Source organism: Kitasatospora sp. NPDC004289 (assembly GCF_053602875.1).
Genome location: NZ_JBSGEL010000017.1, coordinates 1 through 57,671 on the forward strand (window position 1 = coordinate 1; position 57,671 = coordinate 57,671).

At 73.6% G+C, this 57,671-nt stretch carries 41 protein-coding genes and 1 pseudogene (1 of these 42 running past the window's edge); 25 read left to right on the forward strand and 17 right to left on the reverse strand.

Annotated elements, in window-relative coordinates:
* The 3 genes and pseudogenes from ACWEPF_RS13755 to ACWEPF_RS13765 all read right to left on the reverse strand — a co-directional run.
* A pseudogene (locus ACWEPF_RS13755) lies at positions 1 to 391 on the reverse strand (hypothetical protein); the annotation flags it as partial.
* A gap of 10 nt (positions 392 to 401) precedes the next feature.
* The gene (locus tag ACWEPF_RS13760) at positions 402 to 4,916 is read right to left on the reverse strand and encodes a polymorphic toxin-type HINT domain-containing protein (protein ID WP_452172678.1); all 4,515 of its coding nucleotides are present in this window, start codon (positions 4,914 to 4,916) and stop codon (positions 402 to 404) included.
* A gap of 212 nt (positions 4,917 to 5,128) precedes the next feature.
* Positions 5,129 to 7,402 (reverse strand): trypsin-like serine protease, encoded by a 2,274-nt coding sequence (locus ACWEPF_RS13765; RefSeq protein ID WP_452172679.1) that lies wholly within the window; start codon positions 7,400 to 7,402, stop codon positions 5,129 to 5,131.
* A 305-nt stretch (positions 7,403 to 7,707) separates the two neighbouring features.
* Here ACWEPF_RS13765 and ACWEPF_RS13770 point away from each other — a divergent pair, with 305 nt between their 5' ends.
* Positions 7,708 to 8,814, forward strand: a complete 1,107-nt coding sequence (locus ACWEPF_RS13770; RefSeq protein WP_452172680.1) for a BadF/BadG/BcrA/BcrD ATPase family protein — start codon at positions 7,708 to 7,710, stop codon at positions 8,812 to 8,814.
* A 7-nt stretch (positions 8,815 to 8,821) separates the two neighbouring features.
* Here ACWEPF_RS13770 and ACWEPF_RS13775 read toward each other — a convergent pair whose 3' ends face one another.
* Positions 8,822 to 10,129 carry a hypothetical protein gene (locus tag ACWEPF_RS13775; RefSeq protein WP_452172681.1) on the reverse strand — a complete coding sequence of 436 codons (1,308 nt, stop codon included), beginning with the start codon at positions 10,127 to 10,129 and terminating at the stop codon, positions 8,822 to 8,824.
* A gap of 202 nt (positions 10,130 to 10,331) precedes the next feature.
* Between ACWEPF_RS13775 and ACWEPF_RS13780 the strand changes: the two genes are divergently transcribed.
* The 3 genes from ACWEPF_RS13780 to ACWEPF_RS13790 all read left to right on the forward strand — a co-directional run bounded on the left by ACWEPF_RS13780 (position 10,332) and on the right by ACWEPF_RS13790 (position 22,106).
* Positions 10,332 to 10,700, forward strand: coding sequence for a hypothetical protein (locus tag ACWEPF_RS13780; protein ID WP_452172682.1), 369 nt, complete (start codon positions 10,332 to 10,334; stop codon positions 10,698 to 10,700).
* Between the two features lie 176 nt (positions 10,701 to 10,876).
* A complete protein-coding gene (locus tag ACWEPF_RS13785) occupies positions 10,877 to 12,322 on the forward strand; it encodes a glyceraldehyde-3-phosphate dehydrogenase (protein ID WP_345288852.1) in 1,446 nt (481 codons plus the stop codon).
* 214 nt (positions 12,323 to 12,536) lie between these two features.
* Positions 12,537 to 22,106 (forward strand): SpaA isopeptide-forming pilin-related protein, encoded by a 9,570-nt coding sequence (locus ACWEPF_RS13790; RefSeq protein WP_452172683.1) that lies wholly within the window; start codon positions 12,537 to 12,539, stop codon positions 22,104 to 22,106.
* 104 nt (positions 22,107 to 22,210) lie between these two features.
* On the opposite strand, the gene ACWEPF_RS13795 is transcribed toward ACWEPF_RS13790, so the two are convergent.
* Entirely contained in the window at positions 22,211 to 22,861 is a 651-nt protein-coding gene (locus ACWEPF_RS13795) for an HD domain-containing protein (protein WP_380149742.1), read from the reverse strand.
* A gap of 71 nt (positions 22,862 to 22,932) precedes the next feature.
* On the opposite strand from ACWEPF_RS13795, the gene ACWEPF_RS13800 reads away from it, so the two are divergent.
* A complete protein-coding gene (locus ACWEPF_RS13800) occupies positions 22,933 to 23,922 on the forward strand; it encodes a GlxA family transcriptional regulator (RefSeq protein WP_452172684.1) in 990 nt (329 codons plus the stop codon).
* Entirely contained in the window at positions 23,919 to 24,458 is a 540-nt protein-coding gene (gene cpt, locus ACWEPF_RS13805; protein WP_449797805.1) for a chloramphenicol phosphotransferase CPT, read from the forward strand. The genes ACWEPF_RS13800 and cpt overlap by 4 nt, the downstream gene beginning before the upstream one ends.
* A 7-nt stretch (positions 24,459 to 24,465) precedes the next feature.
* On the opposite strand, the gene ACWEPF_RS13810 is transcribed toward cpt, so the two are convergent.
* Positions 24,466 to 24,822 (reverse strand): hypothetical protein, encoded by a 357-nt coding sequence (locus ACWEPF_RS13810; protein ID WP_380149739.1) that lies wholly within the window; start codon positions 24,820 to 24,822, stop codon positions 24,466 to 24,468.
* Positions 24,823 to 25,031: 209 nt separating this feature from the next.
* Between ACWEPF_RS13810 and ACWEPF_RS13815 the strand changes: the two genes are divergently transcribed.
* From ACWEPF_RS13815 to ACWEPF_RS13825, 3 genes are all read left to right on the forward strand, one after another.
* On the forward strand, positions 25,032 to 25,394 hold the full coding sequence (locus tag ACWEPF_RS13815; protein ID WP_380149738.1) for a hypothetical protein: 363 nt from the start codon (positions 25,032 to 25,034) through the stop codon (positions 25,392 to 25,394).
* Positions 25,395 to 25,484: 90 nt separating this feature from the next.
* Positions 25,485 to 26,246: a hypothetical protein gene (locus tag ACWEPF_RS13820; RefSeq protein ID WP_452172685.1), complete on the forward strand. Its 762-nt coding sequence runs from the start codon at positions 25,485 to 25,487 to the stop codon at positions 26,244 to 26,246.
* 207 nt (positions 26,247 to 26,453) lie between these two features.
* Positions 26,454 to 27,551, forward strand: coding sequence for a Dyp-type peroxidase (locus ACWEPF_RS13825; protein ID WP_452172686.1), 1,098 nt, complete (start codon positions 26,454 to 26,456; stop codon positions 27,549 to 27,551).
* A 19-nt stretch (positions 27,552 to 27,570) separates the two neighbouring features.
* On the opposite strand, the gene ACWEPF_RS13830 is transcribed toward ACWEPF_RS13825, so the two are convergent.
* Genes ACWEPF_RS13830 through ACWEPF_RS13840 form a run of 3 tightly spaced genes read right to left on the reverse strand, consistent with a single transcriptional unit; the run spans position 27,571 to position 29,856 of the window.
* On the reverse strand, positions 27,571 to 27,978 hold the full coding sequence (locus tag ACWEPF_RS13830) for a RidA family protein (RefSeq protein ID WP_452172687.1): 408 nt from the start codon (positions 27,976 to 27,978) through the stop codon (positions 27,571 to 27,573).
* A gap of 27 nt (positions 27,979 to 28,005) precedes the next feature.
* Entirely contained in the window at positions 28,006 to 28,758 is a 753-nt protein-coding gene (locus ACWEPF_RS13835; protein ID WP_345282520.1) for an IclR family transcriptional regulator, read from the reverse strand.
* A 51-nt stretch (positions 28,759 to 28,809) separates the two neighbouring features.
* A complete protein-coding gene (locus ACWEPF_RS13840; protein WP_452172688.1) occupies positions 28,810 to 29,856 on the reverse strand; it encodes a sugar kinase in 1,047 nt (348 codons plus the stop codon).
* 121 nt (positions 29,857 to 29,977) lie between these two features.
* Between ACWEPF_RS13840 and ACWEPF_RS13845 the strand changes: the two genes are divergently transcribed.
* From ACWEPF_RS13845 to ACWEPF_RS13860, 4 genes are all read left to right on the forward strand, one after another.
* The gene (locus ACWEPF_RS13845) at positions 29,978 to 31,285 is read left to right on the forward strand and encodes an amino acid deaminase (protein ID WP_452172689.1); all 1,308 of its coding nucleotides are present in this window, start codon (positions 29,978 to 29,980) and stop codon (positions 31,283 to 31,285) included.
* Positions 31,285 to 32,886: an N-acyl-D-amino-acid deacylase family protein gene (locus ACWEPF_RS13850; RefSeq protein ID WP_452172690.1), complete on the forward strand. Its 1,602-nt coding sequence runs from the start codon at positions 31,285 to 31,287 to the stop codon at positions 32,884 to 32,886. Before ACWEPF_RS13845 ends, ACWEPF_RS13850 begins: the two co-directional genes overlap by 1 nt.
* Positions 32,883 to 33,527, forward strand: a complete 645-nt coding sequence (locus ACWEPF_RS13855) for a bifunctional 4-hydroxy-2-oxoglutarate aldolase/2-dehydro-3-deoxy-phosphogluconate aldolase (protein ID WP_452172691.1) — start codon at positions 32,883 to 32,885, stop codon at positions 33,525 to 33,527. The genes ACWEPF_RS13850 and ACWEPF_RS13855 overlap by 4 nt, the downstream gene beginning before the upstream one ends.
* Before the next feature lie 134 nt (positions 33,528 to 33,661).
* A complete protein-coding gene (locus ACWEPF_RS13860) occupies positions 33,662 to 35,341 on the forward strand; it encodes a hydroxysqualene dehydroxylase (RefSeq protein WP_452172692.1) in 1,680 nt (559 codons plus the stop codon).
* Between the two features lie 22 nt (positions 35,342 to 35,363).
* Here the strand turns inward: ACWEPF_RS13860 and ACWEPF_RS13865 are convergent, their stop codons facing one another.
* Positions 35,364 to 36,356: a polyprenyl synthetase family protein gene (locus tag ACWEPF_RS13865; RefSeq protein WP_345282509.1), complete on the reverse strand. Its 993-nt coding sequence runs from the start codon at positions 36,354 to 36,356 to the stop codon at positions 35,364 to 35,366.
* Positions 36,357 to 36,363: 7 nt separating this feature from the next.
* Positions 36,364 to 37,380, reverse strand: a complete 1,017-nt coding sequence (locus tag ACWEPF_RS13870) for a glycosyltransferase family 2 protein (RefSeq protein ID WP_452172693.1) — start codon at positions 37,378 to 37,380, stop codon at positions 36,364 to 36,366.
* A 230-nt stretch (positions 37,381 to 37,610) separates the two neighbouring features.
* Here ACWEPF_RS13870 and ACWEPF_RS13875 point away from each other — a divergent pair, with 230 nt between their 5' ends.
* The 4 genes from ACWEPF_RS13875 (at position 37,611) to ACWEPF_RS13890 (ending at position 44,673) form a co-directional block, all read left to right on the forward strand.
* Complete coding sequence (locus tag ACWEPF_RS13875; RefSeq protein ID WP_452172694.1) at positions 37,611 to 38,636, forward strand: hypothetical protein; 1,026 nt, start codon at positions 37,611 to 37,613, stop codon at positions 38,634 to 38,636.
* A gap of 53 nt (positions 38,637 to 38,689) precedes the next feature.
* Complete coding sequence (locus ACWEPF_RS13880) at positions 38,690 to 40,552, forward strand: HSP90 family protein (protein WP_452172695.1); 1,863 nt, start codon at positions 38,690 to 38,692, stop codon at positions 40,550 to 40,552.
* Complete coding sequence (locus ACWEPF_RS13885; RefSeq protein ID WP_452172696.1) at positions 40,552 to 43,434, forward strand: hypothetical protein; 2,883 nt, start codon at positions 40,552 to 40,554, stop codon at positions 43,432 to 43,434. Before ACWEPF_RS13880 ends, ACWEPF_RS13885 begins: the two co-directional genes overlap by 1 nt.
* Before the next feature lie 108 nt (positions 43,435 to 43,542).
* The gene (locus tag ACWEPF_RS13890) at positions 43,543 to 44,673 is read left to right on the forward strand and encodes an aminotransferase class I/II-fold pyridoxal phosphate-dependent enzyme (protein ID WP_452172697.1); all 1,131 of its coding nucleotides are present in this window, start codon (positions 43,543 to 43,545) and stop codon (positions 44,671 to 44,673) included.
* 36 nt (positions 44,674 to 44,709) lie between these two features.
* On the opposite strand, the gene ACWEPF_RS13895 is transcribed toward ACWEPF_RS13890, so the two are convergent.
* On the reverse strand, positions 44,710 to 44,931 hold the full coding sequence (locus ACWEPF_RS13895) for a hypothetical protein (RefSeq protein WP_452172698.1): 222 nt from the start codon (positions 44,929 to 44,931) through the stop codon (positions 44,710 to 44,712).
* 139 nt (positions 44,932 to 45,070) lie between these two features.
* On the opposite strand from ACWEPF_RS13895, the gene ACWEPF_RS13900 reads away from it, so the two are divergent.
* A complete protein-coding gene (locus ACWEPF_RS13900) occupies positions 45,071 to 45,592 on the forward strand; it encodes an NUDIX domain-containing protein (RefSeq protein ID WP_452172699.1) in 522 nt (173 codons plus the stop codon).
* Between the two features lie 47 nt (positions 45,593 to 45,639).
* On the opposite strand, the gene ACWEPF_RS13905 is transcribed toward ACWEPF_RS13900, so the two are convergent.
* Together ACWEPF_RS13905 and ACWEPF_RS13910 are read right to left on the reverse strand one after the other, a co-directional pair.
* Positions 45,640 to 47,715 (reverse strand): galactose-binding domain-containing protein, encoded by a 2,076-nt coding sequence (locus tag ACWEPF_RS13905; protein WP_380149729.1) that lies wholly within the window; start codon positions 47,713 to 47,715, stop codon positions 45,640 to 45,642.
* A gap of 162 nt (positions 47,716 to 47,877) precedes the next feature.
* Positions 47,878 to 48,102 (reverse strand): hypothetical protein, encoded by a 225-nt coding sequence (locus ACWEPF_RS13910; RefSeq protein ID WP_380149728.1) that lies wholly within the window; start codon positions 48,100 to 48,102, stop codon positions 47,878 to 47,880.
* 91 nt (positions 48,103 to 48,193) lie between these two features.
* Between ACWEPF_RS13910 and ACWEPF_RS13915 the strand changes: the two genes are divergently transcribed.
* Positions 48,194 to 48,673 carry a VOC family protein gene (locus ACWEPF_RS13915; RefSeq protein ID WP_452172700.1) on the forward strand — a complete coding sequence of 160 codons (480 nt, stop codon included), beginning with the start codon at positions 48,194 to 48,196 and terminating at the stop codon, positions 48,671 to 48,673.
* A gap of 7 nt (positions 48,674 to 48,680) precedes the next feature.
* Here ACWEPF_RS13915 and ACWEPF_RS13920 read toward each other — a convergent pair whose 3' ends face one another.
* Complete coding sequence (locus ACWEPF_RS13920; protein ID WP_452172701.1) at positions 48,681 to 49,172, reverse strand: hypothetical protein; 492 nt, start codon at positions 49,170 to 49,172, stop codon at positions 48,681 to 48,683.
* Positions 49,173 to 49,305: 133 nt separating this feature from the next.
* Here ACWEPF_RS13920 and ACWEPF_RS13925 point away from each other — a divergent pair, with 133 nt between their 5' ends.
* Both ACWEPF_RS13925 and ACWEPF_RS13930 read left to right on the forward strand, forming a co-directional pair.
* Positions 49,306 to 49,755, forward strand: coding sequence for a pyridoxamine 5'-phosphate oxidase family protein (locus tag ACWEPF_RS13925; protein WP_452172702.1), 450 nt, complete (start codon positions 49,306 to 49,308; stop codon positions 49,753 to 49,755).
* 63 nt (positions 49,756 to 49,818) lie between these two features.
* A complete protein-coding gene (locus tag ACWEPF_RS13930; protein ID WP_452172703.1) occupies positions 49,819 to 52,710 on the forward strand; it encodes a tetratricopeptide repeat protein in 2,892 nt (963 codons plus the stop codon).
* A gap of 19 nt (positions 52,711 to 52,729) precedes the next feature.
* On the opposite strand, the gene ACWEPF_RS13935 is transcribed toward ACWEPF_RS13930, so the two are convergent.
* Positions 52,730 to 53,386 (reverse strand): TetR/AcrR family transcriptional regulator, encoded by a 657-nt coding sequence (locus ACWEPF_RS13935; protein ID WP_380149724.1) that lies wholly within the window; start codon positions 53,384 to 53,386, stop codon positions 52,730 to 52,732.
* Positions 53,387 to 53,505: 119 nt separating this feature from the next.
* Between ACWEPF_RS13935 and qcrB the strand changes: the two genes are divergently transcribed.
* The 4 genes from qcrB to ACWEPF_RS13955 all read left to right on the forward strand — a co-directional run bounded on the left by qcrB (position 53,506) and on the right by ACWEPF_RS13955 (position 57,419).
* Positions 53,506 to 55,080 (forward strand): cytochrome bc1 complex cytochrome b subunit, encoded by a 1,575-nt coding sequence (gene qcrB, locus ACWEPF_RS13940; protein ID WP_452172704.1) that lies wholly within the window; start codon positions 53,506 to 53,508, stop codon positions 55,078 to 55,080.
* Positions 55,081 to 55,135: 55 nt separating this feature from the next.
* Positions 55,136 to 55,573 (forward strand): PPOX class F420-dependent oxidoreductase, encoded by a 438-nt coding sequence (locus tag ACWEPF_RS13945; protein ID WP_452172705.1) that lies wholly within the window; start codon positions 55,136 to 55,138, stop codon positions 55,571 to 55,573.
* Positions 55,574 to 55,690: 117 nt separating this feature from the next.
* Entirely contained in the window at positions 55,691 to 56,677 is a 987-nt protein-coding gene (locus ACWEPF_RS13950; RefSeq protein WP_452172706.1) for a DNA polymerase III subunit beta family protein, read from the forward strand.
* 79 nt (positions 56,678 to 56,756) lie between these two features.
* On the forward strand, positions 56,757 to 57,419 hold the full coding sequence (locus ACWEPF_RS13955; protein ID WP_452172707.1) for a hypothetical protein: 663 nt from the start codon (positions 56,757 to 56,759) through the stop codon (positions 57,417 to 57,419).
* Here ACWEPF_RS13955 and ACWEPF_RS13960 read toward each other — a convergent pair.
* Positions 57,388 to 57,671, reverse strand: the 3' end of a protein-coding gene (locus ACWEPF_RS13960; RefSeq protein ID WP_452172708.1) for a hypothetical protein. Its footprint extends 421 nt past the window's final position; only the last 284 of its 705 coding nucleotides appear in the window; its start codon lies off the right edge, out of view; it ends in the stop codon at positions 57,388 to 57,390. The genes ACWEPF_RS13955 and ACWEPF_RS13960 overlap by 32 nt on opposite strands.

A 57,671-nucleotide genomic window follows, 5' to 3' on the forward strand; every position in this document is an offset into this window, starting at 1 on the left:
CCCCGGCCCCCGGTGGCGGGGGAGGGGGGGGGCGGGGCGGGGGCCGGGGGCGCCGTGGGGGGCGGGGGGGGGCTTGCCTGCCGTACGGCAGGCAAGCCCCGGCCAGCCGGTTTAGCCAGACCCGGATACCGAGGCCATCGGCGTCCGGGTCGTAGCGGGCCCCCGTGGCCGCCAGCCACAGGACGGACAGCACAGCGTCCGGCAGCGCCGACCCGGTCAGGCGGCGGACATCGTCCGCCACCTCCGCCGCGTACCCGCTCCCCTCGTACTCGAGCAGGCTCGCGGTGAACGCGAGGATCCCCTCGGCATCACGGGGCGAGGACCAGGGCTGGACGAACTTGGCCAGCCCGCTGAGCCCGAAGTCCTCGTCGAAGTCGGCGCGCGGTTCCATCTGAATGCCCCTACTGCGGGATGGCGGTGTAGACGACGTACTTCGGATCGTGGCCACGGGCGAACCTCAGCGTGACCACCACCTTGGTCCCGGTGTCGGTGCTGACCAGCGCGGGTGCGTTCGGATCGGTCGAGGGGTTCTTCCGGTAGACCTTCCCGAACGGGTCGCTGCCCATGTCCCGCACCTCCCAAGTAAAGGTCTTGGTGTCGCGGGAGTGGATGAACCCGGAGTTCCTCGGCCGGTTCTTCTCGAGCCACGCGGCCAGTACCTGGGTGTTGTTCCCGGAAGCGAGCCAACCGTTGATTGCCTTCTCCACCGCCTGGGCGGCCGTCGCCTGGTCCCTCCAGACGCTGGCCAGCCCGTCCTTCTCCACCTTCGCTTCCAGCCTGGCGCCGGAGATGTTGACGTGCTGGTCGAGGGTGTGGGCCTGCTCGATGCCTTCGTCCGCCACGATGTCCTGGCAGTTGTGCACCAGGAGGTCGCTCCCGGGGCCGCCGGCGGTGCCCACGTAGAAGGTGTGCAGCCCACCGACCGTCAGGTCGTAGACGGGGAGGGTGAGGCCGGTCCGGTCGTTCAGTGAGTTGACGGTGCGCACGGTGCCGTCGGAGGACCGCAGCCGGTCCCCCGGGCGCAGGTCGGAGGCGAGCTTCCAGCCCGAGCCCTCGACGTGCAGCAGGTGGCCTGCGGTAGTGGAGAGGCTGCCGCCGTCCTCCGTGCGGATGTCGACCAGGCGGTCGGTGTCGTGCGCGTAGGTGGCCGTGACCGTGGCGGGCCGGGTGCCCCCGGTGGCCGGGTCGGTGGCCAGGACGCCGTCCCCAGTGCGGATCTGCTCGATCGCCCGGCGGGTACCGTCGGCGAGGACAACCGTGGTCCCCGCCGGGAAGCTGTTCCACTTGCACGCCGTGCGCGTCTGGGTGGTCAGCTGGGACTCGGTCTCCAACTGCCGGACCAAGGCCCGGTCGACGTCGGGGTTGTTGCGCAGGGCCGCGAGTGCCGCCTCGGTGCCCGCGCCGTCGCCCCGCAGCGAGGCCCGGAAGGCGACGATGGCGTCGGCGCTCGCCATCAACCTGAGCTTCACCGCGTCGCCGTAGCCCTCCAGCGTGGCCTGCAGGGCGAGCTTGGCCTCCGCGATGCCGACGCCCGCCTCCAGGGCGAAACGGAAGGCGACGACTCCCTTGGCGGCCTTGGCAAGGGTGCCGTAAGGAATGAAGTTGGAGGCCGCCCAGGCGCAGGGCCCGTTGAAGCCGAAGTTCTTGAAGCACTTCACGAAGTCGTCGGTCAGCATGTGCAGCAGCAGCCGCGAGCTGTCCCCCGACATGCAGACGCCCTGCGAACACGACACCTTGTAGTGCTTCGCGTAGTCGCCGTAGGTGAGCTCGACCGTGGTCTGGTACTCGGTGTCGACCGACTGGGTCTGCAGGAGGACGGTGTTCCAGGTGGTGTACTTGCCCTGGCAGGCCGCGATGGAGAGGTCGGGCTCGGGGCATGTCTTGAGGATGTACTCGATCTCGCCCTTCACCTTGACCGTGAGGGCGACGTCGCAGACCTCGACCCCGGCGCCGTTCTTGTGCCAGGTCTTGGAGTCGGCCTTGAGGATCCAGCCGAGCTCGGTGCCCGGGTCGTCGAGGACGCACTTGGACATGTCCTCGCGGACGACCTCCTGCTTCATCCCCTCCTTCTGGTGGACCTCGATGAAGGAGACCCGGCCGTTCTCGTCGACCGTGGCGGTCTCGCTCTCCGTCCTCCCCTCGGCCGCCTCCTTCTGCTGCTTCTGCCAGACGATCTCGCGCGCCTCCTTGGCGGCCTGCTCGGCCTCCTCGGCGCTCTTCTTCGCCGCGGCGGCCGAGGCCTTCGCGTCGTCGGAGGACTTCTTCGCCTCGTCCGCGTACTTCTTGGCCTGCGCGGCGAAGCCCTCTGCCGCGCTGGCCGAGGCGTCCGCCCGGCGGACGGCGGCGTCGGCGGAGGCGGCGCTGGCCTGGGCCTGCCGGGCGTAGGCGGCTGCCTGCTCGGCGGATGCCTTGGCCTGGCGGGCGGACTCGGCGGCCTCGGCTGCCCAGCGGTCGGCCTCCCTGGCGGAGGCGGTGGCCTTGTCCGCGTAGGACTGGGCCTCGATCTGGGCGTTGCGGGCCAGCGCGTAGGACTGCGAGGCCTGGGCCGCGTACTGACGGGCCGTCGCCACCGAGCCGTCGATGCTCGCCAGATAGGAGCTGACGGTGGCGACGTGGGCCCGGGTGTAGGAGTCCCGCTGCTGGGCCTTGGGCAGGCCGATCTGGAGGAAGGTCGCCAGACCGGAGGCCGGTCCGGAGAGCGCCGCCTGCCCGGCGGCCTTGACCTCGCCGCCGCCGGCCGTCATCGCCTGGCTGACCAGGACCTTGTTGTCGTCGTCCCGGGCCTTGTACTGACCGACCGTCAGGAACAGGCGGACGGCCTCGATGCCGCCGTCCAGTGCCTTGCTGCCGGCCTCCTTCACGCCCGGGCCGCCCGCCGTCATGATCTGCGACAGCAGCACCCGGTCGTCGTCGTCCTTGCCCGGGTAGGCCCCGGTGGTGACGAACTCGCGGACCTGGGCGGCGGTGCCCACCGAGGCGGTCTCCGCCGCCAGCCGCTCGGCCGCCTTGGTCGAGCGCTGGGCGATGGTCAGGGCGCTGACCCGGTCGTCGCGCTCGCGGCCCTGTGCCAGGCCACCGTTCAGAAAGGCGAGGACATCGGAGTCCCGGCCCTCCAGCGCGGTCTCGGCCGCGGCCTTGGCCCACGGGCCGCCCGCGGTCAGCAGCTGGCAGGCGGCCTGCCGGCCCTTGCTCACGGCGACTGCGGGGGTGACCCCGGCGGCGGTAGCCTCGGCGAGCAACTTCTCGGTGGAAGTGGCGAGTTGAGCACTCGCACCGGCCTCCCAGGCAGCGGCCTTGGTCTTCTCCGCCTCGATCCGGGCGGCCTCCTCGGCGATGGCCATCTCGGCCACGGCCTGTGCCGTCAGCCGCTCGTCGTCGCTGCGGCGGGAGAGGTCGGTGAGCTTGTGTGCCGACTCGGCGGCCTTCGACGCGGTGTCGGCCGCAGCGTTGGCCTCGGTGGCGGCGGCCTGCGCGGTGTTGGCCGCGGTCGCGGCCTCTCCGGCGTGGGCGGCCGCGGCGTCGGCGGCGGCCGCGGCAGCTTCGGCGTGACCGGCCGCGCGCTCGGCGGCGCGCTGCGCCTCGGCGGCCGCCTCGGCCGCCTCCTCGGCGATCCGCACGGTGACCCCAGCGGCCCGGTGGGCCTCGGCCGCGGCGGACCTGGCCCGGTCGGCGGCCCGGCGGGCCCGCTCGGCGGCCTCGGAGGCGACGCCCGACTGGTTCGCCGCCTCGAGGGCGGCGTTCGCCGCGGCCGTCGCGTTGTCCCCGGCGTCCGCTGCGGCCTTCGCGGCGGCGGCGGCCTGGAGTCCGGCCCGGCCGGCCCAGGCGGCGGCCTCGCCGGAGGTGCGGGAGTCGGCGGCCGCGTTGCGGGCCGCGACGGCCGCGTCCCTGGCCTTGCCGGCGTCCTTCTCGTTGATGGCCGCGGCAGCGGCGGCGTCGCGGGCCCGCGCGGCGGCGTCCCCGGCCTTGGTGGAGGCGGCCGCGGCGTCGGCCGCCGCGTTCGCCGCCTGCTGGGCCGCCTCGTTGGCGGCGGCGGCGGCCGAGGAGGCCGTCCGGGCTGCGTCGGCGGCGCGGCCCGCGGCGTCGGCGGCCCGGCCGGCCGCGTTGGCCGCCTTGCCGGCCTCGCCCTGGGCAAGCCTGGTCTCCCTGGCGGCCAGCTCGGCCGCATCCTTGGCCAGCCGCGAGGCGTCGATCGCCCGCTTGGCCGCGTCCTCGGCGACCTGGGACTGCTCGCGCGCCCGGGTGGAGGCGTTGCCCGCCACGTCGGCCAGCTGAGCGACCGTCAGGGTCTCCCGGTCGTGCGCGGCGGCGGTCTGCCAGCCGTAGCGCAGGAAAGCCCGGACGTCTTCGGCCCCGCCGTCCAGCGCGGCTCCGGCCGCCTTCTTGACCTCCGGGCCGCCGGTGGCCATCAACTGGCTGAGCCGGACCCGGTCGTCGTCGTCGCGCTCCTTGAACTGACCCACGTTCAGGAAGCGGTTGACGTCCTCGATGGTGCCGTCCAGAGCCTTGTTGGCCGCGGCCTTCACCCCGGGCCCGCCCATCGCCATGATCTGCGACAGCCGGACCCGCTGGTCGTCCTCGTACTGCTTGCGCGCCCCGCCGTCCAGCATCGCCCGCACCTTGGCGGCCGAACCGGTGTCCGGGGCCAGGGCCTTGAGGCCGGCCTCCCGGACGCCCGGGCCCGCCTCGGCGAGCAGCTGCTCCAGCCGCACCCGCAGGTCCTGCTCCTCGGCGGCCGCCCGGCCGCCGTTGACGAACGCCGTGACCTCGGCGTCCGAGCCTGCCAGCGCCGTCTCGGCCGCGCGGCGCACCAGCGGACCGCCGGCCTTCCAGGCCGCCACGGCGGCCACCCGGTCGGCGACCGGGCCCTGGGCCGGCGCGGTGTCCGCAAGGGCGGTAGCCGCCGGAACCCCCGCCACCAGACTCATCGTCAGCACGCCGGCGGCGGCTGCCCGCCACCGTGCCGCGCGTGCTCGCACTGTCACCCTCATCAGTCCTGCGCCCCCATCGGTTCGGACCTTCTCCCTCTGGCACCCGCGGGTGCCGACGACGCCGCCGGCCTCCGGGCCGGCGGCAACGGGGCCGGTGGTACGGCGCGCGCGGCGCCGCACCACCGGCGGCTGTCAGTCGGTCACTTGGCGGTGGTGAAGTAGCCGGAGAGGTCGGCCACCGCGTGCACCTTGCCGCCGCCCGCGACGTGCAGGGCGATGTCGTTCTGGCTCGCCGGGACCGGGTCGCCGTTGGAGACCATGGCCTGGCCCGCCAGCACCGCCCCCACCGCGAAGTTGAGGTTGCTGGTCGCCGGACGGGCGGCACCGCTCGGGGCGAGGGCGAAGAAGCCCGGGCTCTCCGGATTGACGGCCGTCACGTTGAGCACCGAGGCCTTGGCACCGGGCGGGGTGCCCTTGACGGCAACCACCTGGCCGGCGCTGAGCGGCGCACCGCCGTTCAGTCGGGTGTCCAGCACCCGCAGCGGGGCGATCGGCCGGTACAGGCCGGCGCCGGTCGGGCTGTAGTCGCCGACGAAGTCCACGATCAGGTCGGTGGTGCCACCGCTCTGGCTGTAGACGGAGACCTTGCCGTTGGCCCCGACCGGGACGATGACCTGGTTCGCGATGGTCTGGCCGGCCGAGTAGTTGAGGTTGGAGGTGGCGGGCCTGGTGGCGCCGGCCGGGAAGACCGTCAGGTTGCCGACGGCCGCCGGGTTGGTGACGGTCAGGTTGAGGACCACGGCGGTGGCGGTGGCCGGCACGCCGTTCAGGCCGCCCACCTGGACGTCCAGGGTGGAGTAGGCGCCGATCGGCGTGGCGCGGTCACGGGTGTCGATCAGCCGCGCCGGGGTCCGGGCGGTGAACCTGCCGGTGGACTGGGGGCTGTAGTAGCCGAGGACGTCGACCACGAGGTTGACGTTGCCGGTGGTCCCCCACAGGTGGACGGTGCCGTCGATGTCGACGGGGGCGGTGACCAGGTTGGGCACGACCTGACCGGCGGCGAAGTTGACCGAGGAGCCTCCCGGGCGGGCGGACCTGGTCGACCGGACGGTGACGAAACCGGCGCTCGCGGGGTTGACCACGGTGACGTTCAGGACGGCGGCGGTGGTGCCGGCCGGCAGCTTCAGCGGGCTGGTGCCGGCCTGGCCGAGCTTGAGCTCCAGAGCGGACCCGCCGGCCGGGTCGGTCTCCCATGTGGTGCTGGCCACGACCCGGGTGTCCAGCACGCGGGTAGCGGTCACCGGGGTGTAGCCGGAAGCGGCGTACTGGACGCCTAGCTGCTGGAACCAGGAGACCAGGTCGTCCACCCGGGTCTGGGTGACACCGGTGCGGGTCTCCGTGACGCCGAGGCAACCACCCTGCCAGGAGCGGGTGTTGACGGCCACGACCTGCACCGCGCCGTTGCCCTCGCGCAGCACCGGGCCACCGGCGTCGCCGCGGCAGACGGTGGAGCCGCTCACGCTGCTCGCCGTGAGCGTGGTCGCGGCGGCGGAGTCCACCGAGAACTGCCCGGTGTGCATCTCGCCGGCCAGCCAGCGGTCCTTGGTGCGCCCGTAGCCGGCCGTCTTCAGCACCTCACCGGCGGCGGGAGCGGTGGCACTGACGGTGAGCGGCAGGACACCGGTCACGGCCTTGGCCAGCTTCAGCAGCACCACGTCGCGGTCCGCCCGCGGGACCAGCTCGATGACCTCGACCTCCTGCACCAGCGGCGAGGCGACGTCGAGGCGGTCGATGGAGACGGTGGTCCTCACCTTGGGCGCACCGGCCGCGACCTCGGCCGAGGTGTCCGGGGCGTCGGCGAAGCAGCTCTTGGCGGTCAGCACCCACTGCGGGTCCACCACGGTGCCGGTGCAGAGCCGGGACCCGTCCGCACCGGGCTTGCCGATGCTGACGGCGGTGACAGCCGGCTGGGCGCTGACCGGGCTGCCGATCCCGACCGGGCCGTCACCGGTGGCATTCAGCTCCAGCAGAACGCTCTCCGAGCCCGAACTCCCCTCGCCGACCGGGTTCCAGAAGTTCTTCTGGAGGTCGACGACCTTGGTGGTGCCGTCAGCGGTGAGCGAGGCCTTGATGGCGTGGTCGTCGGCCTTGATCTGGTAGACCCGCGGGATCTCCATGACCAGGCGGCCGTCCCGGCCGTTGATCTTGAAGCAGACCTCACTGGGTGTCAGCGCCCGGCTGAGCACGTGGACCAGGCCGGTACCCGAGGCACAGTCAGCGAGCAGGAAGTGCCCGTCGCCCGCCTTCAGGGTGATCCCACGCTCGGCCAGGATCTGTGCCGCCCCCGGATAGCTGTAGTCCTCCACCACGGTCGGCGGCACCTCGTCCGCCGCCGTGGCCGGCACCGATGCAACCGCCAACGGTACGGCCAGCGCCGCCACCAGCGGCCATGTCAGCCTTCGCCCCACACGCACGATTGCTCCCCCAAGAAGGCAGGCCGAGGGAGCACTCGTCCCCCCGGCAAGTGACAGAAACAGCCCCCCGGACGCTACTCGCCACCGATTACGGCCCGCCGTGCGCTTGTTCCCGTTCAGACAAAGCGACTTGACGGTCCGTCAATCCGCCTCCCCATCTGTCCGCAATTGGCCCGGCCACATTCGCACACGACCTGACGTCAGGTCACCATCTGACGTGATACATGTCACACCGGTCGGGCGAGCAGAGCCCCTCTCACGGCAGTGCCAGAATGGGGCACCGCGACACGAACGGGAGCGAACGAGTGGACCACGGACCGGCCGACACCCCCGAAGCGGTCCTCGGCATCGACGTCGGCGGCACCGGCGTCCGGCTCGCCCTCGCCCCGGCCGACCGTCCGGAGACCACGCTCCGCTCCCTCCGGATTCCCGCGCCCGCCCGGATCACCACCGGCGGCCAGGACGCCACCGCCCTCCTGGAGCGGCTGCTGCCCGCCCTCGGCGACCTGCTGACACCCGGCACCCGGATCGGCGCGGTGGCCGTGGGCGCGACCGGAATGGCCCTGCTGGGACGGGAGTTGGCCGCCGAGCTGCCCGGCCCACTGGCCCGCGCAACCGGCGCCCGCCGACTCGTGCTGGCCAGCGACGCCGTCAGCGCCTACGCCGGCGCCCTCGGCCCCCGCCCGGGCGTGGTCGTCGCCGCCGGCACCGGCGTCGTCGCCCTCGGCCTGCACCCGGCCCCCACGCCCACCCCCGCGCCCGGAACGGATCCCGGCGCGGAGGCCGAGCAGGACCACCCCCGCGGCGCCGCCGGCACGGAGCGGGCCGGAGGACCCGGTGACCGTGCCTTCCCGCACCCCACCGCCACCTGGCGCCGCGCCGACGGCTGGGGCCAACTGCTCGGCGACTGCGGTGGCGGATCGTGGCTCGGCCGGGCCGGCCTCGAAGCCGCCCTGCGCGCTGTGGACGGCCGCACCGGCGGCTCCCCCGCCCTGCTGACGCTTGCTCAGGACCGCTACGGCCCGGCCGCCGGCCTCCCCGCCGCCCTGCAGACCCGGGCCGACCGCGCCGGTCTGCTGGCCGCCTTCGCCCCGGACGTGGCCACCGCCGCCGCACAGGGCTGCCGGGTCTCCGCCGCGCTGATCCGCCGGGCCGGCGAGGAGATCGCGGCCACCGCGGCGGCCGCCGCCACCGGCCTGCGCGAGCCCCGGATCGCCCTCACCGGCGGCCTGTTCAACCTCGAAGCCCTCCGCGCCGCGACCCTGGCCGCCCTCCCCCCGGACGTCCGCCACCACACCCCCGACGGTCCGCCCCTGCTCGGCGCACTCCGCCTGGCCGCGGCGGCGACAACGGCAACGGCGGACTCACCCTGGCCGGTGAGCCCGCCCCTGCTGGACGTCCGCGGTCTGTGACCGGTCGTCAGGCGAAGCGCCCGCTCCGCACCGGCCCGGAGGACCGCACCCGGTCCCGGGTCGCACCGGCCCGGGCCCACACCCCGGCCACCCGCGCGGCGTACGCCGCCAGCAGCTCGGCGGAGTCGGCCGGGGCCTCCCCGTCGCCCGCGTCCGGCGTGCCGTCGGCCGCCACGATCGCCTCCGCGAGCTCCTCGGCGGAACGCCGGTCGGGCTCCGGCTCCGTCCGCTCGCCGTCCGCGTCGAAGCTCATCCCCGGCTCCCACGGCGCGACCACGTTCTGGGCCAGCAGGCCGCAGACGTCCGCCGAAACGATCGGGGTGTCGGTCCAGCAGGTGGCGTGCTCGTAGAGCACCTCGTCCGGTGCCCGCTCGTTCAACCGCGCGACCAGCTCCTGGTCACAGGCGTTGAGGTCGTACGCCACCACCAGCGCGCCCGCGACCCCCGGTCGGTACGGCGCGGCCGGCAGGCCGAACAGCGCGGCCGCCGCCAGCCCGAGCGCCCGGCTGCCCCGGTCCGGCAGCAGCGCGACCGAGGTCACCCGGCGGCCGGTGGCGTCCAGCACCACCCGCAGCCGCTCCAGTCCGAGCCGGCAGTTGTCGAAGGTGTCGCCGAGGTACGCGTACCGGCCGGTCATCCCGGCCCGGAAGCCGTACGGCGAGAGGGTGGCCAGCAGACCCCCCGTCAGCACGTGGTGCCAGCCCCGCAGGTCCTCCCCGTCCACCGGCGGGGCCGCCGCCGCCCGGGCCAGCGAGCGGGCGATCCGGTCGGCCGCCGGGCGCCAGTCCTGCGCCGGCTCCGCCAGCCGCTCGAACACCTCGCGGGTGAGGCCCAACTGCCCGTCCATCAGCGCGTTGAACGCCAGCAGGTACCCCTCCGGCCAGTCCGCCAGTCCGGCGCCCGCGGCCTGCTCCCGCAGCACCTCGACGGCCTCGCCGTGCCGCTCGCCGTCCTCCAGCGCGGCCACCAGCTCCATCAGCACCTGGCGCACCCGCCGGGTGTCCACCGGCCGGGTCCGCCCGAACAGCCCCCGCTTCGGCTCGCGGAGGACCGTCAGCGCCTCGCGCAGGGCCGGCACCGCCAACGCGGAGAGCCCGTGCTCGATGCAGGCGTAGCCGTAGTCGTACAGCGCCTCCGGGTCACCGGCGTTCGCGGCCAACTGGGCTGCCGCGCCGTACAGTTGGTCGATCTCGGCCAGTCCGGCCAGCCGCTCCACCAAGGGCGCGAGCTCATCGGCCGGCACCTGCTCGGCGAGCCGCCGGAGCTCACGGGCCGCTCCGGGCAGGTCCTCGGCCACGAGCAGTTCCTCCGCCACGGCGAGATCAGGGTGCAAAGGTCTTCCTCCAGGGGATCCGACGGTGGGTCACACGGCCCGGTCACGGGCCCGCACGATCATCGGCGCCGTTCCCCCACCGCGGCAAACGGATATCCGGCCGCCGCCCCTGAGTCCCGTACCGGGCCGGAACCTGAGTACGGCTACTCTGTCCCGCCCCCACCCCGGCCGGGAGGCTGTTCCCATGACACCGAGAATCCCGCAGCCCGCCGCCGCCCTCCTGCTCGCCCTGTTCGCCGCCGCTGCCTGGACCGCCTGGCTGGGCTGGGACCAGCGGTACGACGAGCTCCCGGACGGCTCGGTCTCCGGCCCCTACCAGGCCTGGCAGGTCATCGGGCTGGTGCTGACCCTGCTGCCGGCCGTGCTGTGGGCGGCCCTGCGGCAGTACCCGGCGGCGGGGGTGCTCGGCGTCTCGGGCGGCCTGGCCACCGCGGCCTGGGTCGACTGGTCGGGCGGCGACGGGCTCTTCGTGATCGGCGTCGGGATGGTCGCGATCGGCAGCCTGGCCTCGACCGCCGTCCTGACCGGTGTGACCCAGGCCGTTCGTTCCTGAACCTTCGCCGGTCCGCCGCCGTCGAGGGGGGCCGAGCTGACGGTGAACGAGGGTGCCGACCGTGAAGTCCGTCACCCCTCCACGGCTCCGTGCCTGGTCAGGGGTGGTCCGGCCGCAAGATCGAAACCGGCCGAAGTTAGCATGGGGGCAAGGCCCTACCCTCGAAAGATGGACTTGTGACTGTCAACGACGACGTGCTCACGAACTGGAACAACCGCGAGGAGATCGCGGAGTCGATGATTCCGATCATCGGCCGACTCCACCGGGAGAAGGACGTCAACGTCCTGCTGCACAGCCGCTCCCTGGTGAACAAGTCGGTTGTCTCCATCCTCAAGACCCACCGGTTCGCCCGCCAGATCGCCGGCGAGGAGCTCTCGGTCACCGAGACGCTGCCCTTCCTGCACGCGCTCACCTCGCTCGACCTCGGCCCGTCCCAGATCGACCTCGGGATCCTCGCGGCCACCTACAAGAACGACGCCCGCGGCCTGACGGTCGAGGAGTTCACGGCTGAGGCGGTGGCCGGTGCGGTCGGCCCCAACAAGCTGGAGCGCCGCGAGTCCCGCGACGTCGTGCTCTACGGCTTCGGCCGGATCGGCCGCCTGCTGGCCCGCCTGCTGGTCGAGAAGGCGGGCTCGGGCAACGGCCTGCGCCTGCGGGCCATCGTCGTCCGCAAGGGCAAGGGCGACGACCTGGTCAAGCGCGCCTCGCTGCTGCGCCGCGACTCGATCCACGGTCAGTTCAACGGCACCATCACGGTGGACGAGGCGACCAACACGATCATCGCCAACGGCACCGCGATCCAGGTCATCTACTCGAACGACCCGACCACGGTCGACTACACCGAGTACGGCATCAACGACGCCATCCTGGTCGACAACACCGGCATCTGGCGGGACCGCGAGGGCCTGTCGAAGCACCTGCAGCCGGGCATCGCCAAGGTCGTGCTGACCGCCCCGGGCAAGGGCGACGTCCCGAACATCGTGCACGGCGTCAACCACGACACCATCAAGCCGGACGAGCAGATCATCTCCTGCGCGTCCTGCACCACCAACGCGATCGTCCCGCCGCTGAAGGCGATGGCGGACGAGTACGGCGTGCTCCGCGGCCACGTGGAGACCGTCCACTCGTACACCAACGACCAGAACCTGCTGGACAACTACCACTCCTCGGACCGCCGTGGCCGCGCCGCCGCGCTGAACATGGTGATCACCGAGACCGGTGCCGCGTCCGCCGTCGCCAAGGCCCTGCCGGACCTCAAGGCGAAGATCAGCGGCTCCTCGATCCGCGTCCCCGTGCCGGACGTCTCGATCGCGATCCTGAACCTGCAGCTGGCCCGCGAGACCAGCCGCGAGGAGGTCTTGGACCACCTGCGCGAGGTGTCGCTGACCTCGCCGCTGCGCCGTCAGATCGACTTCACCAACGCCCCCGACGCGGTGTCGAACGACTTCATCGGCTCCCGCCACGCCTCGATCGTGGACGCGGGCGCGCTCAAGGTGGACGGCGACAACGCCATCCTCTACCTGTGGTACGACAACGAGTTCGGCTACTCCTGCCAGGTCGTGCGGGTCGTCCAGCACGTCTCGGGCGTCGAGTACCCGACCTTCCCGGCCCCGACGGCCTGACCTCCCGTCAGGACGCCGCACCCCGGCTGACCGAGGCCGCCCCCGCCACCGCGCGGGGGCGGCCTCGGCCGTTCGCGCAAGCCCTGCTGGTCCGAGGGGATGAAAACGCGCGTCGGACAATACGGTTTGACGGCGTTTCAGAAAGTAGGGGTCTCATTTCTTAGGACATTCTCCGGAGAACAGCACCGTCCGGAGAAAGGCCCAGGTACCGCCTGTGTCCGCCCTGTACCGCCCGCCGAAGAGGGCAGCAGCCCTCACCGTCCTCGCCCTCTGCGCCGGCTACCTCGGCGGCTGGGTGCCCGGTGCCGAGGCCGCCGCCGGGGACGGCTCGGTCACCGTCCGGGTGGTCCGCGAGGTGAACGGGAACGGCGCGTACGACAGCGTCCTGGAGCCCGGCATGTCCGGCGTGACGGTCAACCTGACCGACGACGCCGGCACCACCATCAGCGGCACCACCGACGCCAGCGGGCTGGTCACCCTGAACGCGGGCGCGCCCGCGAGCACGCTGACCGGCGGCAGGTACCGGGTCCAGGTCATCAACCCCAAGCCGGGCGTCCTGTACTCGGCCTTCGCCGACCGGACGGGCCTGACCGGGGCGCCGACCAAGCTCAGCAGCACCGAGGAGTTCGTCGACCTCTCGGGCGGCAGGAACGTCTCGTACACCACCGCGTTCTGGAACCCGGGCGACTACTGCCAGACCAACGCGCCGCTGGTCACCGCCTGCATCCGCAGCGAGAACCCGGCCGAGGCGGCCACCACCCGGACCCTGGTGCAGTTCCCGTACAACTCGCGCGGGGTCGACAGGGACACCACCAACCTGGCCACCAAGAGCCAGACCGGCGCGCTCTACGGCATCGGGTACAGCAAGCAGAAGAAGTGGATCTTCAGCGGCGCCCACGCGCACCGCAGCTCCGCCTACGGCCCCTCCGGCCAGGGCGCGATCTACCTGACCGACCGGGCCACCAACACCACCACCCTCTTCACCACCGTTCCGGACGCCGGGACCACGGCGCACAAGTTCACCAGCAACACCGACATCGCCTTCACCCCGATCGTGGCCAAGGAGTCGCTCGGCGACGTCGAGGTCTCCGAGGACGGCAGGGACCTCTACGTCGTCAACCTGGCGGACCGTCAGCTCTACCGCTACGACGCGACCCAGAAGACCGCGACCACCGCCAAGGCCGTCTACCCGATCCCGCAGCCGGGCGCCCCGTGCCCGGCCGCCGGCGACTGGCGGCCGTACGGACTCGGCATCCAGGACGGCGTGGTCTACGTCGGCGGCGTCTGCTCCGGCGAGTCGACGCAGTCGAAGGCCGACCTGCGGGCCGTGGTGCGCACCTTCGACCCGGTGGTCGGCACCTTCGGTGCCGTGGTGATGGACCAGCGGCTGGACTTCCCCCGCCCGATCTCCTTCGAGTCCGCGACGAACTGCAAGGGTGCCTCCTGGTACCCGTGGAACGACCAGATCCCCACCACCCAGGAGGGCAAGAACTGCCCCGCCGGGTACTACGCCAACCCCGAGCCGATCCTGGCCGACATCATCGTGGACACCGACGGCTCACTGATCCTCGGCTTCCGCGACCGGCTGACCGACCAGGTCGGCCAGGGACAGATCATCGCCGTCGGCAGCGGCCTCTACCAGCCCGCCTCGGGCGGTTCGCTCAGCCGGGCCTGCCTGTCCGGCACCGCCTTCGTGATGGCCGAGAACGGCGGCTGCGGCAAGACCGGCCGCGGCGAGAACTACTACTACAACCGCACCTACTGGGAGCACGGCAACGGCTTCTTCGCCGGCAACGCGCTCTCCAAGGTCGAGTCCACCATCGCCAGCTCCGCCGTCGACCCGATCGGCGAGATCTTCACCGGCGGCACCGCCTTCGCCGACCGCGACGGCTCCGACAGCCCGCGCGACGCCACCCACGGCAACCGGCTCACCACCTCCTTCGGCAAGGGCGGCTCGATGGCCGACCTCGAGGTGATGTGCGACGAGGCGCCGCTGCAGATCGGCAACCGGGTCTGGTACGACGTCGACAGGGACGGCATCCAGGACCCGGGCGAGAACCCGGTGGTCGGCGCCACCGTCCGGCTCTACGACTCCACCGGCGCGATCGTCGGCACCATGAAGACCACCGCGCGCGGCGAGTACTACTTCGACAACTCCAACGTCGCCGTCGGCCTCAAGCCGAACACCCAGTACACGATCAAGGTCGACCTGCCCGCCGACTACGCCTCCGGCGGCCCGCTCTTCCAGTGGGTGCCGACCCGGGCCGACGCGGGCACCAACGACTTCATCGACAGCGACGGCCGGGTCCCGGCGGGCGGCACGTACCCCGAGTACACCGTCACCACCGGCGGCCCGGGCCAGAACAACCACACCTACGACTTCGGCTTCAACCAGCCGGAGGGCGCCGTCACGGTCACCAAGACCGACCCGGCGGGCAAGGTGCTCCCCGGCGCGGTCTTCCAGCTCTGGAAGGAGTCCAACGGCACCACCGGACTGCAGAGCACCGGCGCGAGCCAGGACACCAAGGTCGGCACCCCCTGCACCACGGCCGCCAACGGCCAGTGCACCGCCACCGTCGGACTCGGCACCTACTACTGGCAGGAGACCCAGGCACCGCCCGGCTACCTGATGCCGGCCCAGCCCGTCTTCGGCCCGCTCGTCCTCACCCTGACCAACTACCAGCAGGGCGTCACCGTCACGGCGGTGGACCAGCCGATGACCGGCGTGCTCACCGTGACCAAGACCGACCCGGCGGGCAAGGTGCTCCCGGGTGCCGTCTTCCAGCTCTGGAAGGACACCAACGGGACCGAAGGCCTGCAGGCCACCGGCGCCACCCCGGACACCAAGGTCGGCACCCCCTGCACCACCCCCGCCTCCGGGCAGTGCACCGCCACGGTCGAACTGGGCACCTACTACTGGCAGGAGACCCAGGCCCCCGACGGCTACTCGCTCCCGACGCCCAGCGTCTTCGGCCCGGCGGTCCTCACCTCCGCCAACTACCAGGCGGGGGTCGCCACGGTCGCCGTGGACCAGCCGCTCACCGGCGCCGTGACGGTCACCAAGACCGACCCGGCCGGGCAGGTGCTGGCGGGCGCCCAGTTCCAGCTCTGGCGCGAGACCAACTCCGTCGCAGGACTCCAGACCGACGCCGACACCAAGGTCGGCACCGTCTGCACCACCCCCGCCAACGGCCAGTGCACCGCCACCGTCCCGCTCGGCACGTACTACTGGCAGGAGACCAAGGCCCCCGACGGCTTCCTGATGCCGGCTCAGCCCGTCTTCGGCCCGCTCGTCCTGACCACGGCCAACTACCAGGCCGGGGTCACCGTCACCGCCGTCGACCAGCCGATGACCGGCCGGGTGACGGTCACCAAGACCGACCCCGGCGGCAAGGTACTGGCGGGGGCGCAGTTCCAGCTCTGGCGCGAGACCAACTCCGTCGCCGGGCTCCAGACCGACACCGACACCCGCGTGGGCACCGTCTGCACCACCCCCGCCAACGGCCAGTGCACCGCCACGGTCGGCCTGGGCACCTACTACTGGCAGGAGACCAAGGCACCGGACGGCTACCTGCTGCCCGCCCAACCGGTCTTCGGCCCGCTGGTACTGACCTCCACCAACTACACCGCCGGAGTCACCGCGACAGCCGTCGACGAGCCCGTGAAGGGCAGCGTCACGGTGACCAAGACCGACCCCAAGGGCCAGGTGCTGGCGGGGGCGCAGTTCCAGCTCTGGCGCGAGACCAACTCCGTCGCCGGACTCCAGACCGACGCCGACACCAAGGTCGGCACCGTCTGCACCACGGCCGCCAACGGCCAGTGCACCGCCACGGTCGAGCTCGGGACGTACTACTGGCAGGAGACCAAGGCGCCGGAGGGCTTCCTGCTCCCCTCGCCCGCCGTCTTCGGCCCGCTGGTGCTCGACCTGACCACCTATCAGGCGGGTGTCGCGGTCACCGCCGTCGACCAGCCGATGACCGGCGCCGTCACCGTCACCAAGACCAACCCGCGTGGTCAGGTGCTGGCCGGGGCGCAGTTCCAGCTCTGGCGCGAGACCAACTCCGTCGCCGGACTCCAGACCGACGCCGACACCAAGGTCGGCACCGTCTGCACCACCCCCGCCAACGGCCAGTGCACCGCCACGGTCGAGCTCGGCACCTACTACTGGCAGGAGACCAAGGCCCCCGACGGGTACCTCCTCCCGGCCCAACCCGTCTTCGGCCCGCTGGAGTTGACCTCCGCCAACTACACCGCCGGAGTCACCGCGACCGCCGTCGACCAGCCGATGACCGGTGTGGTCACGGTGGTGAAGACCGACCCCAAGGGCAACCTGCTGGCGGGCGCCGAGTTCCAGCTCTGGCAGGACACCAACGGCACCACCGGCCTCCAGACCGACACCGACACGCGCGTGGGCACCGTCTGCACCACCCCTGCCAACGGCCAGTGCACCACCACCGTGGAGCTCGGGACGTACTACTGGCAGGAGACCAAGGCCCCCGACGGCTACCTGATCCCCGCTCAGCCCGTCTTCGGCCCGCTGGTCCTCACCTCCGCCAACTACCAGGCGGGCGTCACGGCGACCGCCGTCAACGAGCCGGTGAAGGGCAACGTCACCGTCACCAAGACCGACCCCACCGGCAAGACCCTCGCCGGAGCCGAGTTCCAGCTCTGGCACGAGACCAACGGCACCACCGGCCTCCAGGCGGACGACACCAAGGTCGGCACCCCGTGCACCACCCCGGCCTCCGGGCAGTGCAGCACCTCGGTCGAGCTGGGCACCTACTACTGGCAGGAGACCAAGGCACCGGAGGGCTTCCTCCTCCCCGCGCCCGCCGTCTTCGGTCCCCTGGTGCTCGACCTGACCACCTATCAGGCGGGCGTCACCACCACCGCCGTCGACCAGCCGATGACCGGCGCCGTCACCGTCACCAAGACCGACCCCATGGGCAACCTCCTGGCCGGCGCGGTGTTCCAGCTCTGGCAGGACACCAACGGCACCACCGGCCTCCAGACCGACACCGACACCAAGATCGGCACCCCCTGCACCACCCCCGCCAACGGCCAGTGCAGCACCACCGTCGGCCTCGGCACCTACTACTGGGAAGAGACCCAGGCACCACCCGGTTTCGTCCTCCCCTCGCCCGCCGTCTTCGGCCCCCTCACCCTCACCACCACCAACTACACAACCGGGGTCAGCACCACGGCCGTCGACCAACCCGTCAAGGGCAACGTCACCGTCACCAAGACCGACCCCACCGGCAAGACCCTCGCCGGAGCCGAGTTCCAGCTCTGGCAGGACACCAACGGCACCACCGGCCTCCAGACCGACACCGACACGCGCGTGGGCACCGTCTGCGCCACTCCGGCATCCGGTCAGTGCACGGCCTCGGTCGAGCTGGGCACCTACTACTGGCAGGAGACCAAGGCCCCCGACGGCTACCTGCTGCCCGCGCAACCCGTCGCCGGCCCCCTGGTGCTCGACCTGACCACCTATCAGGCAGGCGCCACCGTCACCGCGGTCAACCAGCCGATGACCGGCGCCGTCACCGTCACCAAGACCGACCCCAAGGGCAACGCCCTGGCCGGCGCGGTGTTCCAGCTCTGGCAGGACACCAACGGCACCACCGGCCTCCAGGCCGACGACACCAAGATCGGCACCCCCTGCACCACCCCCGCCAACGGCCAGTGCACCACCACCGTCGGCCTCGGCACCTACTACTGGGAAGAGACCCAAGCCCCTCCCGGCTTCCTCCTCCCCTCACCCGCCGTCTTCGGCCCCCTCACCCTCACCACCACCAACTACCAGCAGGGCGTCAGCACCACCGTCGTCGACCAACCCGTCAAGGGCAACGTCACCGTGGTGAAGACCGACACCAGGGGCAATCTGCTGGAGGGTGCGACCTTCCAGCTCTGGCAGGAGACCAGCGGGGTGGCCGGTCTCCAGACCGACGCGGACACGCGCATCGGTACGCCGTGCATCACCACCGCCATCGGCGAGTGCACCGCAAGCGTCGAACTCGGCACCTATTACTGGCAGGAGACCAAGGCCCCCGACGGCTTCCTCCTCCCGGCCCAGCCGGTGGCCGGTCCCCTGGTGCTCGACCTCGCCACCTACACCGCCGGGGTCCGCGTGACCGCCGTCAACGAGCCCGCCCGCGGCACGGTGACCGTCACCAAGACCGACCCCAAGGGCAACGTCCTCGCCGGAGCCGTCTTCCAGCTCTGGCACGAGACCAACGCCACCCCCGGCCTCCAGACCGACGGCGCCACGCCGGACACCACCGTCGGCACCCCGTGCACGACCCCGGCCTCCGGCCAGTGCTCGGACTCCGTGGAGATCGGCACCTACTACTGGCAGGAGACCCAGGCGCCGCCCGGCTTCCTCCTTCCCTCGCCCGCCGTCTTCGGCCCGCTGACCCTGACGGTGGCCACCTACTCGGCCGGCGCGAGCGTCACCGCCGTCGACCAGCCGGTGAAGGGCAACGTCACCGTCACCAAGACCGACCCCACCGGCAAGACCCTCGCCGGAGCCGAGTTCCAGCTCTGGCACGAGACCAACGGGACCGACGGGCTCCAGCAGGACGGGGCCACCCCGGACACCAAGCTCGGCGCCCCGTGCACCACCCCGGCCTCCGGGCAGTGCAGCACCTCGGTCGAGCTGGGCACCTACTACTGGCAGGAGACCAAGGCACCGGAGGGCTTCCTCCTCCCCGCGCCCGCCGTCTTCGGTCCCCTGGTGCTCGACCTGACCACCTATCAGGCGGGCGTCACCACCACCGCCGTCGACCAGCCGATGACCGGCGCCGTCACCGTCACCAAGACCGACCCCAAGGGCAACCTCCTGGCCGGCGCGGTGTTCCAGCTCTGGCAGGACACCAACGGCACCACCGGCCTCCAGACCGACAACGACACCAAGATAGGCACACCCTGCACCACCCCCGCCAACAGCCAGTGCAGCACCACCGTCGGCCTCGGCACCTACTACTGGGAAGAGACCCAGGCACCACCCGGTTTCGTCCTCCCCTCGCCCGCCGTCTTCGGCCCCCTCACCCTCACCACCACCAACTACACAACCGGGGTCAGCACCACGGCCGTCGACCAACCCGTCAAGGGCAACGTCACCGTCACCAAGACCGACCCCACCGGCAAGACCCTCGCCGGAGCCGTCTTCCAGCTCTGGCAGGACACCAACGGCACCACCGGCCTCCAAGCGGACGACACCAAGGTCGGCACCCCCTGCACCACCCCCGCCAACGGCCAGTGCACCGCGAGCGTCGAACTCGGCACCTACTACTGGGAAGAGACCAAGGCACCGGAGGGCTTCCTCCTCCCCACCCCCGCCGTCTTCGGCCCCCTCACCCTCACCCTGTCCACCTACCAGGCGGGCGTCTCCACCACCGCCGTCGACCAGCCGATGACCGGCAGCGTCACCGTCACCAAGACCGACCCCAAGGGCAGCACCCTCGCCGGAGCCGAGTTCCAGCTCTGGCAGGACACCAACGGCACCACCGGCCTCCAGACCGACACCGACACCAAGGTCGGCACCCCCTGCACCACCGGCCCTCCCGGTCAGTGCACCACCACCGTCGGCCTCGGCACCTACTACTGGCAGGAGACCAAGGCCCCGCCCGGCTTCGTCCTCCCGTCGCCCGCCGTCTTCGGGCCCCTCACCCTCACCCCCGCCAACTACCAGCAGGGCGTGAGCACCACCGCCGTCGACCAGCCCGTCCGCGGCCGGGTCACGGTCCTCAAGACCGACCCCGCCGGCCGGATCCTCCAGGGTGCGGAGTTCCGCCTGTGGCGGGAGACCAACGGCAGCGCCGGGCTCCAGCCGGACGGCGGCACGCCGGACCTGACGGTCGGTGAGCTCTGCAGGGCGGCGGCCGACGGCCTGTGCGCCCAGCAGGTCGAGATCGGCACGTACTACTGGGAGGAGACCAAGGCGCCGGACGGCTACATCCTGCCGGTCCAACGGACCACCCGCGCACTGGAGATCACCGCCGCCAACGCGGAGGCCGGCGCCACCATCACCGTGGTCAACCAGCCGATGACCGGTCAGGTCACCGTCCTCAAGACCAACCCGGGCGGTGACGCCCTCGCCGGGGCCGAGTTCCAGCTCTGGCAGGACACCAACGGCACCACCGGCCTCCAGACCGACACCGACACCAAGATCGGCACCCCCTGCACCACCCCCGCCGACGGCCGGTGCACCAGCACCGTCGGCCTCGGCACCTACTACTGGCAGGAGACCAAGGCCCCCGAGGGCTACGAGCTCCCCGCTCCGGCCGTCTTCGGCCCGCTCGCCCTCACCCCCGCCACCTACACGGCCGGCGCCACCGTCACCGCCGTCGACCAGCCGATGACCGGTCAGGTGAAGGTCACCAAGACCGACCCGAGCAGCACCCCGCTCGCCGGGGCCGAGTTCCAGCTCTGGCAGGACACCAACGGCACCACCGGCCTCCAGACCGACACCGACACCAAGGTCGGCACCCCCTGCACCACGCCGCTCTCCGGCGAGTGCTCCGCCACCGTCGGCCTCGGCACCTACTACTGGCAGGAGACCAAGGCCCCGCCCGGCTACCAACTCCCGGACCCCGCCGTCTTCGGACCGCTCACCCTCACCCCCGCCAACCACCGGCAGGGCGTGAGCACGACCGCCGTCGACCAGCCCCTCCCCGGTTCGGTCAGCGTGCTGAAGACCGACCCGGACGGAAAGGTCCTGGCCGGCGCGGTCTTCCAGCTCTGGCGCGAGACCAACGGCACCCCCGGCCTCCAGCCCGACGGCGCCACGCCGGACACCACCGTCGGTGCCCCGTGCACCACCCCGGACACCGGACGGTGCTTCGCCACCGCCGTCATCGGCACCTACTACTGGCAGGAGACCCAGGCACCCGACGGGTACGAGCTCCCGGCCCAGCCCGTGTTCGGCCCGCTCATCCTGACGATCGCCACCTTCGACCAGGGCGTCACCGTCACCGCCGTCGACCGCCCGCTCAAGGGCTGGGTCGCCGTCCTGAAGACGACCCCCGACGGCCACGCCCTCCCCGGCGCGGTCTTCCAGCTCTGGCAGGACACCAACGGCACCACCGGCCTCCAGACCGACACCGACACCAAGATCGGCACCCCCTGCACCACCCCCGCCGACGGCCGGTGCAGCACCGAGGTCCTCCTCGGCCGCTACTACTGGCAGGAGATCCAGGCGCCGACCGGCTACCTGCTCCCCTCCCCCGCCGTCTTCGGACCGCTGACCGTCACCGAGGACAACCACCGCGAGGGCGTCTCCGTCACCGTCGTCAACGAGCCCCGCCCCGGCTTCGTCCACGTCCTCAAGCGGGACACCGCCACCCACGCGGCGCTCGCCGGAGCCGTCTTCCAGCTCTGGCGGGAGACCAACTCGACGGCCGGGCTCCAGACCGACACCGACACCCGCGTCGGCGGCCCCTGCGCCACCGACGCCGACGGCGCCTGCCACTTCGGCCCGCTCCTCCCGGGCACCTACTACGCCCAGGAGACCGCGGCGCCCGCCGGCTACCGCCTCCCCGCCACCCCCGTCACCGAACTGACCCTCAGCACCACCGGTGCCGAGGCCTCGACCACCGTCACCGTCGACAACGACCGCGTCCCGCCGCCCCCGGACGAGCCCAAGAAGCCGAAGGAGCCCAAGAAGCCCCTCCCCAGGACCGGCGGCACCTCCACCACCCTCCTCACCCTCCTCGCGACCGCCCTCACCACCGCGGGCCTGGTCCTCCTCCTGACCCTCCGTCACCGGCGCCGCAAGGCCTGACCCGTACCACCGCGAGCAGAGCGGGCGCGGCAGCACCGACCGGTGCCGCCGCGCCCGCTCCGCTGCGCCCACCCACCCGTGGGCGCCGCCCGGCCTACCTACCGTCAGGAGCCCCAGCGCGAGGCCCGCGCCGCGCGTTCGACGGCGGTGACGCCGCCCGGCTCGCCGCGCTCGCGGAGGAACTCGCCGGGAAGGGTGTAGCGGGCCCCGGCCTCCGGCGACCGGGCGGCCTGCCGGACGATGTCGTCCACCAGCGCGGTGGCCATGTCCAGTCGCGGGTACCGGCCGTGCAGGGCCTCGCCCTGGGCGTCGGTGACGAACTCGCTGCCGACGCCGAAGTCCAGGCCGACGCCCCGCCGGGTCAGGTACGCCAGTGCGCCCCGGCGTTCGGCGATGCCGCCCGAGCTGTGCAGGGCGATCGCCTCCCAGACCAGGTCGGTCCGGTCGGCCCCGTAGCCGTGCTCGGTGAGGAAGCGGGCGGCCATGTCGGCGCCTTCGACCTCGAAGCGCGCCAGCCCCGGCGCCGAGGGCGAGGCGCCGAGGTCGTGCAGGACGCAGGCGTGGAAGAGGAGTTCGGCGTCGAAGTCGGCACCGGCCTTCAGCCCCTCGTGTTCGGCCGCCAGCGCGGCGAACAGGTAGCTGCGGATGCTGTGGTTCGCGACGGGCGCGCTCTCGCACGACCGGACGAGTTCGAGGGCGGCACGGGTGACGGGGGTATCCGGAAGCATCGGCAGGATGCGGTCTTCGGTGTCCATGAGGCGACCCTAGGAGCGCGGTGAGCCCCTCCGTCAGTGGCACGCGTGCCATGCAGCGATAGCATCGTGCCATGACCGGTCAGAGCTCGGGCGGGACGCACCACGTGGTCGTGCTCGCCCTCGAGAACGTCCTCGCCCTGGACCTCGGGATCCCCTGGCAGACCTTCGGGAGCTGGCCGGACGGGCCCTACACCCTCTCGGTCTGCTCGGAGAGGCCCGGCCCCGTCCAGGTGCACGGCGGCCCCGCCCTGCACGTCGCCCACGGTCTGGACCGCCTGGCGTCCGCCGACACCGTGATCGTCCCGGGCTTCCACGAGTCGACCGTGCCCGGTGCCGCGGTGACCGACGCGCTCGCGGAGGCGGCGGCCCGCGGCGCCCGCATCGCGTCCATCTGCACCGGTGCGTTCGCCCTCGCCGCCGCCGGCCTGCTCGACGGCCGCCGGGCCACCACCCACTGGCTGTACGCGCGCGAGCTGGCCAGGCGGTACCCGCGGGTGACGGTCGTGCCCGAGGAGCTGTACGTCGACGAGGGCCAGGTCCTCACCTCGGGCGGCGTCTCCGCCGGCCTGGACCTGTGCCTCCACCTCATCCGCCGCGACCACGGCCCGCACCTGGCGAACCGTCAGGCCCGCATGCTGGTGGCGGCCCCGCACCGCACCGGCGGCCAGGCCCAGTTCATCGACCTGCCGGTGCGGCCCCGGTCCTCGTCCGTCCCCGACCTGTACGACTGGGCGCTGCGCAACCTCCACCGACCGCTCACCGTCGACCAGTTGGCGCACCGGGCCGGTCTGTCCCGGCGGACCCTGATCCGCCGCTTCCACGCCGACACCGGCCAGCCGCCCATGCGCTGGCTGCTCGACGCCCGGCTCGCCCGCGCCCGCGAACTCCTCACCTCCGGCGACCTCACCGTCGAGGCCGTCGCCCGCCGCTGCGGCCTGGGCACCCCGGCCAACTTCCGGGCCCTGTTCAAGGCGCACGTCGGGGTCCCGCCGCGCACGTACCGCGAAACCTTCCGCGAGGAGTCCGGACCGGCCCGGGCGGCGCCTACGGTGGGGGCATGACGATTCGGGTGATCATCCTCAACGGCGGCTCCAGCTCCGGGAAGTCGAGCATCGTGCGGGAGCTGCAGGCGGCCCTGCCCGAGCCCTGGCTCGCGTTCGGGATCGACGGGTTCGTCGAGGCGCTGCCCGCGCGGCTGCGGGAGGGGGAGGAGGGGATCGCCTTCGCCGAGGACGGCGGGGTGGAGGTCGGGGCCGGGTTCCGGGTGCTGGAGGCGGCCTGGATGGCGGGGGTGGTGGCGACGGCCCGGGCCGGGGCGCGGGTCGTGGTGGACGATGTGTTCCTGGGCGGGGCCGAGTCCCAACTCCGTTGGCAGCAGGCCCTGGAGGGGATGGACGCGCTCTGGGTCGGGGTCCGCTGCGAGCCCGAGGAGGCCGCCCGGCGGGAGCGCCTGCGCGGCGACCGGGTCACCGGGATGGCGGCCTCCCAGGCGGGGCCGGTGCACGTGGGCGTGCGCTACGACCTGGAGGTCGACACGACCCGCACCCCCGCACCGGCCTGCGCCCGGGCCATCGCCACCCGCCTGCGGGGCGACTGACCGGGCGTCAGTCCGGCCAGGGGTCGGTGGGGAAGCGAGCGGTGAGGGGGCCGCCCGGGCGGGAGCGGTGGATCCAGACGGGCCGGTGGCCGAGTTGGGCGACGGCGGGGGTGACGTAGAGCTGGCCGCGCGGTTCGCCGGGGTCACCGGTGTCGTAGGCGGCGGCGAGCACCAGTCGGAGCGCGTCGCAGGCACCGGCGTCGGGGTCGGCCGCGGTGGAGAGCGGATCGAGGTGGGCGGCCAGCGCGGCGAGCGCGTCCCGGAGGGCGGGGGTGACCCAGGTGACGGGGGCACCGTCCAGACCGGGGTGTCCGACGGCGTCGGGCCAGGTGCGGGCCCCTGCGGGGGCGGTGGTGGTATCCATGCCGGGACCGTACGGCGGGGCACCGACAGACCTCGGGGGACGGCTGTCGGTGCGTCAGGAGAGGATCCTCCCAGGAGAGTTGAGGGACGCCTTCAGGCGTACGGTGTGAACCGGTGCTCCGCGAGGTACTCGGCGAGTCGTCGTCGGAGCTGCTCGCCCCGTGAGCAGTGAACCGCGAGCCGAGGACAGCGGGCGGGCACAATGGCGGGATGACCGTCTTCACCTGCTCGGCCTGCGCCGCGCCCCTGACCACCGCGCTCCGCCGGGCCCGGCCGGCCCGTGACGCCGGGCAGCGGGACCGGCGCGGGACCGCGAAGCCGGTGATGGCGCCGGGCACGTTCACGGTCGACGAGGCGGCGGGGTGCTTCGTGCTGAACCCGGACGACCTGCCGGGCGCGGCACTCCACCCGGACGAGGACCGCCTCGACGGCTGCTGCCGGCTCGACGGTCTGAACGGGCCCAATCTGGTCTGCGCGGCCTGCGGCGCCGAGGTCGGCACCCGGACGTCCGACTGCTGGACCAGGAACCAGGTCCTGCTCGACGCCTCCGCCGTACGGGGCCCGAGCGGGTGAACCGGCCGCCGTGCGGGGCGCGTTCCTTTGCCGCGCCGACCACCGGGCGCTGAACTGACGGCCCGGCAGGCGAGAGGCGAGGGGTGTGCGGTGCGCGGCAGGAGGACGGCAGTGGTGGTGGCCGGGGCGGGCCTGGTGGCCGCGGCGGTGGTGGGCGGGGTGGCGGCCCGGGGCGGCGGGGCGGCTCCGAGCCGGCCGGTGACCACCGACGAGGCGGCGCGGCTGGCCCTGTCCCGGCTGACCAGCTACACGGCGAGCCCGGTCGTGGTCGAGGTGGAGGTGCCGGACGGCGAGGCCGGGACGAAGGTGCGCGGGCTGGTGGACTACCGGACGGGGCACGCGGTCGGGGCGTACGAGTCGGCCACCGGGGCGGCGGGGCTGGTCGCCTGGGACACCACCGGTCTGGGCGTGGCCCCGGACGGGAACCGGAGGACCCTGCCGGAGGCGGCGCACGCGGCGGAGTCGATGCCGCCCACCGCCTGGTCGGCCCGCGCGTACACCACCGACCCCCTGGACGCGGCGCTGCGGGTCCTGATGGTCCTCGGCGCCGACCGCCCCGACAACGCCCAGCTGCTCGCCCAGTCCGGCGCCCGCTGGCTGCGCGACGAGCGGCTGGACGGCGGCCACCTCTACGGGGTGTTCTCGGGGCCGCTGCCCAAGGGGGCCGCCGACGGCGGGGCCCGGCTCTCCTACTGGGTGGACGGCGACGGGAACCTGCGCAGGTTCCAGCTGCGGGTGGACGGCCTGCCGCGGCCGGTGACGGTGGACCTGACGGAGCCTCGGGCGGCGCAGCGGGTACCGGCCACGCCGTGGGAGGTCGCCGGGCAGCCCACGCCCGCACCCTCACCGTGAGCTCCCGTCCGGGCGAGCGCACGCTCGTCCGGACGGGCGGAATCCCCCACCGCCCGGGGTGGGCCGACGGGAACGCCCCGGCGCCCGGACGCCCGCGCTCCCGCACCGCCCCGGGCACCGGCGCCCCGGCGCGCACCGGCCGCTCCCGACGACACGACGGCGGCGCACGGCTCGCAGCCGTCCCGCCCAGGGGGTTCAATCGCCACCGTGCACTCCTCCCCGTCCCCCCGCCCGCCGCTCCCCCGGCGCCTGGTCCTGGGCGGCGCCGCCGCCCTGACCGCCGGTGCCGCCCTCGCCGCCACCGCGCCCCGGGCCACCAGGACGACGGCCGGGGCGCCGCCCCCGCCGGAGCCCTCACCCGCCGTGCGGCCCCAACTCCTGCTCACCGAGCCGCAGTCGCCCCGCACCCTGGTGCTCGCCTACGACCTCCCGGAGGCGGTCACCGGCAGCGCCGGCGCGGCCGCGCTGCGCGCCCTGGTCGCGGCCTGGACCAGGGCCCTGGACGGGAACCCGCGGGCCGCGCTGGCCCTCGGCCCGGGCGCGCTGCACCGCCTGCCGCTGGCGGCCCCCGCCCTGGCCGAGCTGCCGCCCTTCCCGGGCGACCGGCTGGACCCGGCGCGCAGCGGGGCGGACGTGCTGGTCCAGCTCTGCGGGGCCGAGGGACCGGAGCAGCTCGACGGCGCGGCGGCGGTGCTGGACGGCCGGGCGGCCGGACTGCTGACGCCGCGCTGGCGGCAGGCCGGGGAGCTGCCGCCGACCGCGCCCGGCGAGACGCCGCGCAACCTCTTCGGCTTCAAGGACGGCACCGCCAACCCGGCGCGGGCCGAGCGGGACCGGATCTGGCTCACGGACGGCCCGTACGCGGGCGGCTGCCACCTGGTGTACCGGCGGATCGCGATGGACGTGGCCGGCTTCACCGGCCTCCCGACGGAGCGTCAGGAGGAGGTGTTCGGCCGCCGCCGGGAGGACGGCAGCCCGCTCGGCGGCAGCGTCGAGCGGGACGAGCCGGACCTGTACGCCAAGTACCCGGACGGCCGCTACGTGGTGCCCGCCACCTCGCACGTCCGACTGGCCAGCCCCCGCCAGGACGGCGGTGCCCGGATGCTCCGCCTCGGCTACGGGTACCGGGACGGCCCGGAGGACGAGGGGCTGGTGTTCTGCGCCTACCTGCGGGATCCCGAGCACTTCGTCCGGGTGCAGCGGCGCCTCGCCGAGAACGACGCGCTGTCCGCCTTCACGGAGCACCGGGCCTCGGCGGTCGGCTGGGTGCCGCCCGCCGGGCCGGACGGCGTCCCGGTCTTCTGAGCGGGGCCCTGACCCGCCGTCAGTCCAGCACCGCCTGGGCGTCGATCTCGACCAGCATCGGCTCCTGCGGCAGCTCGCAGAAGATCGTGGTGCGGCAGGGCTTCACCCCGCCCGGCTTGACGTTCTCCTCGATGAAGGCGGCGTAGACCTCGTTCATCAGCGGGAAGTCGGAGCGCTTGGTGAGGTAGACGCGGAACATCACCACGTCCTCCACGGTGCCGCCGCCGGCCTCGACGATCGCCTTGACGTTCTCCAGGGTGCGGCGGGTCTGCGCCTTCACGTCGCCGTGGTACAGGTACTCGCCGGTGGCCGGGTCCTGCGGGCCCTGGCCGGAGACCTGGAGGATCGGGCCCTTGCGGACGCCCTGGGAGAACATCCAGGCGGGGGCGGGGGCGCCGTCGGTGCGGATCTCGGTCTTCTCGGACATGCGGTCAGTCTCCTTGCTGAGGAACCATCAGGGGGTCTTGGGGGGCAGCCCGGCGTCGGCCGAGATGGCGGCGGCGGTGGCGCGCAGCTGCGGCACCAGCTCCAGCACCCGCTCGTACGGGAGCACAACGTCGGGCACCGAGATGGAGGCGGCCGCGACCACCCGCCCGGTGGCGTCCCGGACGGGCGCGGCCACGCAGTTGATGAAGGACTCGTGCTCGGCGTGGTCCTGGGCCCAGCCCTGGGCGGCAACGGTGTCCAGCTCGGCGAGCAGGGCGGCCGGGTCGGTGATGGTGCGGGGGGTGTGGCGGGTGTACTCGATCGTCTCCACCACCCGGCGCCGCTCGGCGAGCGGGAGGTCGGCGAGCAGGACCTTGGCCACGGCGGTGTTGTGCAGGGCGGCCCGCAGGCCGACCCGGGAGTACATCCGCACGGGGTGCCGGGAGTCGTACTTGTCGATGTAGACCACCTCGCCGCCCTCGTAGGCGGCCAGGTGGACGGTCTGACCGGTGGCGGCGTTGAGCTCGCGCAGGTGGGGGGCGGCCACGGCGCGGATGCCGCGCTGCTCCAGGGCGAGCCCGGCCAGGGCGAACAGGCCGGCGCCCAGGTGGTAGCGGTAGGCGGCGTCGCGGTAGACGAAGCGCTCCTCCTCCAGGGACTGGAGCAGGCGGAGCACGGTGGTCTTGTGCACCCCGATCAGTTCGGCGAGCTGGTCCAGGGAGCGCTCGCCCTCGCCGAGTTCGGCGAGCAGGCGCAGGGCGCGGGTGACGGTCTGGCTCATGTCGGGTTCACGGCGGTCTGGTTCATGGCGGCTCGGGCTCCGTGGTGCACGTCAGGGCAGGACAGGGGACACGATGCCATCCGCCGTCACCCGGGTCGCGGCCCACTCCTCCGCGGAGGCGGCGAGCAGGGCGCTGATCACCCGCTCGGGCGGCAGCACGCCGTGGTCCCCGGGGGTGGTGAGGGCGGAGGCGGCGCAGAGGTGACCGAGCCTCAGCCGCTCGCGTCCGCCGAGCCCCCGCAGGGTGCCCGCCAGGTAGCCCCCCGCGAAGGCGTCCCCGGCGCCGGTCGGCTCCAGCACCTCCACCGCCAGCGCGGGTTCGGTGACGGCGCTGCCGTCCTTGCCCACCTCGCTCGCCTGGTGGGCGGCGTCCTTGACCACCAGCACCCCGGGCGAGGGGAAGAGCTCGCGCAGCTTCCCGGGCTCGCCCGCGCCGAAGGCGGCCTCGGCCTCGTCGGCGCCGAGCAGCAGCACGTCGGCGGCGTCCAGCAGGGCGGGCAGCACGGCCGGGTCGCGGTCCCGCCACAGGGCCGGGCGCCAGTTGAGGTCGAAGCTGACCAGGCGTCCGGGGCGGCGGTCGGCGAGCAGGGCGCGGACCAGCGCCAGGCAGTCGTCGGAGAGGGCGGGGGTGATGCCGGAGAGGTGGAGCAGCCGGGCGCCGTCGAGCAGCCGGGCGACGGCCGGTTCGGCGAGCACGGCCGGGGAGAGGGCGGAGGCGGCCGAACCGTTGCGGTAGTAGTGCAGGCGACTGCGGCCGGGGCCGAGGTCGTGCGGGTGGTCGGTGCCGCCGGTCTCCTTGAGGTAGACGCCGGTGGCGCGGTGGGCGTCGGTGAGCACGCCGGAGACGTCCACCCCGCGGGCGGCCAGCTCCCCGGTGAGGCGGCGGCCGAAGCCGTCCTCCCCGACCCGGCTGACCCAGGCGGTGGGCACGCCGAGGGCGGCCAGCGCGCAGGCGACGTTGGACTCGGCGCCGCCGACGGCGGGGGCGAAGGAGGTGACCGTCTCCAGCGGTCCCCGACGGTCCGGCAGCAGCACGGCCATCGACTCACCGATGCAGACCGCTTGGGCCGCTCCGGCACCCGCGTGGTGAACAGTCATGGTGTGCACTCCCCTGTGACCGGGCGGTCCGTTGACTGCGCCCGGCCCGAATGCTAGAACCGTCATACCAACATGCGCAATCACCGTTGCACATGTTGCAACTTTCACCGGAGGTACAGCAGTGGGCCCGCAGTGCTACGCCACCAGCGTCGAGGGACCGGGGATCGACGGCGGCCTGGTGGCCGCCCTGGCCGAGGAGCGGCTGGACTGGCGGTTCAAGGCGCTGCCGCCCGCCGCCTGGGGCCTGACGGCCCGTGAGTACCTGGCCACCGGGCCGCGCCTGACCCAGCTCGGCACCCCGATGCTCACGCTCGACGCGGGCGCCCTGGCGCACAACCTGCGCACCATGGCGGCCTGGTGCGACGAGGCCGGGGTCGCACTGGCCCCGCACGGCAAGACCACCATGGCCCCCGCCCTCTGGCAGTCCCAGATCGAGGCGGGCTGCCACGGCATCACGCTGGCCAACCTCTCCCAGCTCCGGGTCGCCCGGGCCTTCGGCGTGCAGCGGGTGCTGCTGGCCAACACCCTGCTCGACCCGGCCGGCCTGGCCTGGCTGGCGGGCGAGCTGGCGGCCGACCCGGACTTCGCGGTGGTCTCCTGGGTGGACTCGGTGGCGAGCGTGCGGCTGATGGACCGGGCGCTGCGCACCGCCGCCGCCGAGCGGCCGGTGGAGGTGCTGGTCGAGCTCGGCGGCCCGCACGGCCGCACCGGCGCCCGCGGCGTCCCGGAGGCCCTGGAGGTGGCCGCCGAGGTGCTCCGCTCCCCCGCCCTGCGGCTCGCCGGGGTCTGCGGCTACGAGGGTGCACTGGCCCACGACGCGAGCCGCGCGGGGCTGGACACCGTCCGCGACTACCTGCGCCAACTCGCCTACCTGCACCGCTCGCTGGCCGACGACTACCCCGGCCCGCACCCCCTGGTGACGGCCGGCGGCAGCGCCTACTTCGACACCGTGGTGGAGGAGCTGGCCCCGGTCGCCCGGGAGGTCGGCGGCGCCCCGCTGGTGCTGCGCTCCGGCGCCTACCTGGTGCACGACGACGGCTTCTACCGGGGGATCTCCCCGCTGGCCCGGGACGGCCGGGGCCGCCCGTTCCGCTCCGCCATGCACGGCTGGGCCCGGGTGGTCTCGCACCCCGAACCGCAGCTGAGCCTGCTGGACGGCGGCAAGCGCGACTTCCCGTTCGACGAGGGCCTGCCCGAGCCGCAGCTGGTCCGGGGCGGCGAGGAGTTGAAGGACGCCACGGTCACCGCGCTGAACGACCAGCACGGCTTCCTGCGCGGCGCCGGCGAGGCCGCCCCGGTCGGCGCGGTGGTGCGCCTGGGGCTGTCGCACCCGTGCACCGCCTTCGACAAGTGGCAGCTCATCCCGGTGCTGGACGACGCCGACGCGGCCGAGCCGCAGGTGGTCGACCTGGTGCGGACCTTCTTCTGATGGCCGATCTGCTCTTCCGCGGCGCCACCGTCGTCGACGGCAGCGGCGCTGCGAGGTACCGGGCCGACGTCACCGTCACCGACGGGCTGATCGAGGAGATCGGCCCCGGCCTGAGCGCCCGTCAGGTGATCGACGCCGACGGCCTGGTGCTGGCGCCCGGCTTCATCGACATGCACGCGCACTCCGACCTGCGACTGCTGGCGGAGCCCGACCACCCGTCCCGCGTCACCCAAGGCGTCACCTGCGAGGTGCTCGGGCAGGACGGCCTCTCCTACGCCCCCGTGGACGACGCCACCCTCCCCGCCCTGCGCCGCCAGCTGGCCGGCTGGAACGGCGACCCGGAGGGCTTCGACTGGAGCTGGCGCAGCGTCGGCCAGTACCTGGACCGCCTCGACGCGGGCATCGCGGTGAACGCCTGCTACCTGGTGCCGCACGGCTCGCTGCGGATGCTGGCGCTGGGCTGGGAGAACCGCCCGCCGACCCCGGCCGAGCTCAGCCGGATGCGCGGGACGCTGGCGCAGGGGATGGCCGAGGGCGCCGTCGGGCTGTCCACCGGCCTGACCTACACCCCGGGGATGTACGCGGACACCGAGGAGCTGGTCTCGCTCTGCGAGGTGGTCGCGCACTACGGCGGCTTCCACGCGCCGCACCAACGCTCCTACGGGGCGGGCGCCCTGGAGGGGTACGCGGAGATGGTGGAGATCGCGGCGCGGTCCGGCTGCCCGCTCCACCTGACCCACGCCACGATGAACTTCGGCGTCAACCGGGGCCGGGCCGGCGAGCTGCTGGAGCTGGTGGACCGGGCGCTGGCCGACGGGGTGGACCTCACCCTGGACAGCTACCCCTACCTGCCCGGCTCCACCACCCTGGCCGCCCTGCTGCCGAGCTGGGCCACCGAGGGCGGCCCGGACGCGACCCTGGCCCGGCTGGCCGACCCGGCCGTCCGGGAGGGCGTGCGGATCGAGGTGGAGGAGAAGGGCAGCGACGGCTGCCACGGGGTGGTCACCGACTGGGAGACCATCCAGGTCTCCGGCGTCGGCGAGCCCGCACTGGCCGACCGGGTGGGCCGTACGGTGGCCCAACTCGCGGACGCCGCGGGGACGTCCGGCACCGAGGTGTTCCTCGACCTGCTGATCGCGGACCGCCTCGCCACCACCATCCTCCAGCACGTCGGCCACGAGGAGAACGTCCGCGAGGTGATGGCCCACCCCGCGCACACCGCGGGCAGCGACGGCCTGCTGGTCGGCGCCCGCCCGCACCCCCGGGCCTGGGGTACCTTCCCGCGCTACCTCGGCCACTACGGGCGGGAGTTGGGCGTGCTGACGCTGGAGCAGGCCGTCACCCGGATGACCGGCCGCCCGGCCCGCCGGCTGCGGCTGGACCGGCGCGGCCTGGTCCGCCCCGGCTTCCACGCCGACCTGGTGCTGTTCGACCCGGAGACCGTCCGGGACGCGGCCACCTTCGACCACCCCCGCACCCCGGCCGTCGGCATCGAGCACGTCTACGTCAACGGCCGCCCCGTCCTCTCCCAGGGCCGACCGACCGGCGCGCTGCCCGGCCGGGCCCTGCGCCGCACCGAACAAGGGACCCGAGCCCGATGACCACCGTTCTGCCTTCCCCCGCCGCCCTGCGGGCCGCGCTCGCCGAGGACCCGGTGATCGCCGTGGTCCGCGCCCCGCACATACCCGACGCCGCCGCGCTCTGCGAGGCGCTCGCGGCCGGCGGCATCGGCTGGACCGAACTCACCTTCACCACCCCGGAGGTGACCACCCACCTGGCCCGAGCCGCGGCGGCCGCCCACCCGGTCGGGGTGGGCACCGTGCTCACCGCCGACCAGGCCGCCGAGGCCCTGGACGCCGGGGCCCGCTTCCTGGTCACCCCCGGCCTGCGCCCCGAGGTGGCCGAGGCCGCCCACCGGGCCGGCGCCCCCGTCCTGCTCGGGGCGCTCACCCCGACCGAGGTGGCCGCCGCGCTGGACCTGGGCGCCGCCGCCGTGAAGGTCTTCCCCGCCAAGGCCTTCGGCCCCGGCTACTTCAAGGACCTCCAGGGCCCCTACCCGGGCGTCCCGCTGGTCGCCTCCGGCGGGGTCAACGCGGGCAACGCCGCCGACTTCCTGGCCCACGGCGCGCTCGCCGTCTGCGCGGGCACCGACGTGGTGCCGCCGGCGGCGGTCGCGGCCGGGGACTGGGCCGAGATCACCCGCCGGGCCAAGGCCTTCACCGAGGCGCTGCGGCGGGCCTGACCGCCCGTCACCCCCGCCGCTCCGGTTCCACACCCGGGCGGATCTCCGGGCCGTTCCGACGGGCCCCCTCCGCATGATCGAATCGGGCCCGAGCGCCCCGCACGGGGGCGGGTACGGAGCGGGGGGACCGGACTGTGGCGGCCAGGGGTGGACGGGTGGCGGTGCTCGGCGGCGGGGTGGCCGGGCTGACGGCGGCGACGGAACTGGCCGAACGCGGCTTCGAGGCGACGGTGGTGGAGCCGACCGGCTGGGGCGGCAAGGCCCGCAGCTCCTCGGTGCCCGGTACCGGCACCGGCGGACGGCTCGACCTGCCGAGCGAGCACGGCTTCCGCTTCTTCCCCGGCTTCTACCGCAGCCTCCCGGACACCCTGCGCCGGATACCGCTCGCCGGGCAGCCCGACGGGGTCGCCGGGAACCTGCGGGAGGCCACCCACATGCTCTCCGCCCGCTCCGGCCGGGTCGGCGAACGCCTCACCGACGTCTCACTGGCCGCCGGGGCACGCAGCCCGCTGGAGTTCCTGCGGGCCATCGGCCTGGGCACCGACGGCACCGGGCTCACCTCCGAGGAACTGCTCTACTACGCCAACCGCTTGCTGGTCTACATCACCAGCAGCGAGGAGCGCCGCCTCGGCCAGTGGGAGCACACCCCCTGGTGGGACTTCAGCCGGGCCGAGGGCTCCTCGGAGGAGTACCGCAAGGCCTGCGTGGTCGGCACCACCCGCACGGTGGTGGCGGCCCGGGCCGAGGTCTGCAGCACCCACACCGTCGGCGGCTTCCTGGAGGCCTTCTGCTACGGCTTCCTCGGCCGGGGCGAGGTGCAGCCGGCCGACCGGGTGCTGAACGGCCCGACCAGCACCGCCTGGATCGACCCGTGGGTCCGTCACCTCACCTCCCTGGGCGTGCGGTTGGAGCTGGGCCGACGGGTGGAGCGGCTGACCGTCTCGGGCGGCGCGGTCACCGGCGCGGTGCTCCGCGGGCCGCACGGCGAGCGCGAGGAGCTGACCGCCGACTGGTACGTCTGCGCGCTCCCGGTGGACCGGCTGGGCGCCCTGCTGGAGCGTGGACTGGCCACCGCCGACCCGGAGTTGAAGAGCGTGACCGAGCTGCGCACGGACTGGATGGTGGGCATCCAGTTCTACCTGCGCGAGCCGGTGCCGGTGGTCCACGGCCACGTGATCTTCCTGGACTCGCCCTGGGCACTGACCTCGATCAGCCAGGCCCAGTTCTGGGACCACGACTTCCGCGCCACCTACGGGGACGGCACGGTGGCGGACTGCCTCTCGGTGGACGTCTCCGCCTGGGACACCCCCGGGATCCTCTACGGCAAACCGGCCCGCGAGTGCACCAGGGCCGAGGTGGCCGCCGAGGTCTGGGCCCAGCTCTGCGACGGTCTGAACGGACCCGGCCGCCCGAGGCTCCGTCAGGAGCAGCTGCACTCCTGGCACCTGGACCCGGCCGTCCGCGGCCTCGACGGCCCGGGCCCGGCCGTCAACGACGAGGCCCTGCTCATCAACACCACCGGCTCCTGGGCCGCCCGCCCGTCCGCCGTCACCGCCGCCCCCAACCTCTTCCTGGCCGGCGACCACGTCCGCTGCCCGGTCAACCTCGCCACCATGGAGGGCGCCAACCAATCCGCCCGCCTCGCGGTCAACGCCCTGCTGGAGGCCGCCCGCCACCCCGCCGCCCCGGCCGAGGTCCACCAGCTCCACCAGCCCCCGGAGCTCCGCCGCCTGAAGCAGGTCGACGCCGAGCTGTACCACCAGGGCCGCCCCCACCTCCTCGACGGCCCGGCCCCCTGGGAGCCGGGGGCTTAGGAGCGGTCTCCTCGCCGGGCGGTCAGTGCTCGCGGTCGACCACCAGGGCGACCAGCAGGGCGAGTTCGGCCGCAGCCGCGCGGTCGTCGGTGAGCCCCGCCAGGCGGGTGCGGGCCGCGGCGGCGTGGGCGGCGGCGCGTTCGACGGTCCAGCGGCGGCCGCCGGCCAGCTCCACCAGCCGTGCCAGCTCCTCGGGCCGGGCCTCCGGGCGGCGGTACTCCCGGGCGAGCTCCGCGCCCTCCGGCGTACCGGAGTCCAGGGCGGCCACCACCGGGACGGAGAGCTTGCGGCGGGCCAGGTCGGCGAAGACCGGTTTGCCGGTGACGGCCGGGTCGCCCCAGATGCCGAGCAGGTCGTCGGTCATCTGGAAGGCCGTCCCCAGGTCGCGGCCGAAGGCCGCCCACGCGCTCGCGGCCTCCGGGCCGGCCCCGCCGTAGAGCGCGCCGAGGCGGCAGGCGCAGGCGAACAGCGAGGCGGTCTTGCCCTCGACCATCTCCAGGCACTCGTCCAGCGTCACCCCGTCCCGCCGCTCGAAGACCAGGTCGAGGCCCTCCCCCACGGCCAGCGCGACCAGGGTCTCCAGCAGGGCGGCGGAGGCCTCCCGGGCCACCGCCTCGGGCGCGCCGTCCGGGGCGGCGAGCACGTCGAAGGAGACCAGCAGCAGCGCGTCGGCGGCCCGGGCGGCGGCCGAGGGGCCGAACACCCGCCAGGCGGCGTCCCGGTGACGGCGCACCGGATCGCCGTCCAGCACGTCGTCGTAGAGCAGCGAGAGGTTGTGCACCATCTCCACCGCGGCGGCGGCCGGCACGGCGGCCCGCGCCTCGCCGCCGACCGCCCGCGCGCAGGCCAGGGTCAGCGCGGCCCGGACGGCCTTGCCGCGCTCCCCCTCCCCCGCCCAGCCGAACTGGTAGGCCGCGACCTCCGCCGGAAGGCCGTCCAACTCCCTCACCCAGGAGCGGAGTTGTCCTTCGCAGGCGTCACCCGCCGCCCGCAGCAGGGCCTCGACCGCGGACACCCGCGGATCAGCCGCGCAGCTTGCGGTAGCGGCGGTGCAGCCGCTGGAGGGTGACCAGGTAGTCCAGGCGGTTCTCCAGCGTGAGGCGGTACTTGAGCTTGGGCAGCGGACGCAGGCCCTCCAGCTTCTCGACGCCGATCTCCCGCAGCAGCCGGCTGACGTGCTCCTGGTACGCCGCGCGGTAGTTCGCGTCGCCGTCGGGCACGGTCGAGAAGAACATCGGGATCTCCTCGGTCAGGCAGTTGGCGTCGTAGGCCGCGAGGTACTCCTCGCGGAACTTCGCCTCCGGCCGGGCCTGCAGCCACTCGCGGACCAGCTGCATCGAGCGCACCCGGTCCGTCAGGCCCCGGGTGTCGGTGCGCTGCTGGGTGATGGAGGCGCCGTCCTCGCGGATCCGCCAGTGGTAGATCGGCTCGGAGAGCACGTCCACGCTCTTGGCCAGGAAGTGGTGCGGCACGCTGACCGGCGCGTCCTCGTAGAGGATGCCCTCGGGGTAGAGCACGCCGGCCTCGTCGAAGAAGGAGCGGCGGTAGACCTTGTTCCAGGCCGTCCGGTCGGTGAGCAGCGCGGGGAACTCGCTGACGTGGGTCTGCAGCCGGGTGCGGCCGAAGGCGCGGCGGTGGGCGCCGGAGGGCTGCAGGCCGGCGATCCGCAGGCGCAGGGTGTTGCCGGTGACGAAGTCCGAGCCGGTCTGCTCCAGGGTGGAGATCATCAGCCGGTACGCGCCGGGCGGCACGGTGTCGTCGCTGTCCACGAAGGTGAGGTAGGTCGAGCCCGGCGCGATGTTGCGGTAGCCGGTGTTGCGGGCGGCGCCGAGGCCCTTGTTCTCCTGCCGCACCAGCCGGAAGCGGGAGTCCTTGGCCACGTACCGCTCGGCGAGGGCGGCGCTGGAGTCGGTCGAGCCGTCGTCCACCATCACGCACTCGAAGTCGGTGAAGGTCTGCGCGGCGATGGAGTCGAGGCACTCCTCCAGGTACTGCTCGACGTTGTAGACGGGGACGACGACGGAGAGCTGGGGAGCCATCGGCTGGCTGGCCTTTCGGAGCGGGGCGGGCGGGGCGGCCACGGGGTGCAGCAGTCGGGAGGCCCCAGCTTATGACAGCGGCCGCACGGCTCCGTCCGACCTGCGGCCCGTGCCCGAACGACCGGGGTGCCGTCGGCCCTGTGGGCGGCCCGTGATAGTCATTCCGGCACGGGCACCGATCATGGGCGCCCGGTGAAGATTCCGAGGACGACTCCCGGGGGAACGAGATCATGGCGCTATTCCGACGGCGGTCCGCCGGTGACGGCTCTGCGGGTCGCTCCGGCTGGGGGTTCGGACGGGCCGCGCGCTCGAAGCAGGTGCCGACGCTGGACCCGGCCCTGGGGGATCCGCGGCTCCGTGAACTGCTCCGCCTGGCGGAGGCCGCGGCGGCCGACGGTGCGGCCGGCTGGGCCGTGCTGCGGGCCGAGCTGGCCGCCGTGCAGGACCAGGCCGAACTGACCAGGCTGATCGACCTGGTGACCGACGTCGAGGGCCTGGAGCGCACGCTGGACACCGCGTCGGCGGCCGACCCGGCGGACTCGCTGACCCTGCTGGTCTCCGGCGCCCGCCAGGTCGCCTGGGCCTGGGAGGCTCGCACCGGAGCCCGTGCGCAGCACGTCTCCGAGGAGCAGTGGAAGCTGTTCGGCGAGCGGCTGGAGAAGGCCGAGGAGCAGCTGCTGGAGGTGGCCGAGCGGGAGCCCGGTTGGCTCGCCCCGTGGTACTTCCTGCAGGTCTCCGGCCGGGGTGCCTCGCTGGGCCAGGCCGTGGTGCGGGCCCGGTTCGACGCCGCGGTGCGCCGCCACCCGTTCCACCGGGCCTCGTACACCCAGCAGCTCCAGCAGACCTGCCGCAAGTGGGGCGGCTCGCACGAGCAGATGCACGCCTTCGCCCGCTCCTCCATGCTGGCCGCCCCGGTCGGCAGCCGGCTGGCCGAGCTGGTGGTGCTCGCCCACCTGGAGCACTGGCTGGACCTGGAGTCCGGCGAGGACTCGCAGTACCTGGGCAGCCGTCAGGTGGTCGCCGAACTGCGGGAGGCCTACGAGCGCTCGGTCGGCCACCCCGACTACCGGCGCGAGCCCGGCTGGCAGGGGGCGCACAACACCTTCGCGATGGCGCTCGCCATGGTCGGCGAGAAGTTCTACGCCCGGCGCCTGTTCGAGGAGTTGGACGACGCGGTGACCGAGTTCCCCTGGCAGTACCTGGACCGGGACCCGGTCGCGGCCTTCACCCGGCTCCGCGACTCCTGCGCCCGCTGACCGGCCGTCAGCCCTCCCTGCGCCCGCCCCTCTCACCGAAAGAGCCAGCACCGGTGTCCTCCACCAACAACGCCCCCGGCGCGCACACCTTCCAGGTGGACCTGCGCGGTCTGGTGGACCTGCTCTCCCACCACCTCTACTCCAGCCCGCGGGTCTACCTGCGCGAGCTGATGCAGAACGCGGTCGACGCGCTCTCCGCCCGCCAGATGCTCGACCCGGCCGCCCCGGCGACGATCACCATCAAGGCCGGTGCGGAGTTCTCCGTCACCGACACCGGCGTCGGCCTCAGCGAGGCCGACGTGCACACCTTCCTGGCCACCATCGGCCGCAGCTCCAAGCGGACCGCCGACGGCGGGCTGGACGGCTCCGGCCTGGCCCAGGCCAGGAGCGACTTCATCGGCCAGTTCGGCATCGGCCTGCTGGCCTGCTTCGTGGTGGCCGACGAGATCACCGTGGTCAGCCGTTCGGCGAAGACCCCGGACGCCCCGGTGATCGAGTGGCGCGGCGGCTCCGACGGCCGGTACACCATCACCACCCTGCCCGCGAGCGCCAAGCCGGAGCCCGGTACCACCGTGACGCTGCGCCCGCGCCCGGACGCCGCCGAGTGGACCACGCCCGGCAGGGTGCTCGAACTGGCCCGCCACTACGGCAGCCTGCTGCGGCATCAGGTCACCGTGATCGACGGCGGCGGGGTCGAGATCCCGGTCAACCCCAACCCGGCGCCCTGGGCGGCGGGTTACGGTTCCCCGCTGGCCCGCCGCGAGGCGCTCACCGCGTACTGCCGCTCCACCTTCGACTTCACCCCGCTGGACACCATCGAGCTGGACCTGCCGCTGGTCGGCCTGCGCGGCGTGGCCTACGTCCTGCCCGACGCCGTGCCGCCGTCCCGGCAGGCCGGCCACCGGGTGCACCTCAAGGGCATGCTGGTCTCCGACACCGCGCCCGAACTCCTGCCGGACTGGGCCTTCTTCGTCCGCTGCGTGGTGGACGCCGACAGCCTGCGCCCGACCGCCTCCCGCGAGGGCCTGTACGCGGACGAGACGCTGGCCGCCGTCCGGGACGCGCTCGGCGCCCGGATCCGGGACTGGCTGACCGGCCTGTCGGCCAGCGACCCGGCGCTGCTGCACCGCTTCATCGGCGCGCACCACCTGGCCGTCAAGTCCCTGGCCCGGCACGACGACGAGCTGCTGAAGATGCTGCTCCCCTGGCTGCCGTTCGAGACCACCGACGGCAACGTCACGCTGGACGAGTTCGCCCGGGCGCACCCCGTGGTGCTGGTCGCCCGCACCGTGGAGGAGTTCCGCCAGGTGGCCCCGATCGCGGCGGCCGCCGGGCTCGGCGTGGTCAACGGCGGCTACACCTACGACCGCGACCTGGTGCACCGCCTGCCCGAGATCCGGCCCGGCAGCTCGGTGGCCGACCTGGACCCGGGCACCGTCACCGCCCACCTGGACGCCGTCTCCCCCGACGCCGAACTGGCCGCGGCCGCCTTCCTGGCGATCGCCCGCGAGGTGATCGGCCGCTTCGACTGCGACGTGGTGCTGCGCACCTTCCACCCGGCCAGCGCCCCGGCCCTGCTGCTGGACAACCGGGAGGCCCGGCACGAGCGCAACCGGGCCCAACTGGCCGACGAGGCCGACGGCCTGTGGGCGGACATCCTGGGCTCGCTGCGGGCCGAGGTGCCCCGTGCCCAGCTGGTGCTCAACCACCTCAACCCGCTGGTGCGCCGCGCCGCCGGGATCGGCCACCGCGAGCTCGCGGTGACGGCGGTGGAGGCGCTCTACGGCCAGGCCCTGCTGCTCACCCGCCGCCCGCTGAAGTCGAGCGAGAGCGCCCTGCTCAACCGCTCCTTCATCAGCCTGCTGGACCACGCCATGCTCGGCCACGAGTCGGCCGCGCCGCACGAGGAGTCCTGATGACCGACACCAAGGACGCGCTCTACCAGGCGCTGCGCGACAACGACACCGAGCCGCACGGCCGCCCGCGCACCGTCAAGGCCGAGGAACTCGCCGAGGCCGCCGAGCAGTTCGACGACCGCGAGCTGCTGCTGCTCGCGCTCTTCGACCTGATGGAGGCGTACGAGTACGACGCCGAGCCGCGCAAGGCCCCGGTGGTCTTCGCCCGGATCCTCAAGCTCTGGGACCAGCACCCGGACGACTTCAACGAGTGGAGCAGGCTCCAGCTCTTCTGGCGCTTCAAGTGGGTCGCCAGCGCGCTGCTCAGCGTGCCGGACGTCCCGCTGGCGGCGATCGAGCGCTGGCACGGCGAGATGCGCGACCGGTACCGCACCGAGGGCCTCGGCCTCCAGCCGTACTACGCCCAGCGGTTCCACCTGGCCGCGCACACCGGCACCGGCGAACCGGACGCCTACGACCTGTGGGCCGGTCGCCCGCGCACCCGCTACAGCGACTGCCACGCCTGCGAGTTGCGCGCCCAGGCCCGCCACCACGTCCGCCACGGCGACGACGCCCGGGCCCTGGAGACATGGGCGCCGGTGCTGGACGGCAGCGACACCTGCGCCGAGGAGCCCTACACCAGCCAGGCCGACGCGCTGCTGCCGCTGCTGCGGCTCGGCCGCACCGACCAGGCCCGCTCGGCCCACCTGGCCGGGTACCGGGCGGCCCGCGGCAAGTCCAACGCGGCGAGCCAGATCGGCCTGCACCTGGAGTTCTGCGCGCTCTCCGGGAACGCGGCGCGCGGCCTGGAGATCCTGGCCGAGAACCGCGACCTGTTCGCGGCCGCCCAGGGTGACCCGATCTCCCACCTCTCCTTCCTGACCGGCGTGGAGCTGCTGCTGGCCCGGCTGGCCGGCCAGGGCCACGGCGAGCTCGCGGTCAGCGGCCCGCCCGGCGGCCCGGCCACGGTGGCCGGGCTGCTGGAGCTGGTGCGCGCGCAGGCCGAGGAGCTGGCCGCCCGCTTCGACGCCCGCAACGGCACCGACCGGGTCGGTTCCTGGCGCCGGGAGCGGCTGGAGCGGCAGCCGCTGCTGGCCGAGCCGCTGGCGCTCGGCCTGCGGGCCAAGCAGGGTGCCGCCGTGCCGGCCGCCCCGGTGGCACCGGCCCAGCCGGTCGAGCCCGCGCCCGAGGACTTCACCGAACTGGTGCAGCGGGCCCGCAAGTTGCGGCTGACCGCGCACCCCGAGGCGGACCGCCTCTGGCAGCTGGTCGCCGAGCGCCGGGACGGGGGCGCCCCCGTCCCGGCGGAGCTCGGCCCCGAGGCGCGGCTGCTCGCCGACCTCGCCCTGCAGCGCGCCTCGGACGCCTTCGACCGCGACGAGGACGACACCGCCGCCGCCGAACTGGTGGTGGCCCAGGAGCAGTTCGAGCTGGCCGGGTACCCGGACAAGGCCGCCGCGCAGCGCGCCCGGGCCGCCCTGGTCAACTTCACCGACGAGGACTGGACCGCCGACTGGGCGGTGCTGGACGAAGCCCTGCGGATCACCGAGGAGGCCTTCGCGGCCGGCCGGGCCACCGGCCCGGAGGACGTCCTGGTGGTGCGCCAGTGCCGGGCGATGGCCGGCTACCGCGGCCTGGTCACGGAGCTGCCCGAGCCCTCCGCCGAGGCCACCGCCGTCTTCGAGCGCGAGGTGGAGGCGTACCGGACGCAGGCCCTGACGCACGGTTACCCGCACCGCGCCGCCACCGCGCTGATGTACCGGGCCGACGCGCTGGGCCGGGCCGGGCAGCTGGAGCCGGCCGAGGCCGCGGCCACCGAGGCGCTGGCGCTGCAGGAGAGGGCCGAGACCCCCTGGCACACCCCGCGCACCCTCAGCCTGCTCAGCCAGCTGCGCTTCCAGGCCGGTGCGCCCGCCGAGGCGGTGCCGCTGCTGCACCGCGCGCTGGCCGAGGCCAACCGCTGGGGCGACTCCGGCTTCCCGTACGGCTCCACCTACGCGATGCTCGGCCACGCCTACGCGCACGGCGGCGACCACGCCGGTGCGGTCCGCGCCCTGTCCGAGGCAGCAGCCCGCCTGGACGCCGAGGGCGAGGCCGCCGGCGCCGCCGAGATCCGCGGCCAACTGGCCGACCAGCTCCGGGAGACGGGCCGCCCGGCGGACGCCGTCGCGGTGCTGGAGTCGGCCCTGCTGGAGACCGAGGGCGTCGACGAGCGGCTGGTGGCCCAGCTCCGGCTGGACCTGGCCCGCGGCCTGTACGCGCTGGACGAGAACCGCGAGGCGGCCGAGGAGTACCTGAAGCTGGCCGACGTGGTGGCCGGCTGGGAGGACCAGGACATCCACACCATGGTCGCCTGCGAGGCCACCGTCGCCCTGGCCGAGGCCGGCCACTGGGAGGCCGCCGCGGCCGCCCGGGAGCGCGCCGTGGCCTCGCACGCCAAGGCTCCGCGCACCGGCCAACTGGCCGACACCTTCCAGCAGTTCGCCCGCCTCACGGTGAGCGACCGGGGCCCGGACGGCCTGCCGGACGCGCTGGCCCTGCTGGCCGAGGCCGACCGGATCCGCGAGGCGGCCGAGGAGGCCGGCGAGGAGCTGGACTTCTGGTACCTGGAGGGCTCCGCGCACGACTCCCGGGCCCGGGTGTACGCGATGGCCGAGCAGTTCGAGGAGGCCCTGGCCGAGGCCGAGCTCTCCATCGCCGCCTACGACCGGGGCGCCGAGCGCGGCGAGGGCTCGCGGGCCGAGTCGGTCCGGCTGGCCGCGGTCCTGGAGGGCGGCCGCCTGGGCCGCACCGAGCAGGCGGTGGCCCGCCTCACCGCCGGGATCGACCGCTGCACCCGAGCGGGCCTGCTGGAGGCCGCCGGAATCCTGGCGGACCTGCGCGAGCGCATGCAGGAGGGCTGACCCTCCCTCACCTCCCCGGGCCGCCCCCGCCGTTGCGCGGGGGCGGCCCGGGCCGTTCCGGTGTTGGATGGGGCCGTCCGCCCCGCATCAGCACCTCGGAGCCGCCGCGTGACCGCACTGCCCGACTTCCGGCTGGAGACGTACTTCTCCCGCTGGGAGTTCACCGCCCGGTACCACCTGACCGCCTCCGACGCGCAGAGCATGCGGATGACCGAGCTGCTGGAGCTGGCCGACGGGGCGGACCGCGAGGCCTGGGAGACGCTGACCCTCGGCTACACCGAGACCTACGGCGACCCGGGACTGCGGCGGGCGGTCGCCGAGACCTGCGTGCTGGCCGAGGCCGAGGACGTGATCTGCTTCGCCGGTGCCGAGGAGGCGCTCTACCTGGCGATGCGGGTGCTGCTCTCCCCCGGCGACCACGCCGTGGTGGTCACCCCCAACTACCAGGCCGCCGAGACCGTCCCGCTGGCGATCTGCGAGGTGACCGGCGTGGCCCTCGACCCGGCGAGGGGCTGGGCCCTGGACCTGGACGAGGTGCGGGCCGCGCTGCGGCCGAACACCCGGGTGGTCTCGGTCAACTTCCCCAACAACCCCACCGGCGCGCTGATCCCCGCCGCCGACCTGGCCGCGCTGGCCGAGCTCTGCGACGAGCGCGGCATCCGCCTGTTCAGCGACGAGGTCTACCGCGGCCTGGAGGCCGACCCGGCCACCACCCTCCCGCAGGCCACCGACCTCTCGCCGAACGCCCTCTCCCTGAACGTCACCTCCAAGGCGCTCGGCCTGCCCGGCCTGCGGGTCGGCTGGATCGTCTGCCGGGACCGCGAGCTGCTCTCCCGGCTGGAGCGGGCCAAGCACTACACCTCGATCTGCAACTCCGCCCCGGGCGAGCTGCTGGCCCGGATCGCGGTCAAGGCCTCCGACCGCCTGCTGGCCCGCAACCGGGCGCTGCTGAACTCCAACCGCCCGGTCTTCGACGCCTTCTTCGCCGCCCACCCCGGCCTCTTCGACTGGCAGGGCCCGGCCGGCGGCTGCGTCGCCTTCCCCCGCTATCTGGGCCCGGACGGGGTCGAACGCTTCTGCACCGAGCTGGTCGAACAGGCCGGGGTGCTGCTGCTCCCCGCCTCCGTCTTCCGCTCCGAGCTCACGCCCGTCCCCGCCGACCGTTTCCGGATCGGCCTCGGCCGCCGCGACCCGGAGCCGGCCCTGGCCGCCCTCACCGACTGGCTGGCTGCGCGCTGAGCAGCCGCCAGCCGGGTCCGGAGCTCCCGGGGCGGATCAGCGGGCCGGGGCGGTGGCCGTCGGCGGGGCGCTGCCGGGGACCGGGGCGGCGGGGGCGCCGTCGTGGTGACCGGCCAGCCAGAAGCCGGCCAGCAGGCCGCCGACCGCGAACACCTTGTGCCGGTTCAGCTTCCACCAGGACGGCGAACCCGCTGCCATGAAGCGCAGTTGGGTGAAGTCCGGATGGTCGTGGGGCGGGGCGTCCTTGAACATTCCCATGGTGGGTGAACCTCCTTCCACGTTCAGGGGGTTCATGACCATACGCCCGACTCTGTCTTGATCGCAGGCCATTAATCCTTTTCCCCGGCGGCACTGATGCCTCGTCAGCACCGCGGCCCCCGCCGGTTACGGTGGCCGGGTGCCCACCCCACTGCCGCCCGGCTGGCTCCCGCCCGAACGGTTCGTGCCCACGCTGCCGCACGGCCTGGCCTGCGCGGGCCTGCTCTTCACCGACCCGGCCGGCCGGATGCTGGCCCTGCGCTCGGTCCGGGGGCCCGACCAGTACGTGCTGCCCGGCGGCTTCCTGGAGGAGGGTGAGGACCTGCTCGCGTGCGCCCTCCGGGAGACCGTCGAGGAGCTCGGCTTCCTGCCCGCCGCCTGCGCGGGCGCCGATCCGCCGCTCCTCGTCCTGGCCTGGTCCGCCCCCGAGCGCCACTGGCCCTGGCGGCTGGCCGCGTTCTTCGACGGCGGGGTGATCACCGAGGCGGAGACCGCCCGGATCGTGCTGGACCCGGTCGAGCACGACGCCTTCGCGCTGCGCCCCGCCGAGGAGCTGATCGCCCTCGCCGACACCCGCCGCGGCCGGGTGCTGCGCGCCGTCGCCGAGGCCCGCCGCACCGGCCGCCCGGCCTACCTCGTCCTCCCCCCGAGCGGAAGCTGAGCGGGCCCCGCCGGCAAGTGCCGACGGGGCCCGCTCTCCCGGCAGGATCAACTGCCGTGCACGCCCAAGTCGTAGACCGAGTACCCCCACTGGGTGCCGCGCTGCTCGCCGTGCAGGCGCACGTACCGGGCCAGGGTGGCCGGGAAGACGGCGGTGTCCAGCCCGCCGTTGCCCTCGGCGGTCGACCAGACGGTCCGCCAGGAGGCGCCGTCGTCCGAGACCTCGATCCGGTACCCCTTGGCGTAGGCGCGCTCCCAGAGCACGGTGACCCTGCCCACCACGGTCGGCGCCCCGAGGTCGATCCGCAGCCACTGGTCATCGCTCCAGTCGCTGGCCCAGCGGCTGCCCGAGTCGGCGTCCACCGCCCGCCCGGCGGCGTAGCTGACGAAGGGGTTCCACTCGGTGGAGCTGGCGGCGGCCGGGCGGCCGGCGGCCAGGTTCACCGAGGCGTTGTGCTTCTCGGCGGAGCCCCAGGTGGTCAGGTAGGACTCGGCGCCGCGGAACAGGTCGTCCACCACGCCCTGGCCGCCGACCAGCCGGATGTCCTCGATCCAGTCCGGCACCATCCCGACGTGCGCGGCGCCGTCGGTGTTGAGGTCCCAGGTGCGCTGCCCAGTGGTCTGACGGTCGATCAGCGATCCGCCGTCGGTGGAGCGGAACGGGTAGCGGACCGGGTTCGGGGTGTCCGCCCCGCGCGGGCCGGGCCAGCCGCCGACGCCGTTCATGTCGGTGCCGTAGCCGTAGCCGACGCCGTACTTGTCGCGCAGCGCGTCGGTCCGCTTCGCCTCGGCGGAGAAGCCCTCGGCGCCGTGCATGTACTGGGCGACGAAGCCGCCGAGCTTGTAGACCCGCTCGGTCCAGTCCAGGTCCATCCAGCTGTGCGAGGAGATGATGCCGGGGTAGGAGGCGGACTCCAGGATGTCGAAGGCGGCCCCGGCCGCCTTGACGCCCATGTGGTCGATCTCCAGCATCATGTGGCGCTTCATCAGCCCGCGCACGGCGTACGCGCCCAGGTCGGTGAGGCCCCGGCTGTTGCACTGCGCGTCGGCGGCGTACCCGGGCACCGAGGTGCCGGCCGGGAGCAGGCCCTGGGCCTGCGCGGAGGGGGCCAGGCCGATCGGGTTGTCGTGCTGCGGGCCGGCGCACTTCTCGGTCTTCCAGAAGGTGCCGGTGGAGAGGAACTGGCCGACGTTGATGGCGGTGCCGAGCGCCCCCTCGTCGAAGCGCACGCCGCAGAGCGCGTTGTCGAGCTTGTGGCAGAGGAACATGCTGCGCACGCCGATCCGGTGCAGCTCGTCCAGCCCCCGGTCGATGTCGTCCTTGCTGCACTGGGCCACGTCGAGGATCTGCTTGCAGCCGAAGGGCTCGGAGGTCTCCACGCCGAGCACCACCGCGAGCTTGCCCTGCTGGATCACCTGACGGGCCATCGCGGAGTCGGTGACGATCCGGAACCAGCCCTTGCCCGGGCCGCCGTACATGGCGTCCACGTAGTCCTGGAGCTCGTAGGTCTTCTGGGCCTGGAGCCGGATCGAGGTCATCTCGTCGCAGCTGCGGTCCTTGAAGAAGTAGACCGAGCAGATCACGCCGTTGGTGACCAGGTCGTTGACCAGCACCCGCTGGCCGCCGCGCCAGGCCCGCTCGACCCAGGCGTAGTAGTTCTGCTGGTGGGTCAGCGAGTCGTGGGCGGGCCAGTCCTTGAAGGTGGGCCAGCCGACCGGGTCGTGCCGGCCGTCACCGCCGTTGGTGATCATGTCGAAGATGGCCAGCGAGCCGTCCGGGTAGTGCTCCGGACAGTCCTTGAGGGCGTCCGCGACGCCCTGCTGGGAGAAGGCCTGCCCGCAGATCAGCCGGCCGCCGAAGGCCTCCGCCGACATCAGGTGGTCGTGCGCGTCGACGAAGCCGCGCACCTTCCCGTTGGCGTCGGTGCCCTTGAAGGGCTCCCCCGTCACGTTGATCTGCGAGTCCGGCGCCGGCCGCGCCGTCGGGTCCCACCAGTTCCCGCCGGCGGCGGCCCCGGCGGCCGACCCGGGGGCCGGACCCACCAGCAGCACCGCAACGGCGAGCAGCAACGACAGCAGCGCGACGATTCCACGTCTGCGGTCCGGGCGACGAGCAGCCATCATCCGACACCTCCGCGATCCGGCCCTTGGCGGGCCGTCACGGCCCGCGTGCACAGTGCGACGAGGATCGGCGGCACGGCCGGGACGCGTCAAGGCTTCTGACCATCTTCCTGACATCCCGTCAGCAAGAACCGCGCAGAATCGCCCTCAAACCCCCGAAATCACTCAGCGGCCGGAGTTGCGCGGATGCTGCTTCGCCGAACGCTCGTTCCCCCGCTTGTAGTTGCCGGTCCACCGCGCCATCACCAACTGCGCGTCCCCCGACCCCACCTCGTCCAGGAACTCCGCCGCCCGCCCCCCGCGGAGCGTCCCGGCCGGCTTGCGGTGGTGCAGGATCAGCACCGTCCCGTCCGGCCGCTGCTGGTACTCGAACCCCGACGGTGCGGGCACGTGCCCTCCTCATGAACGACGACTTCGACCGGCCCACCCTGGCCCACGTGTCGCGCCCCGGCAAACGATTTCCGTACTCCACCATGAGGGCATGAGCAGCGACGGTCTCACCATCTGCCTGTGGTTCGACGGGCGGGCCGAGGAGGCGGCGGAGTTCTACGCCTCCGTCTTCCCGGACTTCCGGCCCGGCCGGACGCTCCGCCGGCCCGCCTCGAAGCAGGGGCCCGCCGGACCGGTGCTGACGGTGGAGTTCGAGCTCAACGGCCAGCGCTTCGTGGCGCTCGACGGCGGGCCGGAGTTCACCTTCAACGAGGCGGTCTCGATCCAGGTCGACTGCGCCGACCAGGCCGAGCTCGACCACTACTGGGAGCGGCTCACCGACGGCGGGCAGCCGGTGGCCTGCGGCTGGCTCAAGGACCGCTTCGGCGTCTCCTGGCAGATCACCCCGGCCGCGCTGACCGGGTGGATCGCCGACCCCGACCCGGAGAAGGCCTCCCGCACCTTCGGCGCGATGCTCGAGATGGTCAAGCTCGACATCGAGGCGCTCCGGCGCGCGTACGAGGGCGGCTGACCGGGCGTCAGGGCCAGTACGGCTCGGCCCGCTCCGCAGCCCGCCGGACCGCCGCCCCGTCCACTGTCAGCGCGGTGCGCTCCAGGCCCAGGCTCGGCCACTCCACCGTGAACGCGAACGGCCCCGGCGGCGGCAGCGGCGAGAGCCGGACCAGCCGCTCCGCGTCGTAGGTCTCCCCGTCGGTCCCGGCCGAGCCACCCGTCTCGAAGGTCCGTCCCCGGTCCCCGCCCGGGACGTCGACCCCGAGCCGCAGGTCCGACCGGACCGGCAGCCCGTCCGGCCCCGGCGGCCCGAACTCGCCGAGGATCCCGGCCCAGACCTCCTCCGGCAGCGATCCGCGCCGCGCCACCGCCTTCACCAGGAAGCCGCACCCGCGCGCGGACGCCTCCAACGACCGCACCGCGACCAGCGCGTGCTCGCTGCGGACCACCAAGCGGCCGATCGCCACCGGCTCACCCAGGACATGCGGGTGCGGCTCGGACCAGATCTCTGTCTCCACCCGCTCACCCTAACCACCGGCCACCCACCCGAAACCCGTACTCCGGCCCCGTGAACCGGAGTTGGCGCGTCCACCAACCCGCCGCCGGAGCGCCCGCCCACCACTCCCCTCCCACCCGGGCGATCATGTCCCCATGACCAGCTCCCCCGCCCCGGCCTTCCACCACGCCCTCGCCGCCCACACCACCGTCACCCTCGCCTACACCGACGCCGACGGCCCCCAGGCCTGCGCCGTCCTCTACGCCCCGACCGACCGCGCGACCCTGCTCTTCGTCTCCTCCCCCACCACCCGCCACGGCCGCGCCCTCGACGGCGCCCGCACTGCCTTCACCGTCCAGGCCGACCACCAGGACTGGCGCACCATCACCGGCCTCCAGGGCCACGGCACCTGCCGCCTCCTCACCGACCCCGAAGCCCGCGCCACCGCCTGGACCACCTACACCACCCGCTTCACCTTCCTCGCCGACGACCCCGCCCTCACCGCCGCCCTCGCCCGCACCGCCCTCTGGGAGCTCACCCCCACCGACCTCCGCCTGATCGACAACTCCCAGGGCTTCGGCCACCACCAGAAGTGGCCCGCCTGATCCGATCCGGCGCTTCCCCCGCCGCCCCGCCCCGCCACTCCGTAGGCTGATTCACGGCCGCCCATGTCCGAGACGGCCAGGGGGAGTTGGGGCGCCGTGGAGCAGGACCCGTTCAAGTCACCGGCCGACCCGTCCGGCCGTCCCGCAGCGGCCGCGGGCCCGTGGCGGCGGGTGGTCTCCGCGGTCCGCGGTCGCAGGAGCTCCCAGCGGCCGCCCGACACGGTCACGCTGGCCGAGGGCCACGGTTCCGTCGCCATCGGCGGGGACGTCTACGCTCCGGTGAGCACCAACGTCGTGGTCCTGCCGCCCGAGGCGGTTCGCGAGGCCGCCGACGTCGAGGCCCAGAACGCGGAGACCATCGACCCACCGAAGGTGACCTTCACCGGCCGGGCGGCCGAGTTGGCCGAGGTGCGAGCCGAACTGACGCGGGGTGACGGCCCCGCGACGGTGGTCCTGCGCGGCCTGGGCGGGGTGGGCAAGACCGAACTGGCCCGGCAGTACGCCCACCTGCACGGCGACGCCTACGACCTGATCTGGTGGATCGAATCGGCGGCCCCCGGAGCGACCGACGCCGCCCTCGCCGCGATCACCGTGCGGCTGAGCCCGCACTGGGCGGGCACGAACCCCCCGCTCCCCGCGCTGGTCGCCTGGGCCAAGTCCTGGCTGCAGCAGCACGACCGATGGCTCCTGATCCACAACAACGTGGAGGATCCCGCCCTGCTCGGGGAGCTCGTCGGCGGCCTCCGGCGCGGCCACCACCTGATCACCAGCCGGCACGCCGCCGGCTGGCAGGGCAGGACGCGGTTCGTCGACCTCGGCGTCCTCCCCCGTACCGACGCGGTGGCCCTGGTCGGCGCCTGGTCACCCTTCGAATCCCCGCAGGAGGAGTGGCACGCCGGTAAACTCGCCGGCGAGCTAGGCGACTTGCCACTCGCCCTGGAGCAAGCCGGCGCTTACCTGAACCAGACCACGATGGGCGTCGCGGCGTACCGGAGCCGCCTCCGCGACTTCCTCCGGGAGGTCCCGCTCGACCTGACCGGCCCCGAGCGGAGCGTCCACGGCGTCTGGTCCCTCACCCTCGACGCGCTGGAGGGAGCCAGCCCGCTCTCCGTCGAACTGCTCCACACCCTAGCCTGGCTCGGACCCGACGGCTTTCCCCGGGAACTGCTGGACGGACTCGCCCCCGACCCCGTCCAAGTGACCACGGCACTCAGCCTGCTGAGCGCCTACAGCATGGTCACCCTCTCCCGAACCGAGGTGACCGTCCACCGGCTGGTGCAGGAGGTGCTGCGCGACCGGGCCACTCGCGAGGCGGCCGCGCCCACCACCGCCGACGGCCCACCGCCCGCACCGCGCGGACGGGAGGAGGCCGAGCGCGTCCTGCTCGAAGCCGTGTACCCGGACGGGCCAGAGGAGGGGCCGGACCGGATCCGACTCTCCCGGCTCGCGCCGCACGTGATCGCCCTGTCCACCACCGACCCAGGCACGCACCGACCCGGACACGCCCGGCTCTTGTCCGACACCGCACTGCACCTGCGGGAGCAGGGACAGACCGTCCGGGCACTCCCCTTGTTCGAGGCCTACGCCCGGCAGGTCGTCGACGGCTTCGGCGCCGACCACCCGTACGCTCTGACCGCCAGGAGCACCGTGGTCACCTGCCTCATGGCGGCCGGGCGACTCGAACACGCAACCGACCTCCTGGAGGAGCTCGCCGAGCGGAGCGCCCGGGTGCTCGGCAGCGGCCACCTCATCACCCTGAGCAACAGGGCGGACCTGGCGGAGGTCCAGCTGACTCTCGGTCGACTCCAACGCGCCGAGGAGGAGTTCGCCTCAGCGGCGGCCGACAGCAGCACCCACCTCGGGCCCGATCACCCCCGGACACTGACCCTGCGGAACGGGCTGGCCACCACCTACAAGAAGCTCCACCTCTTCGACCGGGCGATCGAGATCTACGAGGACGTGCTACGCCACGAGCACGGCGGCCTGGTCCGTTGGGAGCAGGACCCCACCCTCCTACGGTTCAACGCCGCCGCCACACGGAACAACCTCGCCGGCGCCTACCAAGGCGCAGGCCGGTCCGCGGACGCCATCGCGACGTACCGCGAGGCCCTGGCCGAGCTGACCCGCCGCCAGGCGGGAGTGGACCACCCGATCACCCTGGACTGCCTCGGCAACCTGGGCTACGCCCTGGACGCCGCCGGACAGCTCGAGGAGGCCTCGCGGATCTACCGGGACGTCACGGAGAGGCGCGTGCGGGTCCTTGGCGACGACCACCCCGACACCCTGCTGAGCCGGGGGAACCTCGCCTACATGCTCCTGAGGACGGGCGAGGTCGAAGCCGGCCTGGCACTCTGCCGCGAGACGCTCGTCCAACGCGAGCAGATCCTGGGCACGCTGCACGTCGAAACCCTGGCGAACCGCAACCTGTTGGCCTCCGCCCACGAGCAGGTCGGCGACTTCGCAACCGCTGCCGAGCTGTTCGAGACCACCCTCCGCCAGCGCCGGGATACTCTGGGCGACCGGCACCCCGACACCCTGGCCACCCTCTCCGACTACGCGGGCCTCCGCCTCCGGACCGGGGACGCACCCGGCGCCGTCCCATTGTTGGAGGAGGCCCTGGCCGCCCAAGAGGAGCTCGCCGGGCCGGACGGCACCGCCGCCATGACCTACCGTCACAACCTGGCCGCGGCCCTCCGGGACACGGGCGCCTTCGCCCGCTCCGAGGAGCTGTTCACCGCCGTCCTGGAACAGCGCACCCGCCGGCTGGGCGCGGGCCACCCAGACACGCTGGTCAGCAGGGGAAGCCTGGCCCGGCTGTACCAACTGACCGGGAACCTCGAACGGGCCGTCCCGCTGTACGAGTCGGCGGTCGCGGGTCTCACCGCCACGCTGGGCGCCGAGCACCGGACCACCCGCACCCTGGCCGGCTACCTCGCCGAGGCCCGCACGTCCTGAGCCCGGCCCACCACCGGGCCTACGCCTGCTCCGCCTCCCAGAGGCCGGTGAAGAGCTCGTCCAACTGCTCGGTGCCGACCGGGGGTTCGGCGATCGGGTGCTCCGCCCGCGCCCGGAAGGCGTCCAACTGGAGGGCCAGGTAGCGGCGCCACAGGCCCGGGCGGACGGCTTCGGCGGCCGGGACGGAGCGGCAGAGCGGGCCGAGCATGAAGAGCAGGTCCATCACCACCACGTCCGGCCGCATGGCACCCTGCCGCTGCGCCCGCTCCACCAGGGCGCCGACCGTCTCGGCGTTGCGTCGGCTGATCTCCATCATGGCCGGCACCGCCGGGATGGCCGCGGTCACCAGGTCGTTCAACCCCCGGTTGGCAGCGACCAGTTCGAAGACCCGTCCGAAGTAGAGCTCGATCCCGGTCCAGGCGTCCGGCTCCGTCAGGGCCGCCTCCCCCGCCTCCAGCATGGCGTCGCCGGCCGTGGCGAAGACCTCGCCGATCAGCTCCTCCCGGTTCGGGAAGTGCCGGTAGAGGGTGGCGTTGCCGACGCCCGCCCGGCGGGCGATCAGGTCGAACGCCACGTCCAGCCCCTGCTCGGCGAAGAGCTCCGTGGCGGCCGCCACCAGTGCCTCGCGGTTGCGTCGCGCGTCCCGCCGCCGGGGTGCGGCCTGCTCGTCCGTCATGCACCCACCCTAAGGCCCCCACCACCAAACGGGGAGTACTCCCCACTACTGCTACGCTGCCGACAGCAGAAACGAGGAGCAGTCCCCGTTTCAATGGCCGCACGCACCAGGGGAGTGCCATGACCACCCGTGAGAAAGCCGACTGGCTCGACGGCCGGCTCGGCATCTACTCGCTCGCCCGGACCAACCTGCGCAAGGTCTTTCCGGACCACTGGTCCTTCATGCTGGGCGAGATCTGCCTCTACAGCTTCCTGATCATCATCCTGACCGGCGTCTACCTGACGATGTTCTTCAAGCCGAGCATGGCCGAGACCGTCTACCACGGCGCCTACGCCCCGCTGAGCGGCATCCGGATGTCCGAGGCCTACGCCTCCACCCTGGACATCTCCTTCGAGGTGCGCGGCGGCCTGCTGATCCGTCAGATCCACCACTGGGCCGCGCTGGTGTTCGTCGCCGCGATGTTCGTCCACATGATGCGGGTCTTCTTCACCGGCGCGTTCCGCAAGCCGCGCGAGGTCAACTGGGTCTTCGGCTTCCTGCTGCTCTTCCTCGGGCTGCTCGACGGCTTCTTCGGCTACTCGCTCCCGGACGACCTGCTCTCGGGCACCGGCCTGCGCTTCGTGGAGGGTGCCACCCTCGCCGTGCCGCTGATCGGCACCTACGCCCAGATGTTCCTGTTCGGCGGCGAGTTCCCCGGCACCGACATCGTGCCGCGCTTCTTCACCATCCACGTGCTGCTGGTCCCGGGCATCATGCTGGGCCTGCTGGTCGCCCACCTGATCCTGGTCTGGTACCACAAGCACACCCAGTGGGCGGGCCCTGGCAGGACCGAGCAGAACGTGGTCGGCATGCCGTTGATGCCCGTCTACATGGCCAAGGCCGGCGGCTTCTTCTTCCTGGTCTTCGGCATCATCGCCGCCATCTCGGCCATCGCCACCATCAACCCGATCTGGGCGTACGGCCCGTACCGCCCCGACCAGGTCTCCACCGACGCGCAGCCGGACTGGTACATGGGCTTCGCCGAGGGCCTGATCCGGATCATGCCCGGCTGGGAGATCGGCCTCTGGGGCCACACCCTCAACCTCGGCATCCTGATCCCCTTCCTGGCCTTCCCCGCCGTGCTCGGCGCCATCGCGGTCTACCCGTTCATCGAGAACTGGATCACCAAGGACACCCGCGAGCACCACCTCCTGGACCGCCCGCGCAACGCCCCCGTGCGCACCGCGCTCGGCGCCGCCTGGATCGGCCTCTACCTGGTGCTGCTCGCCGCGGGCGGCAACGACCTCTTCGCCACCCACTTCCACCTCTCGCTCAACACCATCACCACCGCGGCGCGGATCGGCGCCTTCGTGGTCCCCGTCCTGGTCTTCACCGTCACCAAGCGCTGGTGCCTGGGCCTCCAACGGCGTGACCGCGGCAAGGTGTTGCACGGCAGGGAGACGGGCATCATCAAGCGACTGCCGCACGGCGAGTTCGTCGAGGTCCACCAGCCGCTCCCGCAGGCCGAGTCGTACCGCCTGACCGCCCACCAGCAGCACGCCCCCGCCGAACTCCCGCCCCGGGCAGGGCTGGTGACCAGGCTCCGGGTGCGCCTCTCGCAGGCCTACCACGGCCCGGCCGGCCAGATCCCCAAGCCGACCGCCGCCGACCTCGGCACCGCCGACCCGCACCGCGAACTCACCGACGCGCACTGACCCGGACCGACCCGCACCGACACCCCCGCGCACCGACGGAGTGAGGGAGACCGCCGTGAACGGCCTCGACAGCGACCAACTGGCCGACACCCGCTACCTGTTGCTCACCACCTTCGAGGCCGACGGCAGCGCCGCCGCCACCCCGATCTGGGTGGTCGCGGACGGCCCCGCTCTCGGGGTCTGGGCCAGGACCGACTCGGCCGAGGTCCGGCGCATCCGCCGCCACCCCGGCGTGCTGGTCCAGCCCTGCGACGCGCACGGCCGCCCGCTCGGCACCAGCCACACCGCCCGGGCCGCCGTCTGCGGCCCGGAGGCCACCGCCTGCTACCGCACCTCACTGCTCAACAAGTACGGGTTCCCCGGCCTGCTCGCCCTGGCCCGCAGCCGCTTCCGCCTCGGCCTGTCCGGCACCGTCGGCATCCGGCTCACCCTCACCACCCCGCTCCCGTTCGGCGAGGCCTTCCGTCCCACCGGCTGGTACAGCCTCAACTGACGCCCGTCGGCGGACGAGGGCGCGCACCCCGGCGGCAGCCGCCCCGGCCCGGTTAGCCTGGCCGGGGTTGACCCTCGACCAGGTCGAGGGCTCAGGGTCAGGGACGTGGAGAGCGCAATGCTGAGCATCGGTGAGCTGGCCCGGGCGAGCGGCCTGGGGGTGAGCGCGCTGCGGTTCTACGACGGCGCCGGGGTGTTCACCCCGGTCCGGGTGGACCCGCGGACGGGCTACCGCTGGTACGGGCCCGAGCAGGTGGCCGCGGCCCGGCTGCTGGCCCGGCTGCGCCGGGTCGGCATGCCGCTGGCCGGGATAGGCCAGGTCCTCGGCGAGGACGCGACGGCCGCCCGGGCGGCCGTCGACCGGCACCTGCGGCAGCTGGAGAACGGCCTGGCCGACGCCCGGCGCGAGCTCTCCGCGGTCCGAGACCTGATCGACCTGAGGGAGCACCCGATGACCGCCACGACCACCCGCCTCACCGTCCCCGCACCGGCGCTCGCCGCCGCCCTGGACGCCGTCCGCTTCGCGGCCGGCAGCGATCCCGAGCACCCGGTGGTCCGCGGCATCCTGTTCGACCCGGAGCCGGAGGGCGGCCTGCTCCGCCTGGTCGCCACCGACCGCTACCGGCTGGCCGTCGCCTCCGCCCCGGCCACCGTCGACGGCCCCGCCGCCCAGGTGCTCGTCCCGACCGCGCTCGCGGACGCCGCCCGGCCGCTGCTGGCCGGTGCCGAGAGCGTCGAACTCACCGTGGAGGGGGGCCTGTTGTCCTTCCGGATCGGCGACAACACCCTCACCGGCGAGCGGCTCGACCTCGACTTCCCCGACTACCGCCGCCTGACCCGGATCGAGGCCACCCACCGCCTCGAGTTCGCCGCCGCCGAACTCCGCGCCCAGCTGGAGAACGGCCCGGCGGCCGAGGACGGCACCGCCCTCCTCGCCGCCGACGGCCTCCAGGTCCGGGTCAACCGCGACTACCTGCTCCAGGCCGTCACCGCCGGCGCCGCCGAACAGCTCGTCCTGGAGCTCGACACCCCGATCACCCCGCTCGCCATCCGCTTCCCGTCCCGCGCCGACACCTTCTCCCTCCTGATGCCCATCGCCGGCTGAGTCGCCGAGTCGCCGTCCCCCTCGCCGTCCCCCGCCCCTGGCCGATCCGCTGTCAGGGGCGGGCGGTTGAATGTCCGTCATGAGCGCTCCCGACGTCGCCCGCCTGCTGCCCGAGCCCGACCGCCTGCGGGAGCACTGCCTCGCGCTGGCCGTGCTGGAGGCGATCCTCTGCCCCGAGGAGTACTTCCGGTACCACGCCTTCGACGCCGCCTGGGGGCCCGGCGAGCAGCTCGCCTCGATGCGCAACGGCAGCGGCGACGAGCACTCCGTGGTCTTCACGCCCGCCGGGGTCTACCTGCGCGGCTTCGACCACGAGTCGTACCTCAGCCCGTACGCGGAGGGCCGGGTCTGGCCCGGGGTGGTGGACTCGGTGCCCGCCGAGCTGCGGCACTGCGTCACCGAGCCGGCCTTCTGCGACGACGGCGTGCCGACCCTGACCGCCGCGATCTGGCGGCTGGCCGGGGACACCGCCTACCGCACCGGCGAGATCGACTTCCCGCCCGGCCTCCCCGACGCGGACGGCGCCGACTGGCTGTTCCGCTCCCTCACCGACACCGCGCCCGAGGCGTACGCCGAGTTCGCCTCGGACTACTACGGCACCGAGGTCGACCTCGACGCCGTCCGCCACGTCTTCGCCCTGCGGCCGCTCACCGAGGAGGTCGTCCGCACCCTCAACCCCGAGCTCACCCTCGACGAACTCGCCGAGGACCTCAAGGAGACCGGGTACCCCACCGGTGACTGACGGGCGGTGAGAGCACCAGCACGCCCAGCCGCTCCTCCGCCGAGCCCGGCCAACCGGGCGCGGTCGCCCCGTCCTCGGTGAGGTGCTCCCCGCGCCAGAGGGAGCCCCAGATCCCGGGCTCGGGGGTGGAGAGCCGGTGCGGGCCGCAGCCGCACGGGGAGCGCAGCAGACCGCACCCCCGGCACAGGTCGAGGAAGCCGTGCCCGGTGGAGCGCGCGAGCGGCCCGCGCTCGTCGCCGCACCGCTCGCACC

Excerpts from the sequence above, each read along its gene's own strand:
- ACWEPF_RS13780 (WP_452172682.1), top strand. The coding sequence starts at position 10,332 with ATGACACCGAGAATCCCGCAGCCCGCCGCCGCCCTCCTGCTCGCCCTG.
- ACWEPF_RS13795 (WP_380149742.1), bottom strand. The coding sequence starts at position 22,861 with ATGGACACCGAAGACCGCATCCTGCCGATGCTTCCGGATACCCCCGTC.
- ACWEPF_RS13800 (WP_452172684.1), top strand. The coding sequence starts at position 22,933 with ATGACCGGTCAGAGCTCGGGCGGGACGCACCACGTGGTCGTGCTCGCC.
- cpt (WP_449797805.1), top strand. The coding sequence starts at position 23,919 with ATGACGATTCGGGTGATCATCCTCAACGGCGGCTCCAGCTCCGGGAAG.
- ACWEPF_RS13810 (WP_380149739.1), bottom strand. The coding sequence starts at position 24,822 with ATGGATACCACCACCGCCCCCGCAGGGGCCCGCACCTGGCCCGACGCC.
- ACWEPF_RS13815 (WP_380149738.1), top strand. The coding sequence starts at position 25,032 with ATGACCGTCTTCACCTGCTCGGCCTGCGCCGCGCCCCTGACCACCGCG.
- ACWEPF_RS13830 (WP_452172687.1), bottom strand. The coding sequence starts at position 27,978 with ATGTCCGAGAAGACCGAGATCCGCACCGACGGCGCCCCCGCCCCCGCC.
- ACWEPF_RS13835 (WP_345282520.1), bottom strand. The coding sequence starts at position 28,758 with ATGAGCCAGACCGTCACCCGCGCCCTGCGCCTGCTCGCCGAACTCGGC.
- ACWEPF_RS13840 (WP_452172688.1), bottom strand. The coding sequence starts at position 29,856 with ATGACTGTTCACCACGCGGGTGCCGGAGCGGCCCAAGCGGTCTGCATC.
- ACWEPF_RS13850 (WP_452172690.1), top strand. The coding sequence starts at position 31,285 with ATGGCCGATCTGCTCTTCCGCGGCGCCACCGTCGTCGACGGCAGCGGC.
- ACWEPF_RS13855 (WP_452172691.1), top strand. The coding sequence starts at position 32,883 with ATGACCACCGTTCTGCCTTCCCCCGCCGCCCTGCGGGCCGCGCTCGCC.
- ACWEPF_RS13870 (WP_452172693.1), bottom strand. The coding sequence starts at position 37,380 with ATGGCTCCCCAGCTCTCCGTCGTCGTCCCCGTCTACAACGTCGAGCAG.
- ACWEPF_RS13875 (WP_452172694.1), top strand. The coding sequence starts at position 37,611 with ATGGCGCTATTCCGACGGCGGTCCGCCGGTGACGGCTCTGCGGGTCGC.
- ACWEPF_RS13885 (WP_452172696.1), top strand. The coding sequence starts at position 40,552 with ATGACCGACACCAAGGACGCGCTCTACCAGGCGCTGCGCGACAACGAC.
- ACWEPF_RS13895 (WP_452172698.1), bottom strand. The coding sequence starts at position 44,931 with ATGGGAATGTTCAAGGACGCCCCGCCCCACGACCATCCGGACTTCACC.
- ACWEPF_RS13905 (WP_380149729.1), bottom strand. The coding sequence starts at position 47,715 with ATGATGGCTGCTCGTCGCCCGGACCGCAGACGTGGAATCGTCGCGCTG.
- ACWEPF_RS13915 (WP_452172700.1), top strand. The coding sequence starts at position 48,194 with ATGAGCAGCGACGGTCTCACCATCTGCCTGTGGTTCGACGGGCGGGCC.
- ACWEPF_RS13925 (WP_452172702.1), top strand. The coding sequence starts at position 49,306 with ATGACCAGCTCCCCCGCCCCGGCCTTCCACCACGCCCTCGCCGCCCAC.
- ACWEPF_RS13930 (WP_452172703.1), top strand. The coding sequence starts at position 49,819 with ATGTCCGAGACGGCCAGGGGGAGTTGGGGCGCCGTGGAGCAGGACCCG.
- ACWEPF_RS13935 (WP_380149724.1), bottom strand. The coding sequence starts at position 53,386 with ATGACGGACGAGCAGGCCGCACCCCGGCGGCGGGACGCGCGACGCAAC.
- qcrB (WP_452172704.1), top strand. The coding sequence starts at position 53,506 with ATGACCACCCGTGAGAAAGCCGACTGGCTCGACGGCCGGCTCGGCATC.
- ACWEPF_RS13950 (WP_452172706.1), top strand. The coding sequence starts at position 55,691 with ATGCTGAGCATCGGTGAGCTGGCCCGGGCGAGCGGCCTGGGGGTGAGC.
- ACWEPF_RS13955 (WP_452172707.1), top strand. The coding sequence starts at position 56,757 with ATGAGCGCTCCCGACGTCGCCCGCCTGCTGCCCGAGCCCGACCGCCTG.